Source organism: Bremerella volcania, from assembly GCF_007748115.1.
Classification (GTDB): domain Bacteria; phylum Planctomycetota; class Planctomycetia; order Pirellulales; family Pirellulaceae; genus Bremerella; species Bremerella volcania.
In genome coordinates this window covers 2,593,302-2,650,972 of record NZ_CP036289.1, presented here as the reverse complement: position 1 = coordinate 2,650,972, position 57,671 = coordinate 2,593,302, and the positions used below count along the sequence as shown (strand labels likewise).

Sequence of the window (57,671 nt, the reverse complement as noted above, 5' to 3'; positions counted from 1 at the left end):
TTAAACGCTACTTCGCTTTTCTGGATCTGACCGACGAGTATTTGTCATCGCAGGTCGTTCCTACTGAAATGTTGATTCACGATTTCGATCCCGATGTCGAAGTCAGTGCCGATCGATGGGCACGCGGAAAAATCAGCCAGCTTCATGATGCGATGACCGCGGAGGAGCAAGCTCAAGCGGACAAGGCCGTCCAAGAGCGACTCGACAGGATCGTGGCTGCTGAGAACGCCGACGGCAAGGAACTCGCACGATTCGTCAATCGCTTCCCCCGCTTTCCCGCGGCCAGACAGGCACGCGTTGAACTGGCGAATATCCTGCTGGACAAAGGGCTCATCCTGCAGGGGGAAAGCGTCCTCCGCGGCTTGATGAGCGAAGACGTCCCGCCAGAAGAGATGGGCCCCCTGGTATTCAAGCTGGCAACCGGGCTGAAGAAGTCAGGCCTCGAGAATGAGTCGGCCCAGTGGTTCCAAGAAATCTCTAGCAATTACAGCAACGTCGCCGTCGACGGCAAGCGAACCGGTCGCCAGGTAGCCGCTCTCGAGCAGTGGAATCCCGTCGCCGCGGCGATCGTCCGCGAGAAGAGCATCTGGCCCTATTCCGCGGCAACCGCGGAAGTCGAGCAGCATCCCAGCCAAGGCTTTAGTCGTGTCGACTATCCGATCCGCCTGAAAGAAGCCAACAAGATCGCACCGACCGACTATTCGCTTCTGCTCGATAGCGACGCCAACCTGGTGATCGTTCGCGACTCGTTCGGCAGCCCGATCGTGCGGATTCCATTTACGACGCAGAGCGGCCGCAAGCTGTATCAGCCTCAAATCGGTGCGCTGCACGCCCAGCAGTTCGGGCACCTTTTGATCATGTCGCTCGGTAGCGAACTTCAGGCATTCAACATGATGCCCAACCTTCCGAGCGAAGACTCGTCACGGCTGATCTGGAGTACTGACCTGCAAAACGGCGTGGCCGGATCGAACCGCCGCACCCGTGAGTTCGACGTCTACACCAAGAAGTCGAACCCGTTTGCCGAGATGCAGCGCACAGCCCGCGACGTCACGACGCACAAACCGATCGGCCAGTTTGCCGGCAACCACGAATTGATCTGCTACCAGATCGGCTCGCGCATCATCTGCCGCGATCCGATCTCCGGTGGCATCTACTGGGAACGGGACGGAGCCGATCTCGGGTGCGAACTGGTCGTCACGGAAAAGCATGTCATTGCCATCCCGGAAGACGAAGATCACGAGCGGGGCGAGCTTGGCGCGACCGTCAAAGCCCTGGTTCTGTCGGCCGACAATGGCGAACTGCTCAATACGGTTGAGCTTCCCAGCTCCGATCGAATCTGGACGGTTCGCGAGGGTGTGGTCGTCTCGTGGCATACCAAGGAGATGGATCAGTCGCCGAGCCTATCAGGCTACGACGCCGCCACCGGCAAGCTTCTGTGGACCAAAAGCTACGAAGCCACCAGCGTAACCAAGGGAGTTCTCTTGCGCCGAAAACCATGGCTGGCGACCCTCGATAAATTCGGCCAGTTGCAAATCGTCAACATCCCCGATGGCAAGATCGTTCACCAGAAGACTCTTCCACGCGATGGTGAAGCAATTCAGCTGAAGGTGGTCGAGTCGGATGATCAGTTCCTGTTGGCGGTCTACCGCGACATCAACCCGCGGCCGCATTTCCGCAGTATCCCTTACGACAACAGCGAAACGCTTTTGCGAGGAGAAATTTATGCCATCAACACCGACTCGGGCGAAATGGTTTGGGAAAGCCCGGCCCTGGTGCACGATAACTACCTGCTAGAGGACTTCCAATCGAGCGGCTTGCCGGTGATCGCGTTGGTGGCTCGGCTGCATCGCCCGGATGCCCGGACGCCCCAGATGAATTCGGCACTGGAAGTCTTGCTGCTGGATAAGCGGGACGGACGTCTCCTTTTCCGAAGGGAATTTAGCGAATTGAGCGTTACTTTTTCCTTGTCAGGCGATCCGAGCGACAAGAGCATCCAGCTTCAACTGGCGGCCCTGGAAGTAAAATTGAAATTTGACCCAGACCAACCTCCTGTTCCGGCCCCACCGGCAGCTACCGAAATCGACTTTTCCTACCCCCCATCGTCAGCAAAGGCATCGCCCTAGGGCTTGCCTCACGCCTTCGGGCTACCGCTATTTATGTTGTGAAATCGCGCATAACAAGTTACGATAAGCGAGGTAAGGTTTAACGAATTGGTGAACCATTTCGGCGATCGCAACCTTACTTGCTCCTCCCTGATTTTCTTTGAGAACAGAAAGATCCTGGATGTCTGAATCAGAGTTCGCCGCATCGGCGATCGAGAAAATATCTGTCGCGCGAGCGCGAATCCTTGATCAGCTTGGCCAAGTCATCGTCGGCCAGTCCGACGTTATCGAAGAGTTGCTCATCTGTTTGATGAGTCGAGGCCACTGCCTCCTGGAAGGGGCCCCGGGGCTGGCCAAGACCCTCATGATCAGCACGTTGTCGAAGGTGCTGGAGTTGAGCTTCAGCCGCATCCAGTTCACGCCCGACCTGATGCCGGCCGACATCACCGGCACGGAAATCATCGAAGAGAACAAATCGACCGGTTCTCGCGAGTTCCGCTTTTTGCAGGGTCCGCTCTTTTCGCACGTGATTCTGGCCGACGAAATCAACCGTACCCCGCCCAAGACTCAAGCCGCACTGCTGGAAGCGATGCAGGAACGCACCGTGACCGTGGGCCGCGTGCGTCACGAACTGGCCGATCCATTCTTCGTGCTGGCCACGCAAAACCCGATTGAACAGGAAGGGACCTACCCGCTACCCGAAGCGCAGCAGGACCGCTTCATGTTCAAGGTCTTTGTGAAGTACCCCAGCTTCGACGACGAATTTGAAATCGCTCGCCGCACCACCGCCAAGCAGACCGTTAAGCTCGAACCGGTTCTGACCGCGGAAGAACTGATCGAACTGCAAAGCCTGGTTCGCGACGTTCCTGCTTCCGATCACGTCATTCGCTACGCGATCACGCTGGTACGCCAGACACGCGTCGGCGAGCCTGGCATTCCTGACTTCGTGACCGAGATGCTCTCTTGGGGTGCCGGTCCGCGTAGTGTTCAGTTTCTTATTCTCGGTGGTAAAGCTCGGGCTCTGCTGCATGGCCGCACGCACGTCACGACCGAAGACATCCAGGCACTTGCCAAGCCTGTGTTGCGGCACCGCATTGTGCTGAACTACGGTGCGGAGAGTGAAGGAGTATCGGCCGACGACGTGATCGATCGGATTCTGCAGGAAACGCCCGCCAAAGAGGATCAGCTAACCAGCGATGCCCGATTCCAAAAAATATTTGCATCCTGAGACGCTCGGGCGGATTTCCAAACTGGAACTCAGAGCCCGGCACGTCGTGGAAGGATTTCTCTCCGGTACTCATCGCAGCCCCTACTTCGGGCAGTCGATCGAGTTTCTTCAGCATCGCGAGTATGCGACCGGGGACGATCTGCGCCATATCGACTGGAAAGTCCTCGGCAAGCACGACAAGTACTTCATCAAGCAGTACGAAGAGTACACCAACCTGCGCAGCATGCTGATGGTCGACGCCTCGGCCAGCATGAGCTACGGCGACGGCCCGCTGAACAAGTACGACTACGCGTGCACCATCGCGGCTTCGCTGGCGTACTTGATTCTGAAACAACAAGATGCAGTGGGCTGCGCCGTGTTTGACGATGCCATTCGGTATCGCGTGCCGGTGCTCAGCAAACGGACCCATCTGAACACGGTCGTCGAAGCGCTTGCCAACCAGTCGCCGCGCGACAAGACCGACATGCACACCATTTGCAAGCAGTTTGCCGAAGGGTATACCAGCCGCGGTTTGGTGATCGTCATTTCCGACTTTTTCGGGGACGTCGCCGCCACGGCCAAGGGACTTCGCATTTTACGTCAACGCGGACACGACGTGATGGTGTTCCACGTGATGGACGACGACGAGCTAGACTTTCCCTTCAGCGGCTCAACCCGATTCGAAGGACTGGAACTCCCCGAACATTTGACCTGTAACCCGCGCGCACTTCGCGAAGGGTACCTGGAAGCGGTCAACGAGTTTACCGCGTCCATTCGTAGAGAATGCACCAAAAACACGATCGACTATGCCCTGGTTCGTACGCGGGATTCCCTGGCGACCGTCCTGACCACGTACCTTTCCAATCGACTGGGAATGCACCATCGAAACTAGATGAGCGCAACTAAGTAAGTTTGAGGCGTAATGCTTTTCGTCTATCCAGCCCTGGCTTGGGCGTTTGCCCTTGTTTCGCTTCCCGTGTTGATCCACCTGATCAACATGATGCGGCACCGGCGCGTCAAGTGGGCGGCTATGGACTTCCTGCTCCAAAGCCACAAGCGGATGAAGCACTGGGTCATGCTCCGCCAGCTGTTGCTGCTGCTCACGCGAATGGCCGCCATTGCCTTGATCGTCGCGATGCTGGCCGGCTTGATTACCACGCAAAGCTGGTCGAACATGATCGGCGACCGGGTGACCCATCACTTGATCATGCTGGACGATACCTTCTCGATGCGAGAACGCCTGGGGGGGGACACGGCCTTCGAGTCGGCCGTGAAGACGACCAACCGCATTATCGAGAACCTGGCCAACCAGGACCGCCCGCAGCGGATTTCCGTCGTGCTCTACTCGGACATCCTGCGTGGCGATGCCGATGCGAAGGCACCTAACCTGGAGGCCCGAATGCGGGTCGACATGGATTCGACCAGCATCACCAAGCTGCAAGAACTGCTGGCCAATACCTCACCAACCGAGCAAACCATTCCGCTGGCCGAGGTGCTGCAGCGCGGCAGCGAAATCGTGACCGAGTTCGACCAATCGGAAGTCGCCCAGGTCTACATCGTTTCTGACTTCCGCGAGAAAGACTGGGGATCGGAAGCAACCCTGCGGGATCCGATTTCCCGGATCGAGCAGCGTTCGATCGAGCTTAACTGGATCAACTGCGCCCGGCTTCCTCAAGACAACCTGGCTATCACCGACGTTTCGATTGGCAGCGGCACCGTGGTCGCCGGCATTCCCACGATCGTGAAGGTCTCCGTCCGCAATTTCGGCCAGCAAACAGCCGTCGACGTACCGGTCAACATCGAACTGTTCGGCTCTAGCTCCGGCATGACCGACATTTCACAGGCCGGCAACGCCCTCGAGCGTCTGTACGATCAGTTGCCGATCACCTTCGACGAAATCCCGCCTGGCGATCAGGTCACGCGACAAACGCAAATCATCTTTCCTGCCGAAGGTTCCCACGTCCTCTCCTTCCGCCTGCCGGAAGACCCACTTCCGCTGGATAACCTTCGCTTTGCGACCACCAAAGTGGAGTCGACGATCCCCGTGCTGATCGTCGATGGCGATCCCAAGTTGACCAATGCGTTTTACCTGCAATCGGTCTTCAATCCCGGCCCGAACGTCTCGACCGGCATCAGCCCCACCACGACCAGCAGCAGCTTCCTGACCACGGCCGAACTCAAAGACCTGGCGAAGTTTGAAACGGTGTTCATCATCGACCCGCCGATGCTGGATGAACGAATCATGACGACGCTCGAGCAGTATGTCGAGTCTGGCGGAGGGATCGTCTGGTATTGCGGCCCTGGCGCCAACGAACTCGGTCTCGCCGAACTGGCCAAGGCCAATCTCTTGCCGACCAGCCTTCAGGCACCGGCTGAACTTTCGCAGAATACGCCGGATGGCCCACCTGATTTCGATCCGGGTGACAACCCCGTCTTCAAAGTCTTCGCAGGCGAAAAGAACCCGTTTTTGCGTCGACTGGTGGTCAGTAGCTATTTCCCAGTCGTCCCGGAATTTGAAGCCAACAAACCTGAGAACGTCCGCGTGCTGGGCAGCCTCCGCAACGGCGACCCGCTGGTGTTGGAACAAAGCCTCGGCCGAGGCAAGATCGTCACTTTCCTCACCTCACTTGGTCCGCAGTGGAACAGCTGGGCCACGAACCCGAGCTTCATCGTGGCGATCCTCGAGCTACGCAACTACGCCAGTAGCGCGAAGAGCAGCGAGTCGACGTTCCCCGTTGGCTCGCCGATCTCGGTGATTGCCCCCACATCCGACTATCGCACTGACGTACAATTCTACAGCCCTGGCGCGACGCGGCTTCCGACCGATCGCAGCGAACGTCTGCAGATGCAGCCCGTCGCCGGCACCTTGGATGGCAGCGCGGATCTCGCCGGGGTCGATCCGGTCACGGGCCGTTTCCTGACGGGCCAGTCCGGCGTGTACGAAGCCTGGCTGACCAAGATCGACGGCTCGAACGAAGTCCGACGCTACTCGTTGGCTCCCGAGATCACCGAGAGCGATCTGTTGAGCATGAACGAGACGAATCTTCGTCAGTTGTATCCCTCGGTGACATTCAACTACTTCGCCGCCGATGCCTGGCAATACGATAACGCCGCTCAACAAGGCACCAACTGGCAGACCATTTTGCTGGTGCTGGTGATCGGGGCATTGCTTTTGGAACAAATCCTGGCCTTTTACGCGAGCTACCACCCGGTAGCTCCAGGAGCATCCGCCGCGTGAACCAGGCCCCTACCAATACCGTCACCGCTTATCAGTTCAGTCGACTGTCGGAACTTCCGTACTGGTCGCAGTGGGCCACGCTGGTCGCCGTTGTCGCGGCGATTGTCTGCTTCGTCTGGTGGTGGTCTCGCCGCGATACGCATGCCCTGCCGTCGCTGAGCCGGCTCGTCTTATTCGGACTGCGCACGGCAGCACTGCTCGGCCTGCTGCTATTCTTCTTCAACCTCGAAAAAAAGACGCAGCGTGAAGTCCGCGAGAACTCGCGGGTCGCCGTCATGGTCGACACCAGCCAAAGCATGGGGCTGGCCGACGCCACGCCTGGTACCGGGACCGATACGACCTCTCGCGCCGATCAGGCCATCACCCTTTTGTCGCAAAGCGAACTGCTCAAACAGCTCCGCAATGCTCATGACGTGAACGTGATGACCTTCGACGATTCCTCACCCCCAAGAAACGTCGCATTCTTCCCACGCACCGGCCAGAACGAAGTCGAACTCGAGCAACAGCATTCCGCCACGTTCGACCAGCAGTGGTCGCAAATGACCTGGATCACCTGGACCGGCATCGGCCTGGTTGCCGTCGGGCTGATTACCCTGGTGAGCGGCGGTCTGCTGGCCGCCTCGAAAGCCGCGGCTCCCCTCAACTTCATCAGTGCGATCTGCCTGCTGGCTGCCGTGGTGTTGGTGGCGTTCGGCGATCTGAAGAACGACGAAGTACGCCCCTGGGACATCGTCCTGGGCGAACCTGAACCACAAGCCGAAAGCGTCGGCGAACCTGCACCAGCAGTTACTGGCGAAGAAGACACCACCGAGATTGCCGACGTCGACTGGGCCAAGTCGCTGCAACCGACCGGCCTGGAAACCCGCATCGGCGATGCCGTCATTCAGCTGGTCAACCAAGAACGCGGCGGCCCGTTCGCCGGCGTTTTGATGGTCACCGACGGGGCCAATAACGAAGGGACCCCACCGATCGAAGCCGCTCGCATGGCCAGGGAGATCGGGGCCCGCATCGTGACGGTCGGGCTCGGTTCCGATCAACAGCCGCAAAGCGTTCGCATCGTCGACCTGGAAGCTCCAGCCAAAGCTTATCCCGGCGATCAGTTCCAACTCCGCGGTTACATCCAAGGTTTCGGCATGCCCAATAAGTCGGTCACGCTGCAGGTTGCCTCCGGCGTGATGGACGAAAATGGCGAATTCAAAGAAGAAGCGATCGACATGGTCTCCGAGCCGATCCAACTGGGTAAGGATGGCGAAGTGATTCCGGTCGACTTCCAGATCACGCCGGAAAACATCGGCACCCGGGCCTATCAGTTGCGTATCGTCTCGGTCTCCGAAACCGATATCGACCGCTCCGACAACCAGAAGGTAGTCAAGGTGCAGATCGTCCAGCAGCGCAACCGCGTGCTGCTCTTGGCCGGTGGTCCGACGCGTGAATACCGTTTCCTCCGCAACCAGCTGTACCGCGATAAAGACGTCGAACTGCACGTCTTGCTACAAACAGGAGAGCAGGGAATCTCGCAGGAATCGGACCAGCTGTTGTTCGAGTTCCCCAGCGATCCAACCGAACTGTTCGAGAACTACGACTGCATCATTGCCTTCGACCCAGACTGGTCGAAATTGTCGCTCGATCAAATTCAACTGCTGGAACGCTGGGTCGGTGAAAAGGCAGGCGGGCTGATCGTTGTGGCCGGTCCGATTTACACGCCAGAGTGGGCGAGCCTTCGTCGTGGCAACGATGCCATCGACATCATCAAAGATTTGCACCCCGTCACGTTCTTCAGCCGCGGCACGTCGATCGGGCTGGGACGCTTCGGGTCAGAGACTGCCCGCAAGGTCATCCTGACGCCCGAAGGTCAAAAGGCGGAAGCCCTGCGGGTCGACAGTTCCGTCGACGTGAGCAGCCGCATCTGGCAGCAGTTCCCCGGCGTGTACGGCTACTTCACCGTCAGTGGCGTGAAACCAGGGGCTTCGGTCTGGGCGGAAGTCGATGCCCAAGGCGGACTGGGCGACAACAAATCGCCGGTCTACATGGCCTCGCACTTCTACGGTGCCGGCCGGGTGATTTTCCTGGGCAGTGGCGAAATGTGGCGTATCCGCTCGATGGACGTCGGCTACTTTGAAGCGTTCTATACCAAGCTGATCCGCTACGCCTCGCAAGGGCGGCTGGCTCGCGACTCGAGTCGCGGTCTGCTGCTGGTCAGTGCCGAAAGGGTTTCCCTGGGAGAAACGGTCGACGTGCGTGCGTTCCTGACCGACTCGCAGCACAATCCCCTTTCCGATCCGCAAATCGAGGCCAGCCTGGTCTTGCCTGACGGGACCGAACAGCCGCTGCTGCTCCGCCAACTGCCAGAGTTTGAACAAGGGCAATACGCCGGTCAGTTCACGCCGCTGCAAGATGGCGAATACCGTATCGAAGTCATGCTACCGGGCGGGGGGGACGACAGTTTACTCACGCGTGAAGTCAGGGCGCGTATTCCCGATCGCGAAATTGCCAATCCTCGCCGCGACGACGCCATCCTGACGGCGCTTACCAGCGAAACAGGCGGCAAGTCGATTGTTGGGATTAATGACCTGATGAAAAGTGACAATCTGCCCTCGTACATCGGACCGGAAGTTCTTCCGCCGCGCGACATGTACACGGCACTTCCCGATTTGACCGACCGCAGTTTCCAGGAAAGCCTGCGAGGCTGGCTGCTGGCCTTCATTGTTCTGGCGTTGAGTGTGGAATGGATTCAACGGAGGTTTGCAAAACTGGCATGAGCACTCCGCGCGAGCCACTTCCCGATTCGATCGTTCAGCTGCTCTCCACATTGCGCAGCCGCATCCGTCGGTACGTCATCATTGAAGGCATCGCCGCCATCGTGGTTTGGCTGGGCATTGTCTTCTGGGTCGGCCTGGGTATCGATTACCTGCCAGTCACGTTCGGTGCCAGTGAAATGCCGATAGAGGCCCGTAGCGTCCTGTTAGCGATCGGCGGCATCGGCACTCTTTGGATTGCGTTTCAGTTCATCTTCCGCCGACTCGCCGTCAGCATGCCCAACCGCAGTTTGGCCCTGCTGATCGAACGGCGTTTCCCGCAGTTCGGCGAAAGCCTCCTGACGACGGTCGAAGCCGCCGAATCGGGGGCCGTCGTCGATGCCTACGAGCAAGAGATGCTCGCCCAAACGCGCCACGATGCCCTGGCCGCATTGCCCGAGGCGAAGCTTACCGAGCTATTCGATCCCACGCCCCTGTGGCGGAAGGGAACGGCGGCCGTCGCGGCGCTGTTGAGCATTGGGTTATTTGCCGTCATCGCGTTTCCCGCGTTTCAGACTTGGATGAGTCGGCTGGCCCTGAGTGACGAGACCTGGCCGCGTCTGGCTCACATCGAGGTCGTCGGCCTGGAGATTCTGCAGCGCAACGATGCTGGTGGACAAGAAGGTTCGACCACCGTCGTGATTCCGTTCACCGACAAGACGGTGAAGATCGCCCGCGGAAGTTCGGTCCGTCTGTTGGTCGCGGCTGATACCCATGCTTCGTACACGCCGCGCTACTGCACGCTCGTTTATCGTACCGGTGATGGTATCTCCGATTCGGTTCGAATGCAGCGAGTGGGCTCGGCCAGCGAGGAAGGCAAGCTGCCGTTCGTCTTCGATCGCAAACCGCTCACTGGCATGACGACGTCGCTCGAGTTCGACGTGATTGGTTACGACCACAAGCTGGCCGACTACCGCATCGAGGTGGTCGATCGCCCATTCATCACCAGCAGCGAAGTCGACGCCGTCCTGCCGGAGTACACCGGCCTCTTGCCGCGCAAGGAAGTCGTCTCGGGCGCCACCCAACTGCCCGTCGGCTCGCAGGTCACCTTGAGCATGACCACCAGCAAGCCGGTCGTATCGGCAACGCTGTTTGACCTTTCCACGCAAGAGTCGCAGGAACTGAAGTTCGATCCGCCAGTGACGACCATCACCCAAGAGTACGCGAGCATTTCACGCGATTTGCCACTGGAAGTTTCGCTGCACGACGTCGACGGGGTCACCAACGAGATTCCTTATCGCCTGAAGATCGCCGCCGTGCCAGACTCTCCGCCGGCAGTCGAAATGCGGCCCGTGGGCATTGGTTCGGCCATCACGCAGAACGCCCAGATCCGGCTGGAAGGCCGCATCCAGGATGACTTTGGCGTGGCTCGCTCGTGGGTCGAAATCCAAGTCATCGGGGGAGCCAAAATGGAGCTTCCGATCACCACCGACGCCGATGGAGCGTTCACCACGGTGATCGACCTCAAGAATCAGCAAACGCCTGACGGCATCCTGCGTGTCATTCCAGACGACAAACTAACCATTGCGATCTTCGCCCAGGACAAGTGCGATCTGGACGGCCAAGGGAATATCGGCACGGCCGACCGGCTGCAGTTGGACGTGGTGACGGCCGACAAGCTCCTTTCCTTGCTGGAAGGACGCGAACTCGATCTGCGTCGCCGCTTTGAGCAGATCCGCGACGAGACGATGCGGCTGCGTGAGGAATATGCCCGCATCCAGATCGACGCCAAACGGTTCGCCTTAGGTGCTGATCAGTTTGCGGCCTCGGAAACCACCCTCCAGGAGGGCGGGGAACCGCAAGATCCACAAGAAATGTTCCGTAAGGCACTCGATCTGCAGAGATTGCGTATCCAGCGGGCCATGCAGGCCAGTAAGAAGGCTGACGGCGAACTCGTCGGAATTCGGGTTGGTTTCGAAGAAATCCGGGTAGAACTCACGTCTAACCGGATGGATACGACCGCCCGGAAGGAACGCCTTGAGAAGATGATCATCGAGCCGATTGCCAAATTATCGGACCCGATGCATGCTCAATTACAGAGCACAACGCAACAATTGGAGGCACTCTACGATCAGCCCGAGCCATTTATGCCGGTCGTAGAGGTTGCCCTGGAGCAAACGGACGCAATCATTCTCGAAATGGAACGTATCCTAGAGAAGATGTTTGATTTGGAGAACTTCAACGAACTTATGGAAAAGATGCGTCAACTGATCGACGCTCAGACTGATCTTCGCGAAGAAACGGAAGATTTGCGGAAGAAGCAGATCCTGGATCTGTTAAAGTAAATGTCCTCAGGTGGTTACAATATGACCACCCCCCTTTTCTCATCCTAGGGAGAACACGATGCCTAAAAGTCCTTCGATTCGAAGTGCGCTGTTTGGACTGCGAGGGCTGATTCTCCTTACTTGCATCGTCTTCCTTGCCGGCCTCGCTCGCGCCCAGGCTCCTGAGGTTGCCAGCAAAGAAACTCTAGCCGAGCGTCAACAGCAACTCAGCGCCAACTTTGACGTGCTCGAAAAGCTGATGCTCAAAATGGCCGATATCGATGAGGCCAACAATCCCCAGCGTGCCAACCTGCTGCGCGAAGCGGTTCGTAACAGCCGCAACTTGCGCGTGTTGTCGCGAATGGAAGAGACGACCGGTTCGCTCACCGAGGGACAACTCAAGCGTGCCTCCGACCAGCAAACCCTGATTGAGAACGACCTCCGCTCCCTCCTGAAGTTGCTGCAAAGCGAAAATCGCGACGAGCAGATCAAAGACGAAGAAGCTCGTATCAAGTCGTACATCAAGTCCGCTCAGAAGCTCTTGAACCGTCAGCGTAGCATCCAGGGCCGGACCGAAGGGGGCGCTCAAACCAAACCTCTTTCCGACGAACAAGCCCGCCTGGCCGACGACGCGAAATCTCTTTCCGATGAAATCGCCGAGCAGGAAGAAGGGGGCCGCCCCGAAGATGCTTCCCAGCAAGGGGATGCCGATTCAAAAGAAGGCAAGTCCGGCGACTCGGATGACAAAGAGGACAAGTCCAATCAATCGGAAGAAGGTGACAACCAAAACGGTGAGTCCGGCGATAACAAGCCTGGCGACATGAACCAATCAGGCGACTCCCAAGATGGCCAAAGCAAAGAAGGTCAATCGAAGGAAGGGGAGTCGAAAGAGGGCCAGTCCCGACAAGGGCAACCATCCGATTCGCCAGGGGAACCCAAGGAAGGGGAATCGTCCGACCAGGAAATGAAAGAAGGCGATTCCGAGAAGGGAGACTCCGAGAAGAGCGACTCGGAAAAGAAGGAAGGGGATTCCCAGAAGAAAGAGGGCGAGATGGGCCAGTCTCCCATGGATGGCCAGCCTCAGGAAAAGCAAGAGGGACAAGAAGGGGAGCCAAGCCCAAACAACCAACAGGGCCAGCAAAACCAGCAGCAAGGACAACAGGGTCAACAAGGCCAGCAGGGAGAACAAGGCGAGCAGAACCAGCAGCAACAGCAGCAGCAAGAGTTCTCGCCTCGCAAGCGAATTGAAGAAGCCCAGCGGCGGATGCAAGAGGCCCAGAAGAAGCTGGACGAAGCCGACAAAGAAGGGGCCGTCCAAGAGCAACAAGCGGCCCGCGATGAGTTAGCCCAGGCGATCGCCGAATTGGAAGAGATCCTGCGTCAGCTTCGCGAAGAGGAAATCGAACGCGTCCTGGCTCGCCTGGAAGCTCGCTTCACGAAGATGCTGGAAATGCAACTACGCGTGAACGACGACACCGAACGCCTCTCGCAGATCCCGCTCGACCAGCGAGGCTCTGCCGAAGACGCGGAAGCCGGTAAACTGAGCTTCGCGGAAAAGCAAATCGTTGTCGAAGCCGACAAGTGCCTGGAACTACTTAAAGAGGAAGGCTCTTCCATCGCATTTCCCGAATCGATGATGATGGTTCGCGAAGACATGCAGGAAGTTGCCAATCGCCTGGGACAAGCCAAGCTTGACAGTTTGACCATCACCATTGAAGAAGACATCGTCACCGGGCTCGAGGAACTGCTCGAAGCCCTCAAGCAAGCTCAGAAGGATCAGGAAGAACGCAAACAACAACAGCAGCAACAGCAACAACAGCAGCAGCAACAGGGTGAAGAGCCGCTTGTCGATAAGATTGCCGAACTCCGGTTGATCAAGTCGATGCAAGTTCGCGTCAATCAACGAACCAATCGATACGCTCAAATGCTGGACGATGCCGACGACGAGGTCGGTCAGGCGACCAGCGATGATTTGAAGAATCTGTTGCGGGACTTGGCCGAGCGTCAAAGCCGCATTTACGACATCACTCGGGACAATGTTCAGGGGAAGAACCAATGAGTTTTCGCCGAATTGCCTGCTGCGTATGCAGTATCGTCGCTCTCGGGGGACTACACGTTTCCGCAAGCTTTGCCCAAGCGGAAGCGGGTCTCGCCGTCGCCGACCATTGGGCCCCTCCCACACGGGAACAATTGGCGGAAGAACTCACGGCCTGGAGCCAGATCACTAACGCCCCCTCTGATACCAAGCAGAAACTGCTGACGCTCTGGTTGGAAGACGGCGATACGTCGCTTAACCTTCGTCAATTGTTGGATCAGTCGCTGGAGATCAGCGCCGACGACATCTGGCAACAGCTTCAGGCCTTCCAAAACACAGGCATCTACCAAGGCCCAATCGAACTCGATCCGAGCAACCCCGATGCCTGGCCACCAGGCTTCCTCGTCCATCACGCGAAGTTCGTTTACGGCAAGTGGCTCGCCGAGAAAGGTTTCTATGACGAAGCTCTCAAAGAATTGAGCGAACCGACGCCTGATCAGGTAGTCGACCCGGCCGCTCTTTTGTTCTTTGAAGCCGCTTGTCAGCATTACCTGCTGCAGAAGGACGAGTGCGTCGCCACGCTAAAACAGCTTCTGGCCCGATCGGAAGGCCTGCCGGCTCGCTACCTGGCATTGTCGCAGATGATGCTCAAGGATATCGAGCCGCTCGAGACTGACTCGTTGGATGAAGTTGCCCGCCTGATGCGGGACATCGAACGTCGTCTCGATCTGGGCCGCGCCGGCAAGAAGGTCCGCAAGACCGAAGAAGACGTCGTTGCCAAGCTCGATAAAATGATCGAAGACCTGGAAAAGCAGCGTCAACAGCAACAGCAGCAACAACAGCAGTCCCAACAAGGCAACGGGCAAGGCTCGCAGCCCCAACAAGACAGCCAACCTGGCACCGAGAGTGGTCCTGGCAATGTCGATCCCAAAGAAATGAAGAACAAAGGGGAGTGGGGCAACCTGCCTCCTAAGGAACGTCAGGAAGCGCTTCAGCAAATCTCCAACGAGTACCCTTCGCACTATCGCCGAGCGATCGAAGAGTACTTCCGCAAGATTGCCCGCGACCCCTCCTCGGCCAACAACTAACCACCAGACTACTGTCGCTCTGAGACATGACGCCTCATGAAGACGTTTTCCCTCATCATGCTTTCGCTCCTCGCCGCTGGACCAGCGGTCGAGGTTCAGCAATTGGACGGATCCAAAACCAGCGGCGACCTTGTCGAGCTATCGGCCGACTCGCTGAAAATTCAGCTGTCCGATGGTAAGTCGTCGGTCTTTCCCGCTAAAGAGATCATCAGCGTCCGTCCGCTTCAGCAGGCCGATTCCGCCAAGACGCAAGCGGTCAGCAAAGAGCTGTTTTTCGCGGATGGTTCGCGTTTACTCGTGTCCGACATGCTGGTTTCTTCCCGCAATGCCGAACTTATGCTCGGTACCGGGGCGCGCGTCGAAATTGGTCGCAGTGCCCTCAAAGGGGTACGGCTGCTTCCGGCCGATCCACAGTCCTCCGAAGCGAAACTCCCGGACGACGATCCGCTTCGCGAAAAATGGCATGAGCTTGCCAAAGAGCATACCGGCGGCGACGCGATCGTTCTCAACCGCGAAGGGATGCTGACTGTTCAAGAGGTGGTCATCCATGCCGTCACCGCCGAAGGGGTCAAGATCCAACTCGACGAGATCACGACCACCGTCAATCCGGCCAAGCTATACGGACTGCTCTTCTACCAACGTGCCGCAAGAGAGTTCCCTGCGCCGCTGTGTGTGGTCCACTTAAATGATGACTCGGCGCTCGTCGCCAAGTCGATCAAGATGAACAACGGTCAGACGCGCGTCACCATCCTGACCGGGACCGAGATTCCGATCCTTTTCGACCGGATCGCCAAGTTCGACTTCGCGGCCGGAAACATCCAGTTCCTTGACGAACTGAAGCCCACCCGAATTACCTGGACGCCGGTTCTTAAGTCGGCCATCGCCGTGGATGACCTGTCCCTGGTTTATGCCCCGCGGATAAACCATTCGTTCCAGGGGGATCCCATTCAACTGGAAGAGGATCAGCAACCCCAGATTTACGCGCGCGGCATCGCCGTCCATGCGACCTCGGAACTGCTTTACCAACTGCCGTCCGGCTTCCGCCAACTGCAAATGCGTGTCGGCATTGCCCCAGAAAGTTTAGGTACCTGCACGGCCAAACTGCAGATCATCGGCGATCAAAAGATTTTGTTTGAAAAAGACTTTAGCAATCACACCCCGCCAGAAGACATCGCCTTGAACATCTCAGGCGTCAGTCGACTCAAGATCGTAGTCGACGCAAATGACGGCGAAGATTTTGGCGACGTGCTCCATCTCGTTCAAGCACGCCTGCTCAAATAATTCGAGAAGAAACCCGCATGCTTCGCACTGTCCACATTGCCCCACTGGTCGCTCTGTCTCTCCTGTTTGCCTACCACGCAAATGCGGCGGAGATCGATCTGGTTCTCAAAGCAGAACAGGCCCGGATTGCCGCCGTCGCCAAGGCCTCGGCATCGACCATCTCCGTCTTCGCCGGAGCAGCCGGGGGTGGCAGCGGCGTGATCATCAGCGCCGACGGCTACGCGGTCACCAACTTCCACGTGGCCGACCCCGCCGGCAATTTCATGAAGTGCAGCATGCCGGAAGACGGAGGCAAGGTCTACGATGCCGTCATCGTCGGCGTCGACCCGGTCGGGGACGTGGCGGTCATCAAGATGCTCGGTCGTGACGATTTCCCGGCGGCCGAAATCGTCGATAGCAACTCAGTCCAGGCAGGCGACTGGTGTTTCGCCGTTGGCAACCCATTCCTGCTGGCAACCGATCTTCAACCGACCGTTACCTGGGGCATCGTCTCTGGCGTGCATCGCTATCAGTACCCGGCGGGGACGCTTCTGGAATACACCGACTGTCTGCAAACCAATGCGGCCATCAATCCTGGCAACTCAGGCGGCCCCTTGTTCAACGACAAAGGTCAACTGATCGGCATCAACGGACGTGGTTCGTTCGAGAAACGTGGCCGTGTGAACGTGGGCGTAGGTTACGCGATTTCGATCAATCAGGTGATGAACTTCCTCGGCTATCTGAAAAGTGGCCGGATCATCGACCATGCCACCCTCGGCGCGACGGTAACGACCGACACCGAAGGACGCGTCGTGGTGACCAACATCTTGAGTTCCTCTGACGCGTACCGACGCGGGCTGCGCTACGGCGACGAGATCGTCAGTTTCGGCAATCGCGAGATCACCACGGTCAACGGCTTCAAGAATATCCTCGGCATATATCCACGCGGCTGGAGCATCCCCCTCTCGTATCGACGCGAAGGGAAACGGTACGACACCGTCGTTCGCCTGGCCGGCGTTCATTCGCGGCGAGAACTACTCGAAAAGACCGGCAATGCCCCAATTCCACCAAGCCCCGAAGAAGCACCCCAGCCAGAAGATGGCAAGGAGGCTCCGAAAGAGGGTGAAGAGAAGCCGAAGAGACCGATCCCTGTCCCAGGGCACCCACAAACCGAAGAAGCCAAGCCGCCGGAAGAGTGGAAGCACCTGTACCAGGATAAGACCGGCTACGCCAATTACCACTTCAACCAAGAGCATCAGAAGCGACTCCGCAAGGCGCTCGATGCAATGGGGGACTGGTCGCAGACGTCGGACAACTGGGAGCTGCAGTACTCGCTGGTCGACAATGACAACGGCGTGATCCACATCGGCCCGATGACCGTCGAAGGCAAGATGGCCGGCGTCAATCACAATGTCGAAATCGCTGGCGACCTGACCGAAAAGCTCGAGCCCGCCGGCAGCGGAGGTCTGTTCCTGGCCCTTTACACGTGGAAGCGTCTGCTTCGCGAGAAGTTCGACACCTTCGGTGAAGTCTACTACCTGGGCACTGCACCGCGGCGTGACTTCGACGTGCAGTACGACGTGTTGGTTGGCCTGTACGATGCCCTGGAAATTCGAGCTTACTTCGACCAGAAGACCGGGCAGTTGATGGTCCTGGAGATGTTCCCCGAGACCGATTCCGATCCGTGCGAAATTGAATTCAGCGAATACCGCGAGACTGACGGCTATACGCTTCCGCATCGCATGGTCGTTCGCTACGGCGACGATCCGTTCGACATCATCACCGTGAAAAAGTGGTCGGTGAAACCTGCCGGCGAAGGAGCGTAACATGAGTCGTAAGCACCTCACTCAGACGCTGCTGGCAAGTGCCGTCGCCCTTAGCCTGCTGATTCCCATGCAGTCGGCAAATGCCGAAGCTACCCTGCGCGAAGTGACCCGAGACGTCCAGCGGAAGGTCGTGAAGATCTACGGGGCAGGGGGGCTGCGTGGTCTTGAATCGTACCAGTCTGGCAGCCTCATTTCCGACAAGGGCCATATCCTGACGGCCTGGAGCTACGTACTCGACTCGAGCGTGATTACCGTCGTGCTCGATGATGGCCGTCACTTCGTGGCTGAACTCGCCGCCGCAGACCCTCGCTTTGGGATCGCGCTGCTTAAGATCGACGCCGACAACCTCCCGCACTTCAGCTTGGACAAGGGGGTCTCTCCGAAAGTGGGTGATCGCATCTTGTCGTTCAGCAACTTGTTCGGCATCGCGGCGGGGGACGAACCGGCCAGCGTGCTCAGCGGGTACGTTTCCGCGATTACTCCGCTGGAAGCGCGACGCAGCACGTTCCCCTCGGCCTATCAGGGACCGGTCCTGATTGTCGATGCCATCGTGAACAACCCAGGTGCCGCCGGCGGCGTGCTGACCGATCAGGATGGCAATTTCGCCGGCCTGTTGGGGAAAGAACTGCGAAGCTCGCGAAACGATATCTGGCTGAACTACGCGATTCCGATTGCTCAACTTCGCGAGTCGATCGAAGACCTTCTCGCCGGACGTTCGCGACCTGCGATCGATCCTGAGAAAGAGAAACCACTCACGCCACTCACGCTGACTCACTTGGGCCTGGTGCTGGTGCCAAACGTCTTGGATAAAACGCCCCCCTACGTGGAACGCGTCGAAAGCGATTCGCTGGCGGAATCCGCCAAGCTGCAACCAGACGATTTGATTTTGTATGCGGATGGAACGCTGATCTCCTCGCAAAAGGCACTGATCGAAGCGTTTAGCTACAAGGATCGAGACGACACCGTCTCGCTAACGGTGCTGCGCGACGGACAACTGGTCGAACTCACTCTGAACGAACTGAAATAAATGTCGAAACCGTTTTCCATCCTGTCATGCCTGCTGGTGCTGGGCATATTGCTGACTGCTTCGCCAGGGCAAGCCCAGCAACTGAATATCGCCGAACAAGAAGCGATTCAAGCAGCCGTCGATCGTGTCGCCGCCAGCGTCGTGCAAATTGAAACGGTAGGCGGACTGATCGAAGGGGGCGGGCCCATCGAAGGAGCCAGCCGCACGACCGGCACCATCGTGTCGCCGGACGGCTTCATCCTTTCCAGTCTGTACGGTTTCATCCAGGAACCCTCCGGCATCCTGGTCACCATGCCTGGCGGCAAACGCGTCGCCGGCAAGATCATCGCGAAGGATACCCAGCGGAATCTTATCCTGCTGAAGGTGGAAACCGATGCCGAACTGGCCGTACCTGAGGCCGTTGCCCGCGCAGAGCTTCAACCAGGCCAGTGGGCGATTGCCCTTGGCAAAACGTTCGCCAAAGACCTGCCGTCGGTATCGGTGGGCATCGTCAGCGCTACCCATCGCGTTTGGGGCAAAGCGGTGCAAACCGATGCGAAGATCTCCCCGAATAACTATGGCGGACCGCTGATCGACATTCAGGGACGCGTGATCGGCATCCTCACGCCCCTCTCACCGCAAGACCCCGGCGCAACCGGCGGATTTGAATGGTACGACTCCGGCATCGGATTCGCCGTTCCCTTGACCGATATCCAGCAGCGGCTCGACACGCTGAAAGAAGGGGAAGACCTCAAGCCAGGGCTGCTAGGCATCAATCTCAAGGGGAACGACATCGTCGCCGACCCAGCCGAAATCGCCGCCGTGCGGTACAACAGCCCCGCTCAGGTTGCCGGCATCCAAGAGAAGGACGTCCTGATTGGGGCCAACGGACGCCCGATCGTGCGCCAGGCGCAGCTCAAGCATATCCTGGGAGAAGCCTACGCAGGGGACACGCTCGAGTTCAAAGTAAAGCGTGGCGAAGAAGAGCTGACTTTCAGCATTACCCTGGCCGACGAACTCATCCCGTACGAGCGCCCCTTTCTGGGGATTCTGCTTGACCGAAACATTCTCGACGCCGCTGTTGTTAACCACGTGTTTGATGACACGGCGGCCAAGACCTCCGGCGTTCAAGCCGGTGACAAGATCGTCAAATACGATGACACCGAAGTTGATTCGCCTCAAACCCTGCGCGAAGCGGTCGCCACGGCCGAGCCCGACGTGCCTCATAAGCTGGTCGTCCTGCGTGGTGAAGACAAAACGACGCTGGAAGTCACCCCGACAAGCATGCCCAACGAGTTTCTCGCCGCGGTGGCCGCGCCAACCGCCCCTGAAGGAGTTGAGGCCCGCGAAGGGGTCGTCACGGGTGAAAGTGATTTCCAACTGGCCGAAGAAAAGAACAGTGCCAAGCTGTTTGTGCCGGAAGCCGCCAAAAAACTGCCTTCGCTCGGTCTGGTCGTATTACTCGGCGACGCCGAATTCAAGATCGAGCCGCAGTGGGACGCTTGGAAAAAGCAAGCCGAAACATTTGGCTACGCCCTGTTAGAGATTCAACCGGCCAGCGAGTCGCGTTGGACTCGGCCTGAGATCTCGGTCGTGCGAAAGATGATCGACCGCGTTCGCGACAATTACAACATCGACGTCACGCGTACGGTCACCGTCGGTGGCAAGTCAGGCGGGGCCATGGCCCTGCTGCATGGCTTTGAAAACCGTGACGTGCAGACAGGTGCCGTGGCGATTGAAGCCGGCATTCCTCGCGGCACGAATATTCCCGACAACGAGCCGCTCGAGCGCCTGGAAATCGTCTTCCTGATTCCGAAAGACTCGGAAACGACGGTCACGCTTAAACCGCAGATCGAGACACTCGAGAAGATGAAGTTCACCGTCATCCGCTCTGAAGCGACGGGAAGCAAGTTGTCGGAAACTGACATCGAAGCCGTTTCCAACTGGCTCAATACGCTCGATCGCATTTGATCGCCTCGCCCCGACGCCGCCAGCCTCATTTGCCCCTGCGAGGACGATGCTCTCGAAACGCTCGCAAATTGGATTGATCTCACTAACGACATTGGTCGCCGCAGGAGCCATCTGGCTGTTTGCCGAAGACCAGTGGTATTACGGCCCCATACAGTCGGTTCTGCTGCGAATTGGCCTGGTTCTGGGTGCCATTTGGATTGGGTACCCGCAGATATCGCAGCTGCCCATCTGGCTGGCCACCATCGGCATCATTTCCGTCCTGACGGTTCTGCTATTTAAAAAAGCGGCGATCATCGTGATCCCGCTTTTGATTTTGATCTGGTTGTTACGGCCAAGGCCGTCGAAGAAGCGAAACTCGACTAACCGAGAATCTTCGTCTTCAAACCGTTAAGCAGCGTCACCGCGTGCCCCACTTCTGCCTTTTGGCGTTCTGGTTCCTGGGGGATTTCGCGTTCGATGGTCAGCGGCCCTTCATAGCCCACTTCCTTTAGAGCACGCAGGTAGGCTTCGATGTTGACGTCCCCTTCGCCCAGAGGCACTTCCTGGCCCCATTCCTGGCCGGGGTTGGCCGCCCACTTGGCGTCCTTACAGTGAACGCTTCCCAGGTACTTGCCCACTTTCTTGACCGCCTCAATCGGCTCGCCGGTTCCATACAGGATCATGTTCGCTGGATCGAAGTTGACCTTCAAGTTGTCGCGGGCGACGTCCCCGATGAACTGAAGCAGTCCGTCCGCCGTCTCTTGTCCCGTTTCCAGGTGCACGCTCTGCCCCATCGCCGCGCAGTGATCGCAGAGTTCCTGGGCGACGGCGACAACCTGCGAGTACTGTGGATCGCTCGTATCGTGAGGGATAAAGCCGATGTGCAGGCCAATGCACTTGCAGCCGAGCAAGTTTGCGAAGTCGGCAATCTCTTTCATTTCAGCCGTACGAGCGGCACGTGTTTCTGGCGGAACCAGCCCCACGGTCTTCTGCGTGGTGGGGATGTCGGCGTAGCTTTCGTCTTCGAAGCCGCCAAACACGCAGGTCACTTCGATGCCGTACTCTTTCAGTTTCGCCAAAATCTTATCGGCGCCCTCTTGGTTACGGGAGGACTGATGGGGAGAGTGAATCTGGATCGTCTTGATGCCCAACTCCTGGGCCACATCCAAGTCCACGCCGAGTCCGGCATCAATGCTGGTGAAGACACCAATCGCCCACTTTTCCACAGTCATCTCCTTCTAGGCAGGTTTTTACTTCGAAGCGTTTTAGCGGAATGTAAAGCACCTACTCCAGGATCGCAACCATGCGTTTTGGTATACGTACAAAAAAAGACCCAGTAATTGAATCACTGGGTCTTTTCTGAATTTTTGCGATTGAGCGAGGTGCGAACCTACGCCAGGTCGTTTTCTGGAGTAGCGTCGCTGTGGACGTCGAACCATTCTTCTTTGAATGGAATGTAACCACCTTTGCCCTGGTTCGAGCGTTGGATCGCCAGGCGAGCCGTCAGCGCGATCACCGCATCCCCCATGGCGACTTCCGGGTGACACTTCGGCTTGTTTTCCGGGGCTGGATTGCGGATGCAGTAAGCCCAGTGCTCGATCTCTTCCGTGTAACCACGGCTAACCGGACCTTGGCTGGCTGCGTTGGCAAGTGAAGCGGCTTTCGTCTGGCCGCCACTGGCCTGGGTATCCATCGTTGGGCCGTCGGAATCCTTCTTGACGCTCAACTTGGTATCGGCCGAGACACCGTTCTTGTACAAGGCGACGTCCTTCTCGTTGTGCAACACGAGCGAACCCTTAGTACCCATCACGACTTCCCCATAGCCACCAAAGCCGTTGCCGTTGATGGAGGAGTAGGTCACGACGACCTTCTTGTGAGGATCTTCCTGGTACGAAGGCACACCCTTCTTCTCGGGAGGCCAGTTGGTGACCTTGTCGTAGTAGCCGACGTCGAACGACGGATCGTAGCCGCTACCCGGGAATTCGAACATGCAGTAAACGTGATCGTCGGCGTCTCGGTCGTAACCGAAGATGTGGCGTCCGCCGGTAGCATGCACGGCCAGCGGATGCGCCTTCTTGCCATCCTTACGCAGGGCACTGATGAAGATCGATGCCGCGTCCAATTGGTGACTACCCAGTTCAGCCATCAGACCACCACCGGTGCGGTCCCACAGACGCCAACGACAAAGTTCTTCCAGAGCGGAAATCTGACGCTCGCCACCCTGGCGATTGCGGATGGTGAAGTCTTCGTAGCCATACTTGGTTGGATCGATCTTCTGATCTTCGTTCCAGGCAGCGTACTGAGCGTACATGGCCTTGTAGTGAGCCCGACGCGTTGGATCGGTTTCGGTGTCGACGCGTTTCTTAAACGCGTTCATGCCGCTCTTGATCTGGTCGACGATCTTGCCGTCGGCCAGCTTTTCACCACCGGGGATCGGTTGCTGCCAGCTGTCGCCGCCCGGCAGATTACCGCGGTGCCACTGAGCGCGGATGTGGTGAATTTCACCCAAGACGCCCCACTGGATCAGGTTCACGGCGTTGTCGTACAGCACGCTGTAGTGCCGTTGGTGACCGGTGGCGAGGTAGAGATCCTGCTCCTCGGCCATACGGGCCATTTCCTTACACTGCTTGACCGTGTGGGCCATCAGCTTTTCGGTCAGCACGTGCTTGCCGGCAGCCATGGCATCCATGGCGACCTGCTTGTGAATGAACAGCGGCAAAGCACAAATCACGGCTTCGACGTTGGGGTCGGCCAGCAGTTCTTTGTAGTCGGTGTAAACCTTGACGTGCTTCTTGGCTTCGTCTTCGGTCTTCCAATCGTAAACCGACATCAGACCCTGACGGGCTTCCAAGGCGGCCGGGCTGGAATGGTCGCCGTGGAACGCGCGATGAATGTTGTAAGGGCGAATGTCAGAGATGGCGACCACGTCGACGTATTCGGGATTGAGGGCACCAATCAGCACGCTCCCTTCGTCACCGGTACCGATGACGCCGATGCGGACCGGGTCCTTCACCTTCGAGTAGCCAAAGTACATGGCACCCAGGCCGGCACCCGAGACGGCACCTGCAGCAACAACGCCCTTCAAGAAGTCACGACGATTCACACCGAGTGCTTCGTTGAAGTTTTCCTTGCCGACGGCGAGTTCTTCTGGTTTCAAATTCATGATTTACTCCCCTTTATTGGATGCACCGCGGCTGCAGCACTTGCTAAATGAGTTCCAAAGAATGTAATCCAGCCCGGCAAATCTGCCTGCACCGATCGCGGCGATCAACAGCAGCGAGACAAACTCAACCGACTGATAGTAGACGTAGGTAAGGTCCGCTCCGTGGGCAAACGGCCACTGAGCCAGCATCACTTGGAGCAAAAATCCGGCAACGCCCAAAGCCGCTAACCGCGTAAAGAGCCCCAGGATCAACAAAATACCGCAGACGAAAAGGACCCAGGTCACGATCAAATCGACAGACCCCTGGTTGGGATTCACCTGGTTCACCCGAGCATCGGTCTGCGTTACCGACTGTCCAATTGTATTGAGGTCGTCAATATAGTCAGCCTCAAACTTGGCGATGTCGTTGGTCCACTTACTCAGTTTCCCAAACAGCTCTTTATCTTTGTCGGCCAGGCGATCTTCGTAGTGGGCTACGCCGCGGTAGCGCTCGTCCTGGCGTTTTTCTTCGTAAACCTGAAGCTCGTTGAAGTACTTCTCGATCTCCTCGGCGTTCTCTTCGAAGTAGTAGTCAATACGCGAACCGTAACGGTCTAACGCTTTCTGGAATTGATTGATAGATTCGTCGCCGAACTTATCCTTCGCCCAATCACGGTAACCAGCGGCGCGATCCATGATCTCTTTTTTACTAAGCCGATGCGTTCCATACAGGTCGAAGACCATGCCGCGGAAGTTATCGGCCAAAGGTCCTTTGGCGTTCCGCAGGAAGCCCGCGGACGAAAAATCTCCCGTTTGAACCTTCTTGGAACCTTCCATAAAGAAATGCCAGCCGGTGACGCACCGGAGGACAACTAAAATCACAATGGCAATCCAGCCAAGTTGGTATTTCGAGGTAGACAGGGAACTAGCTCCTCAAAAGATGTGTTTCGGGGTGTGCGGATGTTGGAGGGGTGGCACTTTAGATTAGCTACGTGCCGGGGGTATACGGATATGCATCCAGTATTAATTATTGCCAGAAACGGGCATTTCGCCAAGAAGAGGCGTCGTAATTCCCCGAAACTACGCCCCAATACGCCAATTTAGGCGGGGTCAATCACCTTCTTATTGCGCCACTGGCCGGTGAAAAAGCGAGCCCAATGCGTGAGTGCGAGCAAGATCACCCAACTGGTCATCGCCACCCACAGTCCCTCGACATGAATTCGGTCCAACCACAAACAGGTTCCCGCCAGAAGCGATAGTACCAGCGAGAAGATCAAGCCAACGGTCAAAATGAACCGCACATCGCCGGCCCCTTTGAGCGCACTCACAAACACCAGGTTTACCGCATCAAACACGCAGAAGAATGCGACAAACCGCAAGAGGACAATCGTGAGCACGCGAATCTCTTCGAATTCCGAGGGTTCCATCCCCATCGCATGGGCCGACAGAAAGAAGTCAGGCAGAAGGAAGTACGTCAGTCCCATCCCGCCGGCGTACGTCAGGGCAATGCACAGCCCCGACCAGGTCGCCACAGCGGCTCTGGCCGGATCAGCATGACCAATTTCGCGACCAACGAGCGTGCTGATGGCGATCCCCAAGCCGATCAGCGGAACGAATGTCAATGCGTTGATGTCAACGGCCAGCGTCGAGGCGGTCATCGCAGTGATTCCCATGCGCCCCATCAAAAAAGTAAAGCCGGTGAATGTCCCGACTTCCAGCAGCACCTGAAACCCACTCGCCGAGCCGTATTGGAAGATCCGACGCAATAGCCCTGGCTCGTCGTGCGACCAGTCGAGAAATCCAAACTGGCCGCTTATCGCCGGCCGGTATAGCAAAATCAGGTAGGCAACCACCTTAAACCACTGGCTCAACGAGGTAGCCAGCGCAGCCCCGGGAATGCCTTCGAGCCACTCGCCACAGAAGCCAAAGATGAACAAGCCGTCGAGCACCACGTTCAACATGCACGACCCGATTTCGACGAACATCACGGTCGTCGTCTTGCCGCGCCCGGTGAAAAAGGTCGACATGGCCGCCGATACGACGGAGGCACCTGCACCGAATGTCAGAATCTGAAAGTACCGTACTTCCAACTGTTGCACTTCCGCCGAGTGCCCCACCAGCGAGAACGCCCAAGCCGCGAAGGGAATCGTCAGAAAGTACGCCGGAATCATCAGCGAGCCGAACTTCACCCCTTTGCGGATGACGGCGCCGATTTGCTCAGGACGTCCCGCTCCGTCGTACTGGGCGACGAACGTGTTCAAGTACGACGCCAGGCCGATGGGAAAGCAGAGCAGCGTGAAATGGAGCATGCCAGCGGGCAGGGCGGCCGCCATCGCTTCGGGCGAATACCAGAACAGAAACATTCGGTCGACGAAATTGGTCATCGACCACGAGGCCGTCGAGGCGATCAGCGGCAGCGCAATCAGCAATAGCTCGCGGATACCGCACGGGCGGCTCCACCAGTTTTCATCTTGGCTGATCGTCGCCATCGACTCAGCGTGCTGGGATGGTTCCGCCATGGGGCCCTAGGGAGAGGTGCATGGAAACGAAGCGAATCTCCATTATTCGCGAAGGTAACTTCCGGACAATCGCCAAGCGGTAAGGTTCGGAGATTCGACGTGTGAATTTAACCCGATAGTCTGCCTGGGTGAGTTGAATTACGATAGCTCAACGCTTTCATTTCGCATCCCCTACCGTGGAGCTACCGAGCTCATGAAAATCGCGCTTTGCTACCAGACGCAACCTGAGTTTGTCGAGGCCATTCAACAAGTTGCCCCCGATGCCGAAGTGATCGACGCAGGACAAGAGGGAATCGCTGAAGCCATTTTGGATGCCGATATCTTCTGCGGGCACGCCAAAGTCCCCATGCCGTGGGCCGAAGTCGTTCAGAAAGGGAAACTGAAGTGGATCCAGTCCTCGGCCGCCGGCATGGACCACTGCCTGGTGCCGGAGGTGATTGCCTCGGATATCATCGTTTCGAGTGCCTCGGGACTGTTTGCCAACCAAGTCGCAGAGCAAACTTTTTCCCTCTTACTGGGCCTGATTCGCAGTTTACCGGTTTTCTTTCGCGCACAAGCAGTAAAAGATTATACGAGAAGACCTACCCACGACCTGCACGGCAAAACGGTCGGCATCGTGGGCTTGGGAGGAAATGGACGCCGGATCGCGGAAATCCTCTCGGCATTCCGAACCCGGATCCTGGCAACCGACCTCTTTCCCTATGATTGCCCCGATCATGTCGAGGCGTTATGGCCTGCTGATCGGCTGGACGATTTATTAGCCGAATCGGACGTCGTGATCCTCACCCTGCCACTGAATGCGAGCACCTATCACATCATCGACGAGAGTCGCTTCGCCGCGATGAAGCAGGATGCCTGGTTCATCAACGTAGCCCGGGGACAGGTCGTTAAAGAAGCGGCTTTGATTGAGGCTCTGCAAAGTAAGAAGCTACTGGGAGCCGGGGTCGACGTCGCCGAGATTGAACCGCTTCCCGCAGATAGTCCTCTATGGACAATGGAGAATGTCATCATTTCCCCACATGTTGGGGCCCAGGGAGCCACACGCAACGCAGATGCCACAGAGTTGTTCTGCACGAATCTGCGTCGGTATTTAAAGGGTGAGCCTCCCATCAATTTGGTCGATAAACAGCTCGGTTTCCCGGTACGAAAGCCCACTTCGTAGCGGCGCAGCCCAGTTCAATCAGCCTTTACAAACCAATAAGCTGGAAGATATTACCATTCACTAGAAATTCACGATTTTGCGGGAAAGAATCTTTACCCAAAGATTCGCTCCCTCCTATCATGCACAAGGACATTCTGCGTTTTGAACCCCGATGACGCCGACAGGAAGTCGCTACTCATGCTAACCACGACGCAACAGAATCTTCAGCCGACTCTTTCTTTGGATGGCGCAGCCACCGAGCGGAAGTGCCCAGTCGAGTTGATGCAGCGTTACGAATCGCTCATTTCGGCCAAACGATCGAGTTGGACCGAGCATTACGCGCTGCGTCGCCTGCTCGGTTCTGGTGGACAAGGCCTGGTGTTTCTGACCGAGCGACGTGGTGCCAACGGTTTTACCCTTCCCTTGGCCATCAAGATCTTCTCGCCCGAGCGTTTCGAGAGTGCCACGCACTACGACGAAGCAATGGCCAGAAGTGCGCGAGTGGCTTCCCGTGTTGCACAGATTCAGCAGCACAACCTGTTGGAGATCCACAACTTCCTCGAGTCCAGCACGATCCGCGTGATGGTGATGGAATGGGTGGATGGCTACGACCTGCAGAAGCTGTCGACGCCAGGTATGGTCGAACGCATTCGCCCGCAGGTATCCGACCAGCGATGGGACTACATCAACCAGGTCGTCGTGACCAAAGGACCGCAACAGCCGCGTTTCAAGCCGGGTGTCGCCGTGGCGATCGCACGGGACTGCCTGGCCGCGCTTGCGGCGCTCCACCGAGACGGCGTGGTCCATGCCGATGTGAAGCCATCGAACATCATGCTCAAGCGTACCGGTACGGCCAAGCTGATTGATATCGGCTCGGCCTTTGAAATCGACAACGCTCCTGACTCGCGGACATGTACGCCGGCCTATGCGGCTCCGGAAGTCCTGGAAGGAGCCGAAGCGACGCCACGTAGCGACTTGGCCAGCTTGGGCTACGTGTTGATCGAGATGCTCTCGGGAAGATCCCTCTTTGGCCACATCAGGAACTTCCGGGAACTGCTCGAGACGAAGCGTTTCCTGGCGCAGCGTCTGTTGGAGATCCTTCCCGAGGAAGTGACCTGCAACGAACTGCTGATGAACTTCTGCCGACGGTTGATCGCTCCAGATCCGTCGCGACGCTTCCCTTCAGCGGAAGATGCCGACCTGCGATCTGGCGGGGCCGCTTCGTTTCATCGCCAACTGGTCAAAGGAGACCTGGCGGTCGAATACGACAACGAGATCCGCCTGTGGATCGAAGAGCTTCAACAAACCGAAGAAGATCCTATCTAACCGAAGCTTCCTCAGTTGGCCAAGCTAAAAGTTAACGCGGCGGTTCTCGGCAATGCTTTGCCGGGCCGCCTGAATCACGCGGGTCGATTCGCGGAATTCGGTCAAGCAGTCGAAGTGATTGTTGCCGTTTTCCAGCAAGCGGTGGAACGCCGAGAAAAGCCGTTCGCCGACCGGGCGTTCCCCTTCCAGCGATTCCATGTGCCGGCCAGCTCCGTTGAACCAGATCAACGTGTTGGGCAGATCGATAAACGCGATCCCATTCTCGCAACAAACCTGCATCGCGGCTGGCGGGCGGAATGAGACGGCCTCAGGCCAATCGTTACGCAAGTAGGTCCCCGCACTGATTTGGGCGACGACGCGTTGGCTGGGATCTTCCTTCGACTGGAAGTCGACGCTCAGCATTTGATATTCCATGTCGCTGGGGTCTTCAGCTCGAGGGTAGCTGACGCTCATCAGCGACTCCGGCTTTCCGTCGACAATGTAGCGGCACCAGTCGAAGATCTCGGCCAGGTAACGCTGAATAATGAGCCAGCGAGGGCTGTTGGCTCCTTGGGCCGGTGTGATTCGATGGTGGCAAAAGATCAGCTTCGGCCGCCCCAACTGCGTGGCGATAAGTTCTTTCAGCCGAATCGTAGCCGGGGCAAAACGCCGCGGAAATTCGACCATGAAAGGGACCTTGGTCGACTCCACAAGCCGGACGACTTCGCTCTGGGCCTGGGAATCGAGTTCCAGGGCCGTATTCAGATAAACGGCTTTCCCCGCGGAACAAGCCGATTGCAGCGGCAACAGGCCCGACCACTGCTGATCGAGCAAAAAAACCGCGTCGATGTGGTCCGCCGAAATGGCGCGGCGAAAGCCATGCGGGGATAGCGCATTGAACTGCGACGCGGCACTCTTCGCCCGTAAGGCTACTTCATCGCAGATGAATTCGACCTTAAAGCGATCTTGCAGAGAGTGAAGAGCAGGGCGGTGACGCGACTCCCAGTCGCACCCCAATCCAACCACGCCAATATGTAACACCATACAGGGATACGTCCTTGAATTCTTCCAGGCAATTGCCCCGGCACGTTCGCCGTAACTATTTACTATTGAAGCATTTCTGCTAGCACAACTCTAGTCGGAAATGCAATTTCTTTTTCGCCTTTCCAACCTGCGGTCAGCAAGCAACTTCATGCGACAACCCGAAAAGTCTTTGGGAAGTTCTCATCTTGGACACTTGTCACCGGTTTCTGAATCGTTAAACTTGGCCCAGACCTCAGGACCGGTCACCGCACAAACCCATTGTGCTGCGTTGGGTGGTCAAGACAGCGAGTTGAACTCGTTCACCCGGAGTCGCAGAAGCTTGCGACTTTCCCGCAAAACAAACGTGACTGGAATCCAACAACGACAACCACATCCCACCCAAGTTTTCTGGACTACGTGGTCTGTTTGTTCACCTGTGACCCAAGGTGCAGGCCCAATTCAAGCTAACGGGCAGAATTAAAGTAAGGAACGATTTTTATGCTCGGTATTACCATGGCCATTCTGTTGCAAGTTTCCGCCGTTGGCGATTCGACGGCCGATTACAACACGGCGTTCAAAGACGCCTCGGAAACTGGCAAGCCGATGCTCGTCCTCGTCGGCACAGATTGGTGCCCGGCATGCGTGACGATGAAGCAATCGATCATCCCACGCCTGCAACGTGCCGGCCGTTTGAGTGGCGTTGTCTACACGGAAGTCGATGCGGACGCCCAGCCACGCATCGCTCATCGCATCATGTCAGGTGGAGGCTATCCGCAACTGGCCCTGTACCGCAAGACGAAAGATGGCTGGCGCCGTCAGATTCTGGTTGGCGTCCAATCGGAATCGACCATCCAGACGCTTGTCGACCGCGCGGTTGCCGCTCAAGAGTCGGAAGCCAACAAGCTGGAAGTCCTGCCGATTTCGCAGTAGTTTTTACTGCGACAACGCGATGCCCGCGGTATCGCGGCACTACCAAAAGAAATAGGGCGGTTCATCTCGACCGCCCTGATCACGCCCGAAGCATCCCTGGGGATGCTTCTCTATTCGCCGCGGCGCGGCTTATTCTTACAGCTTCAAGAAGCACATGTTGACCGAAAGCAGTCGGTCGTCCAGCATGATCGCTTCCGAATTATCGTGCTCGAAGGTCGCGCTGACGAACTCGAGTCCTCGCGCGAATGCCATTTTGTAGCCTTCGCCCACGATCACCGATGGAACGGTGATTCCCTGGAACGAAAAACCTGTCTTCGCCAGGTTCGATTTGATACCACCGCAGATCATGTTGGTAACTTCACCCGCACCGTCGACAACCTGGCTGGTAAGTTTGCCGAACTCTTCTTGCAGCAGCCCTTCCACCACGTTGATCGCCACCATTTCCGACATGTTCACCGTGATGAATCCGGAAACGCGTCCATGAACGCCAATGATGCCGGTCACCAGACCATTCTCATGTAGCGGCACCCGGGCCACGCCCACGCAGCGTGCGGTTGTACCGCACATGGTCAGGGCATTCTCAACGGAAGTCACCACCGCTTCGGCGAGAACGTTGTTGGTTCCTGCCAGACCAGACGTGTTATCAATAACGGTTGCCATATTCGCACTCACCTATGGGAATACAGTGAACGATTGTTCGGCGTTCGATTGCCACGCAAGTATGGGATAACTTTGCCGGAGAAATCTGGCAGGGAGAAAGTTGGCGGACCTTGGCAAGGACCATCAACAGTCCCAACCGGAATAACCGTTACAACGAGACCGAAAGCCCCACCCGTTTGGCCAGCAAATTACGCTTCGGCAGGGGGCTGAATGTGATATCGGCGAATCTTTCGATCGAGCGTCGATCGTTCGATTCCCAGAATGCCCGCGGTCCGGCTCTTGTTCCAGCCGGTTGCCCGCAACGTCGCGCCGATATGACGCTTTTCCAGATCGGCGAGTGAAAGTGGTTCGTAGCCACTCTTGGTCGCATTCAACTCGGCCGTATCCCCGCTGGCAGTCAGGTTCGACAAGGCCAGGTCCTCGGAACTGATCCGCTCCGATTGGGCCAGCACGACGGCTCGTTCGATCACGTTCTTCAGTTCACGAACGTTCCCCGGCCAGCGATACTTCTGCAAGTCGTCGATCGCTGATTGGGTGAAGCCCAGGATCTTCCGCCCCGTCTCGGCGTTGTATTTCTGGACGAAGTACGAAGCCAGTTCGAGGATGTCTTCAGGGCGCTTTCGCAGCGGAGGAACGTTCACTTCCACCACGCGCAGTCGGAAGAACAGGTCGCGTCGGAAACGCCCCCGTTCGACTTCTTTCTCCAGATCTCGGTTGGTCGCCGCGATCACGCGCACATCGACCTGCACCGCGTCGTTCCCACCAACCCGCTCGAACGGATGCCCTTCGAGCACGCGGAGGAACTTGGCCTGAATCGCCTCGCTCATCTCGCCAATTTCATCGAGCATCAGCGTACCGCGATGGGCCGCTTCAAACTTACCAACCTTGCGATCCGTTGCCCCGGTGAATGCCCCTTTCTCGTGACCGAACAGTTCGCTTTCCAGCAGCGATTCACTAAGCGCGGCGCAGTTCAAACAAACGAATGGACCTTTCTTACGCGTACTCGCAAAGTGAACCGCCCGGGCAACCAGCTCTTTGCCGACACCACTTTCGCCGGTAATCAGAATGGTCGCTCGACTCGGAGCGACTCGGGCAACCTGCTTCTGCACGTCAAGAATCAGCGGACTGCTGCCAACGATATTGCTTTCCGCACCCAAGCGTTGACGCAGCTCGTCGATTTCAACCATCGACTGCGAGATGGTCTCGGTCAGTTCCTGCTGACGCTCGAGATTCTTGAGGGCCAACGCGACGTTTTCAGCCACGGCCAGCGTAAACTCGAGATCTTCCGGATCGGGAATCCGCCCGGTATCGGTCGAGTAAAGATGAATCAGGCCGATCACCTTGCCGTTCTGTCGGATCGGAGCGGCAAGCACGCTGGTCGCGTGAATATCCCCTTTGCTGTCGCGGCTGCCGAAGCGGCTGTCGTCAGTCACATTGCGGGCCAAGACCGCTTCCCCCTCGCGCAGCACCGTATTGGCCAGAAACCTCGAGATCCGGTGATAGACCGGCAACTTGTCGGTTCGGGAACTGATCAGTTCCAGGTCCTTCTCAGTCGCTGGTCCTTTGAACGTACGAGGAATCAACAGCACGGCACCCGAATCGACCTGGGTGCTTTCAAACAAACCCTCCAGGGCCAGGTTGGCCACGGCGATCACGTCGGCCTGTTGGGCAAGCTCGAACGCCAACTGACACAAACGAGCCGCTGCCCGGCCGACACGCGGCACGACCGAGCTTTCTTTCGCGTCTTGGATTTCCGGCTTAAGAAAACGCGTTTGCTGCCGACGGTGCGTGATGTTGGTTGGCTCGGCGATGTCGAGCACGTGTTCGCTGTCGTAGCCGGCAATCGTTTGATCGACGTCAGCGTTGGAGTCGAACAGATGATTGCTGCTGGAAGAACCAGCGGGAAACGCGGTAGACAGATCGTTGACGAACGCCAATTGCGTATTGGCCACGCGGATAATATTGCCAGGCGTCAGCGCCTGGTCGCCGCGAATCGGGGAATCTTCGACGGTCGTTCCATTTCGCGAGTCGAGGTCGCGAATGGTCCAGACGCCCTGCGAGAGGAAGATTTCGGCGTGGTAGCGGCTACAGCGATCGTCCTTGATGACAATCTGATTGGTGGGCGCGCGGCCGATCGTGACATTCTGCCCTTCGACGAGTCGAAAAACGTCCGTCCATTTGGATCCTTCACGAATAATCAAATACGCGATCATTCTGTTTTTTTGCTGACCTTGCTATCCAGAACTCGCCACCCCGACGAACCACCTATCGCCGATAATTGTATCGTAATAATACACTTATACGCACGAGTTTGTTCGCAGCAAAATCATTGGTGGTCAATTTTGCGCCGGTTATCGGGAAATGCCCCCATCGGTTGGTGTTCCCTTCCTATGGGACAGCTGGGTAGAATAGGCAGATACAAGGTGGGCTACCAATCCCCAAAAAACGCACAGCCCGACTATGAAGATTCGGAAAATGGGATTTAGACCGAATCCTTGCAACGGATTTCGGGCCGAACTATTGTAGATTGAATGGAAATCCCAACTTGCGCGGATTTTCTTACCTTGTCGGACTAGCCGGTGTGGGCAAATTTGGCCTGCACGGGATCATCATCCTTTCACTGACTGAGCTTTAAAACGGCTCTTTTTAGGCCAAGCGACGTTTCACCAGCAAGGTGACGTCCGTGCTGGTCTATCGCGATAAAACCGGAGATCTTTCGAATGAAAGCCTTTGTGCTCCCGCGCGTTCGCTTTGCTCTACTTATGGTATTTGGCATGAGTCTCGCCGCAGCTTCTGCTCAAGCAGGACAGGTCGGCTTCCGACAAAATGCCGTCGGTGGTGTTTCCATCGATGCCCAAGGGCAGCTGACTTCCGCTCGTCCGGAAGTGAAGCGTCAGCTTCGCCAGGAAATGATGAACGCCTTGGAAAAGGTGCCCGGCGATTTGGCGACCCCGGTCAAGATGCGAAAGGTCTCGCTTCGCGGCTTGAACGCAGCGATCAAAGCTTCGCAGGAAAACAACGGCGGTAAGCTGCCCGATGCCGTGAAGTACATGGCCGGTCTGCAGCGTATCGAATATGTCTTCGTCGACGAGGCAAACAACGACGTCATCCTTGCTGGTCCAGCCGAAGGTTGGACCGTTGATGAGTCGGGCAACGTGGTCGGTGTCACCACCGGTCGTCCGGTTCTGCTGTTGGAAGACTTCATCGTCGCTATGCGTTCGACCGAAGAAGCTCGCCGCGGCGGCATCACCTGCTCGATCGATCCAACGGCTGAAGGTCGTCAGAATCTGGACAACTACCTGGCCAGCCTGACTCGCATGGACGCCAGCGTGAAAGACGGCGTTGAACGAGCCATGGGTGCCCAGGTCATCACCATCACCGGCGTGCCCAAAGATAGCCACTTTGCCCGCGTGCTGGTTGCCGCTGACTTCCGCATGAAACGAATCGCCATGCACCTGGATCCGAGCCCCGTTCGCGGTCTGCCGAGCTATCTCGACATGCTTCCTTCGGCTCGCTCGGTGCAGAACGCCATGCCACGTTGGTGGTTGGCTTGCAACTACCAGCCACTGGCCCAAAGCGAAGACGGCCTGGCCTGGCAACTGCGTGGTCCTGGCGTGAAGGCCATGACCGAAGACGAAATCATCGCCGAAGATGGCTCGGTGGCTCAAACCGGCAAGGTCAGCGCCATCCCGCAGAAGTGGGCCGATGCGATGACCAAGAACTACGAAGAGCTTTCGGCGGAAGACAAGATCTTCGGCGAACTGCGAAACGTGATGGACATGTGCGTGATCGCCGCTCTGCTGGAAAAGGAACAGCTGCTAACCAAAGCCGACCTCGACCTGGACATGATCAAGAGCCAGACGAGTCCCGTCAAGTTGGAAAAGTTCGCCACGCCTGATACCGTGCCAACCTTCTTCAGCGCCATGAAGAAGGGTCGCCAATGGGTAATCACCGCTTCGGGCGGCGTCGACATCAACTCGTGGGAAGTCGCCAGCCACACCGAAAACGTCGCCGGCATGGACAAGCTGCGAACCGAGCAGCTGGCCTCCAACACCAACAACATCTGGTGGTGGAACTAGTCTCGCGACTTTCGCAGAAACGATCAACAAACGGCCTTCCAAGTGAAGGCCGTTTTTATTGCGCTCGCAGGTTTGCCCACACGATGCGTTTCACGTACGGGGCGATCTGAGGAAACAGCTCGTCCACCGCTCCATCCTTCGCCAGTGCGTCCCACGAGGCGTCTGCGGGGCGATCGATCGATTTCACCAGCACCAGTTTCTGGGCCCCCCAATTAGCTGCCAGCGCCGCGGCGATCGAATCGCTGGTGAGTCGCCAGTCGGTGGGAATCTCGCCACACGTCTCTTCGATGCTCGGCAGCTGCGTGTTCCAGCTGTCGATCACATCCCACACTTGGATTGCTGGTTCGTGGTGGCCCTGTTTCCAAGATTGGATCGCGAACTGCTGTGCTTCCAGGTCGCTCACCACAGACTGCTGCAACAAAGCAGCCACCAGCGAAGCCGAGAGGCGCATCGCATGGAGTGCCAGCTGATGGCTGACGAGCGCGTCGAGCCGATGTACCTGGTCCATCTTTCGCACGCTATCGGCGAACATGCCGCCACCGGGAATGATCACCACCGGCAAAGCAGGGGACTGCTGGGCGTACAACTGGCGCATTCGCTCGGCCAGCTCAGGCAGGTCCAACAGACTTCCACCCAACTTCCAAACGGCAAAGCCCATCCGCTTAGTCCCAGGCCTCTTCGGCCAGAATCGCAAGCGCGTAGGCCGGGGCACATCGTGCGGCGTTGGCACCGATCAGGTCGGTCAGATACTCGCGGTGCGTTACTACGCCGGCCGAATCGAGTGCGGCCTCGGCCAGAAAGTCACCATGACCACTGATGACGGTCAGCTCGACATTCATCTTCAACTCTTCCACCACCTGACGAATGCCGGTGGCAATCTTTTTGACCATGATCGAGTTCAGCTCGCGCGCCATCTCGTTGATCTCGGTCCAGGTCACCTCATCGCCGTCGGCACAAATCATGCGAGCCAGACGCGTCTTGGCGAACTCACGCGTGGCAGGACGTCCGTCGGCGGTGCCGTGATTCTCGGGCTCTTCGTCGAACAGCCCCAGGGCGAGCAAGACGTCAATCGAGGTCGCAAACCATTCGTTCGCCACCGGAACGCGCTTGCCGCGGAAGTTAACGTAATCGGTGATGCCGCAGATCGGCGTCCGTTCGACGCCCAGATAAACGAGTTCACCCGCCAGAAGTCGGCATAAGTCCGATTTCGACTTGCTGGCAACCTGGCCGTCGATCAGGGGAATGATATCGGTCGTGGTGGAACCGACGTCGACCACCAGCCCGCTCTTTCCCTGAAACCACTGACCACCAAAGCGGCCCAGGGCATGCCAGTTGGCGGCCGCGACCGAAAGGGGATCCAAGATGCCGTCTTCCAGCGAAACCATCTTGCCGGTGACGGTATAGACCTTCACGGGGTAGTCGGTAAAGACCTCGCGAATCGCGGCCAGGACAAAGCGAACTCCTTCCGCTTTCGAGCCAAAGCAGTCGGCAAGCTCGGCGGTCATCGTCACGGCCACACGATCAAAGACCGGAGTCATCCCCAGCACATGCTTCAGATTGACGACTAGTTCGTGTTTCTTCTTCCAGATCGCGAAAGGAAAAGAGTGAGCGAAACCATCGCCCGTCGCAATTTTGATGTTGGCTCCTCCAACGTCAACGCCCAGGACCGTCATACGCTCTTTATTTCCTTAGTTAAAGGATCTCAAAATCGACCTCGCCGCAGCCTACCCTCGGCTCGAAGTCCCGGCCGGCGACCACGTCCAACATGGCTTGGGCCAGGTTGTTCTTCAACAATAGCCGTAAGCCCACGTACGAACTCGTCAGCCGCGGGTTCAGATCGACCGCGACATCCTCCTTTCCCTCGGGACTAGGCCCCAAGATCATATCAAGCCCGACGTAGCCCCGGAAAGGGGGCATCGCCCTAATTGCTTGCGCCGCAAGGCGATGCGCTCGCACATTCAAGTCCAACGGAATAGGCAAGCTTCCTCCATGGTATTTCAAATCTTTATCAAGTGTTTGAAATGCGGCCGGCAGAAGAAAGAAATCCGCACCATTGCCCAGTGCTGCGCAACTTACCGCATCGCCATATACCTTGGGCTGTATGAGATATTTTTCACTATCGACGAATTGACCGTTGACCTCGAATCCGGCATTCCAAGAAAGTACTCCCTCCGAGCCTGCTCCGTCGGAGGGCTTTGTGACCACCGGAAGATCTAACAAGTGCTCCCACGTTGACCGCTGGTGGACCTGAAACGTGTCGATCGTGCGAACCGACGCGTCGCGCCACCGTTGGAAGCACTTCCATTTGCACGAGGCCTGCTCGACGAACGTCGAATCGGGACTGAGCAGAAACGCGCCGTCCTCTTCGGCCCATTTCGTTCGTTCGTAATGTAACCCATCGAACTCGGGAGCAATCACCAGCGTGGCCTCGGTCGACTTAACCGCATCGTGAAACGCCGTTCGTTCTCCCTCAGGCCCTTCGACCGTGATTTGCTGAGACGCGGCTACCGAAAGCGTCGGCAAGCGAGAATCACGCAGCACGGTCACCTTCAGACCGTCGATCGCCGCGAAGTCGTCGACAACCGCGGCCAGCATGGCCGTGCCTTCTTTCAGTAGAGACCCGCTCGGGGCAGGCGAACCGGGGACGCAGTAGAGACCACCCCCAGTAATCAATTCATACACAAAAACGCTGCGAGGATTAGAAGGTCGCGACGTCATCACTAACGCTTCTTGCCCCCATCTAAGTTGTGTGTCGACTTACAATCTTGTGCCACTGCCCCCCTCGGCAGTGCGACTTAGGCACAAGCTTGCGAGACGATTTCAACTTCCAAGAGCACTGGTCAGAGGCCAGTGGCAAACGGAAGCTTTCCACTGCTGAATTATCTAGAAGATCCCCAACTGATCGCGGGCATCTTCGGTCATGCGATCTGGCGACCAGGGTGGATCCATGACGATCTTCACGTCGACGTCCCCAACCCCTTCCATCTGCGAAACGAACTGCTTCGCACCACCGATCAGTTGCGGACCAGCCGGACAGGCAGGACTGGTCATGGTCATGTTGATCAAGACCTTCTTGTCTTCCGAGTCTTCGATATCCTCGAAGTTCACCTCGTACACCAGGCCCAGATCGACGATGTTCACGAAGAGTTCCGGGTCGATCACGTTCTTAAGTTGTTCGCGGACGGTGTCTTCCGATAGTGCCATCGGTGGGCTCCTTCTTAGTCAACAAGGCGAACGTAGACGTCGCCCCCTTCAATCTTCGCTTCGTGGACCTGGGTCGGCTGCGTGGCTGGCATCAGCGTCGGCTTGCCGGTCCGAATGTCGAACTTGGCTCCGTGACGGGGGCACTCGATCTCGTAACCATCCAAGTCCCCTTCGCCCAGCGGTCCATCGTCGTGGGTGCAGACGTCATCCAAACAGTATACCTGACCTCCGGCATGAATCACGATCACAAAACGATCGTCGACTTCAAACACTTCTTTTCCAGGGTCAGGAATCTCGCTGAGAGCCGCGACACGCACAAAGTCGGACATTCGGTTTACTTACTTACAGAGCAGGATGTGGGTTAAGGAGTTGAGCTACGAAAAATGCAGGGCCAGCGTGTCGCGGGTCACTAAGCAGGTACTCAGTTTCCGACCCGCGACACGCGGGCCCTACTTCCTTACATGTTAATCGTATTCGCGAACACGACGGGCAATCGCGTGCCCCAGGGCTTCGCGAACCGATTCGAGCGTAATGCGGTCGAAGACCTGCTGGAAGAAGCCGGTCACAATCATTCGCATTGCTTCCTTACGGGTATAACCGCGAGTCATCGCGTAGAAGATCTGCTCTTCGTCGACCTTGCCGGTCGTTGCCCCGTGGGTACAGCGAACGTCGTCCGCTTCGATTTCCAAGCCAGGAATTGAGTCAGCCCGGCTGTGTTCGGTCAGCAGCAGGTTGTCGATACGCTGGTAGCCGTCGGTCTTCTGGGCACCTGGGGCGACCTTGATCATGCCTCGCCATACGGTGCGCGAGTGATCCTGCAGGGCGGCCTTGTACAGGAAGTTGCTCGTACAGCTTGGAGCCCGGTGGTACTGCTGCGTGTGGTAGGAAAGATGCTGCTTTCCTTCGGTGAAGAGCACCCCGTTCACTTCGCAGTGGGCACCTGGCTTGTCGAGCGCGACGTGCTGATTCACTTTCGACAGGCGGCTACCGAGTGCTCCAAGCGTCCAGAACAGGTTGCCGTCTTGTCCGACGCAACCTTTCTGCTGTGCGAAGTGCCAGACCTTCTCGCCCCAGTTCTGCAGGTTCACGAAGCGGAGGTTGGCTCGGTCGCCGACGATCACTTCGATCGCGCCGCAGTGGAAGCCAGGCTGATCGTTATCCAGGCTGGCCGATTCGGTCAGCACGGTTGCCTGGGCACCCTCTTCCAGCACGATCAGCGTGTGGGCCAGGTCGACTCCGTTGTCGCCGATCAGGTTCAACACGTGCAGCGGCTGCTCGACCTGAACGTTACGAGGAACGTACAGAAACGCACCGCCGCTGAAGTAAGCGCCGTGCAGGGCGCTGAACTTGTCGAAGTTCGGGTCGAATTCGCCTTGGAAGAGATACTTCTTCACCAAGTCGCCATGCTCGGCCAGCACCGTGCGGAAGTCGCCGAAAATGACGCCTTTGGCCTTAAGCTCTTCGCTGATGTTGCTCACGGCGGTCTTGCCGTTGAGCGAAATAACCTGGCCGCCGATGTCGACCCCTTCGGCGAGAAGCCCGCTGGGCAAGGTCGCCGGATCGACTTCGGTCGTAAAGCTGGGCGGATCGAACTTCTTCAGGCTAAAGCCGCGGATGTCGGTTCGCATCCACTCTTCTTCCTTGCGGGTCGGCCAGTCCTTCTGCTCGAAGCTCTCGAAAGCCTCCTGGCGAAGATCGACCAGCCACTGCGGCTCGTTCAGCTGATTGACGTACTGATTGAATGCTTCGGCATTCCAGTTTTCGACGGTGGTTGCGGCTGCCACGCTCATGATATCGCTAATGTTCGGGTCTTAACGGTCAAAGAAAAATGGCCAAGCACGCCAGCTCGATCGACGCTGCTTGGCCCAAATTGGGAGACGAAAAGTTCAGTCGACTAACCGACCGAACCTTCCATTTGCAGCTCGATCAAGCGGTTCAGTTCGACCGCGTATTCCATCGGCAGTTCCTTCACCAGCGGCTCGATGAAACCGTTGACGATCATCGTGCTCGCTTCCGCTTCGGTCAGGCCGCGGCTCATCAGGTAGAAGAGTTGCTCTTCACCAATCCGCGAGACGCTCGCTTCGTGACCGATCGCCACATCGGGTTCCATGATTTCGATGTAGGGGTAGGTATCGGTCTGGCTTTCGGGATCGAGGATCAACGCATCGCACACGACGCTGCACTTGGTGTTATGGGCACCTTCCTCGACGCGAACCAGCCCGCGATAGCTACCGCGACCGCCATCCTTCGAGATACTCTTGGAAATGATCTGTCCGGAAGTGTTCGGGGCACAGTGAACCAGCTTGGCGCCGGTATCCTGGTGTTGATGCTTGCCGGCGAACGCGATCGAAAGGATCTCGCCGCGGGCACCTGGTTCCATCAGGTAAACGGCCGGATACTTCATCGTCAGATGGCTACCCAGGTTCCCGTCGACCCATTCCATGGTGGCGTCGGCGTAAGCCAGGGCTCGCTTGGTCACCAGGTTGTAGATGTTGTTCGCCCAGTTCTGGATCGTGCTGTAACGGCAACGCGAACCCTTCTTGGCGATCACTTCCACCACGGCCGAGTGCAGGCTCTCCGACGAGTACATCGGCGCGGTGCAACCTTCGACGTAGTGAATTTTCGCCCCTTCGTCGACGATGATCAGCGTACGCTCGAACTGCCCCATGCTCTCTTCGTTGATACGGAAGTAGGTTTGCAGAGGGAATTCGATTTCCACGCCAGGAGGAACGTAGATGAACGAACCGCCTGACCAGACCGCCGAGTTGAGCGCGGCGAACTTGTTGTCGTGCGGTGGAATCACCGTGCCGAAGTATTCCTTCAGCAGTTGGGGGTGTTCACGCAAGGCGGTGTCGGTATCGGTGAAGATCACACCCTTCTGGGCGAGGTCTTCCTGCAGCGAGCCGTACACCACTTCGCTCTCGAACTGAGCTTTCACGCCGGCCAGGTATTGGCGTTCGGCTTCGGGAATGCCCAGCTTCTCGAACGTTTCCTTGATCTCGATCGGCACATCATCCCACGTCTTGCCTTGCTTTTCGGTCGGCTTCAGATAGTAGTAGATGTCCTGGAAGTCGAGATTGATCTCGCCGCCCCACTTGGGCATCGGCTTGGAGTTGAAGATCTCCAGCGAGTCCAAACGGAACTTCCGCATCCAATCGGGTTCTTCCTTGATGTCCGAGATCTGATTGACGACCTCGGCGTTCAATCCCTTCTTGGCCTTGAAGACACCCTTGCTGGTCGTGCGGAAATCGTACTTGTTGATTTCACCGATCGGGCTTTGTACGCCAGTGTCCGTAATATCAGTGGCCATTGTCTCTCCAAACTATTTGAATATCGTCGGTGGCGATGGATTGGGCTGCTTCACGCTTGGTGCCTGGTCGCAGTTCAGGCCGCGAAGCGAATCGCACGGTGACTAATACGCGCTTGTAATTAAACCGTTTGCTCTTCGTCTTGCATCGCACGTTCCATGGCAGCCGCATCGGGATAGGCCTTGCGAATGCGCTCGTAACCGTTGGAATGCAGTTCGTGAGCCAGTTCGACGCCGCCGCTTTCGACGATGCGTCCACCCAGCATCACGTGAGCATGCGAGGGTGGGTTGTGCTCGAGCAGCTTGTCGTGATGGGTGATGATGAGCAGCCCCATCTCTTCGCCACCGATCTGGGCGATACTCTGGCTGGCCAGACGCACGGCGTCGGCGTCCAGACCGCTGTCGGTCTCGTCCAGGATGGCGAACTTCGGCTGCAGCATGGCCAACTGAAGGATCTCGGCCCGCTTCATTTCACCACCAGAGAAACCGTCGTTGACGTAACGACGAGCGAACTCGGTGTCCATCTGAAGCTGGCTCATCTTCTCTTTGATTTCCTTGCGGAATTCCCGCATGGGGATCAGGTCTTCCCCTTCCTTGCGTTCTGGGTTGCGAACGTTGGTCGTCGCGTGACGCAGGAAGTCGGCCAGGCGAACGCCGGGGATGGCGATCGGGCGTTGGAAGGCCATGAACAAACCGAGTCGGGCTCGTTCGTCCGCTTCCATCTCAGTGACGTCGACATCGTTCAGCAAGATGCGACCCTCGGTCACTTCGTACTTGGGATGCCCCATGATGGCGAAACCGAGCGTGCTCTTACCGGAACCGTTCGGGCCCATCAGAGCGTGCGTTTCACCACGCTTCAGTTGGAGGTTCACGCCATTGAGGATCGGCTTCTCATCTACCGAAACATGCAAATTCTCAATCTTCAATACGTCGGTCATTCGTGACTATTCGCTCTTTTCGAGTCTCAACGGGAGGCGACGCCGCAAGGCGTCATGAAAGTTACTTACCAGTATGTTTTTGATGTTGGGTCAACGGGTTTTCCGATCCGGTCGCTTCGACGTAACCGGAATGATGCGGCACGGGCAACTCGTCTTGGACGCGTGCGCCATTCTTCTTGTTGATGCGATGTCCACGGATCTTATCCTGGATTCGCATCAACCCTTCCAACAGTGCCTCCGGCCGTGGAGGACATCCAGGGACGTAAACGTCCACCGGCACAACCAGGTCAACTCCTTTGACCACGTGATACCCATACTTGAAGTAAGGACCGCCGCCCACGGTACAAGCGCCCATGGCGATGACGTACTTCGGATCAGGCATCATGTTGTAGAGCCGCCGAACTCGGCTGGCCATTTTGTAGGTGACCGTGCCTGCCACGATCATCAAGTCTGCCTGGCGGGGGGAAGCCCGAAACGCTCCGGCACCGAAGCGGTCGATGTCAAAGCGACTCGCCCCGACGGCCATCATTTCGATCGCGCAACAGGCCAGCCCAAACGTCATGGGCCAAATGCTTGCCTGCTGTCCCCAGTTGATGGCCTGTTCGATGGTCGTCGTGATGACGTTCTCTTCGAAGCGGCCTTCAATCCATGGCTTGGTCATGCTACACGCTTTCCGATTCCGAGTTGATTTGCGTCAACTCGTAGGTGCAACAACTCTCGCCATCGAGTCGACAATGGCTCAACTCCATGTTCTGACCCACCAACTCGGCGAACATTGCTCTTTCGAGGGCACACACCGCTCGATCCTGCTCGGCCAAATCGGGATAAGGACAAGCCAGCACGTTAAGGACCGGCTTTCCTTCGGTGTCTTCTTCATATTCCAGCGGAATCTGGCGACCGATGAACAAGGCCATCAGATCGTGAATCCGCTCGTGGGCGTCTTCGCCGTGAATCTGGCTGGCATACATCTCGACCAATCGCTTGGCGATCCGCGAAATGAGTCCTTGCTTGACGTCGGGGTCTTCAATGGAACGAATCTCATCCCACAAAGCCAAAGCCAAGTCAGCGTAGTTGGCCCCAGTCTTGCGTTCCCCTTTGGTGGTCAAGCGATACTTGTGAGTCGGTCGGCCGCGGCCGGCCTTGGAGGTGATCCGCTCGACGTAGCCTTGCCCCATCAAGCGATTTAAGCGTTGACGCACGGCCGTCGCCGTTACTTCCATCGCCACGGCCATTTCAGCCGTGGTCAAGGAAGGAGTCCTCCGCAACAAGTCGAGCACGACCAAGTCAGTCGGGAAGACCTCGTTGGCCCAGCGTGTGTCATTTTGCGCGGAATTGGAGTTCATTCGCCTAAAATCACGGTTGGACGACTGGCAATCTGCTAGCCGTATCGCTAAGTTGTGTCAGTACCCTAATGTTAGGGATTATCGCATTTTTGACAAGTATATATTTGTTAAATCGCGAGCCCCTGACAAACGTTGCCGTAACCTCTTTCCATGAAAAAGGTTAAGAACTGAGGCAACTACTGCTCCCTAATCGCCCCAGCTCATCCAATTCGGAACGACTACTAGAACAACCTTCCATCCCCGGCGAGCCCCACAGCCGAATCAGGAAGGTTGGCAGTTTGGGAATATTGCATGATCGCAAGTCGACACTCCACGCCTTGGCATCTGGCGTTGCTATCGCTCGTCGCTCTATCTCTTTTACCGCTGGCAACTTACGGCCAGGACAGTCCGCCGGAAGAGCCTGCTGCGGAAGCTCCGGCCCCACCCGATCAAGACCAGCCGGCCGAAGAGTCCCAAGCTTCCTCGGATGACGCCTACCCGGCCCCGGTAAGCCTGACCGATAGCGAACCTTGGACGGCGTTCCAGTACTTCGATAAGCCGTTCGAGTGGATGGTCGGCAAGATGGCTCAAACGCTGTTCTACCGCGTCTTCTCGACCGAGCGGCAGTATGCTCAGATGGACGACGTCGTCTATTACGTGCGCGACCGCGGAACCGACGGTCCTTTCGTGATCGCTGAGAACAGCAAGGTCCGCAAGCCGGCCAATCTGCCAGACCAGATCGACGAGGAAAAGGTTCACCAATGGGCCGAGCTAGGCAAGATCTCGACTTCCCCCAACCCCGACCGAGATTATCGTCTTGGCGTTCTGCATCGCACCGACGCGGCCGGCAAAGAGAAAGAGCAGCCGGTTGATTACGTTCTGTACGTCATCAACAACTCAACTAAATACGTGCGGATCAAGGAAGGGGACAAGATCACCTTCCAGCCGGTCACCAAACTGCGTAACTCGCTCAACGAAGACGAATCGACCTGGCTCACGCCAGAGGAAATCCAAAAGCGGGCCCACGAAGGTAAACTAGCCCTAAGTGGAAACAATCCCCCGGATACCCCGTACCTCTTCACCGAATATGTCGGCGGGGCTCCGATCGTGGTGCTATGGCTCTCGGGCGGTGCCGTCTTCTTCACTATCTTCTTCGCGTTCGTCAACTTCTGGGGATTCGGCCACGCCGTCAGCATCGTCCGCGGAACGTACGACAACCCCGACGAGCCCGGCGAAGTGACTCACTTCCAGGCCCTCGCCTCGGCTCTTTCCGCGACGGTGGGTCTGGGCAACATCGCTGGCGTGACCATTGCCATGTCGGCCGGCGGACCAGGGGCGTTCTTCTGGATGCTGCTGTGCGGCTTCTTTGGGATGACCAGTAAATTCGTCGAGTGCACTCTCGGTCAGATGTACCGCGAAGTCAAGCCAGACGGCACGATCCTCGGCGGCCCCATGCAGTACCTGACCCATGCGTTCGCCCAGTTTGGTCTGAAGCCAATCGGCCAGGTCATGGCGATCATCTTTGCCATCATGTGCATCATGGCCAGCTTCGGCGGCGGGAACATGTTCCAAGCCAATCAGGCCGCATCAATGGTGCTGACCGTGGTTCAAGACAAAGAATTGGGAGAACTGAGCAAAGTCAAAAGCGAACTGAGCGCCGCGGCTAGCCAAGGAGAACTGGAAAAGGTTCGCGAACTCGAAAAACGTAAGACGGAACTACAAGCCAAAGTCGACGCCTTCGAAAGCACCTTCAATCCCATCTTTGGGATCGCGATGGCGTTTTTCGTCGGGCTGGTCATCATCGGCGGGATCAAACGCATCGGTGCCACGGCCAGTAAAGTCGTGCCGGCGATGTGCCTGATATACATCCTGGCGTGCCTGTGGATCATTGGGGCTCACATTACGCAGCTTCCGGAACTGATCGCCCAGATCTTCACCGAGGCATTCAACCCTGAGGCCGTACGCGGCGGTATCCTCGGCGTGATCGTCATCGGCGTTCAACGCGCGGCGTTCAGCAACGAGGCCGGCGTCGGTAGTGCGGCAATCGCCCATAGTGCCGCCAAGACGGACGAGCCTGTTCGCGAAGGCTTCGTCGCCCTGTTGGGTCCGTTCATCGATACGATTGTCGTCTGCTCGATGACGGCACTGGTCATTCTGATTACCGGTGCCTGGGACAATCGCGGCTGGATCTTGGATCAGGGTCTGGAAGGGGTTCAGCTGACGGCGGAAGCCTTCGAGGCTGAACTCTGGTGGTTCCCCTACATCCTGATGGTCGCCGTGGTTCTGTTTGCCTTCTCGACGATCGTTTCGTGGAGCTACTACGGCGAACGCTGCTGGGAACGCCTGTTCGGGGCTCGCAGCATTTACGTCTACAAGGTGATCTTCGTGTTCGCCGTGTTCATCGGAACGATCTTCGAACTGGGCAGCGTCCTCGATTTTTCCGACTTCATGATCCTCTCGATGGCCTTCCCTAACATCTTGGGTGCGTTGCTGTTAGCGCCTAAGGTACGCACGGCCTTGGGTGAGTACTGGAAAAAATATAAGGCCGGCGAGTTCAAGAAATTCAAGTAAGCCGCGAATGACTTCCTGAGTGGGAGATCCGATTTCATCTCCCACGTTTCCCCCCGGAAAAAGGAAGTTGTCCGATGTGTTCGCGCCCGTGCCACGAATCGAATCAGTGTCACCATAAGAAGTCCTCCACGAATGTCCTGGGCGCCTGGGGCTTCGGGATTTCGTTGTTTGGTCTATTGATGACCTTCGGTCTGTTGTGCCCGCTGGGCCTGCTGCTGAGCTTCTTCGGCCTGTTTGCCAAGAAGCGGGGCATCGCCATCGCCGGCACGATCATTGGCGGGATCGGCACGACCATCGTTGCCATCGGCGTCGGCTCGATCGCCATGGCCGCCTCGGCGGTGCACCACTACCAGGTCGAAGTCCCCAAGATCGAAGAGACCCGCCACGTGCTCGACACGGCCTGCGTCGAAATCGAGTCGTACCGCCAAGAGAACAACAAGCTGCCCGAGGGAATCGAAGGGAACAAGCTGGTCCTCAAGTTTGAAGACGCCTACGGCAATGCCGTTCGCTACGAACCGGAAGACGACGGACGGTTCGCCATTCGCAGTGCCGGCATCGACGGCAAGTTCGATACCAGCGACGACCTGCGAATGCTCAACACCGAGCGGGCCCTGAACGAACCCATCGCCTCGCACGCAACGAACTTCCACGGCCACAAATGGCACGTCCAGAAGCACCGCCACTGCGGCTGGTAAATGAAGTTGGCATAGAGATGTCAGGCACCGCGACACGACCTCCAAGGCCTTGGCCCTATCCCCGCGAGGGCGATGGGACAAAATCTGGCGCACTCTAAGCTGGTGCCGGAGTCTCAATCGGGAAGTGCTTCTCGACCACTTCGTAGAACTCCTGCGGCGTGGCGACGTTGGCCACGTGCTTGCGGAAGTGACGTGCTCCGGATTTGCCCTGGGCGTAACAGCAAGCGAACTTCCGCATCAGCAGCGTCCCTTTACTCTCGCCGAATCGCTGCACCACCAGGTCGTAATGCTTGAGCATGCAGTCGCGCTGCTCGACCAGGGTCGGCTCCGGCGGGATCGGCTTACCGGCGATTGCCGCGGCCGCTTGGGCAAACAGCCAAGGTCGCCCCAGGCACGCGCGAGCAATCATCACGCCGTCGACGTCGAAGTTGCGAAACGCTCGGTAAACCTTCTCGGCCGAATCGAGGTCGCCATTACCGATCAGCGGGATCTTCTTCAGGTGCGATTTGATCTCGGAGATCCGTTCCCAGTCCGCTTCCCCTTTGAAGAACTGCGCCGCAACCCGGCCGTGCACCGTCAGCGCCGCGGCACCACTCTGCTCGACGACCTGGGCGATGTCGTTCGCGTTAATCGAATCCATCGAGCAGCCCAGGCGAATCTTCGCCGTCACCGGCGTCGGAGCACATGCCTCGACCAGCTTCGAGATAATCTGCCCCATCCGCTCTGGGACCCGCAAGAGGTACGATCCGCTGTGGGCCTTCTCGGTGACCTGCTTCACCGGGCAGCCGAAGTTGATGTCGACGACGCTCACCTTGAACTCTTCGACCAGGCGGCGTCCCACCTTGGCCATCACTTCCGGCTGGTTGTCCCAAATCTGAACGGCCAGCGGACGGGCCTCGTCTTCGACGCCCCACAGCCGGTCAGGGAACTCGGCTTCATGTTCATCGAGCCAATGAAACCCGCGGGCATTGACCATTTCGGTCGCCAGTAAGCCCGCACCGCCGTAACCGCGCACGATCTGCCGGAAGGCATAGTTGGTGAAGCCCGCCATGGGGGCCTGCAGGATCGGCGGATCGATGACCATATCGCCGATTTTGAGCGGCGGCAGCTTGAGGTCTTCAGTGGTCGGCTCGATGCCGGTCAGGTCGAATTGATGCGGAGTATCCATGGGCTTTATCGTTTCCCACTCGGCTAAAATCGTCAAGTGGCAAACTGGAAAGCCGCAATGACTTACAGCATGGCTCTAAGGAATGCGGCTCGGGCTGATCGAGCCGCTCGTGGTGCTGCTGGAGGCCTGGGGCGTTGCCGACCAGTTGGCACCGGGCATGGTAGACGTCGCCGGAGGAGCGAGCGCCGTCGACGGGGCCGACTGAACCGGGACCACCTCGGTCACCTCGTTCACGTGCATCCCCCGCATGTAAGGATTTGTGTTGCTGGACGAGGGACTGCCAGACGAAATGGTCGTCGAACCGGACGTCGCAGGCGTGCCGGTCGAGGTCGACATGTTCACTTCTTCGGTATAGCTGGCTGGCACGACACTGCCGTTACTACTTCCACTGGGCGAAGACTCACTCACGCTACGCCACTGCTGTTGACCATAGCTCGACGGTGGCGAGGTCGTGGGGGCCGTATTGGGTGGCGGCGTGAACTGGGCAGGCGGATTGGTCTGGTAGCCACCCTGAATGGTCGGAACCTGGCTAGAAGGTGGTGCCTGATAATACGGAGCCGTCTGGGCAGGCTGCCCATAGGTTTGCGTGCCCGGTGGCGGAAGACGCGTCGGTCCGTAGACGGCAAAAGGATTCATCTGCGACTGCTGGTTCTGGCAGCCGGCCATCAAAAGCAAAAGAAAGCTTGCAGAAACGAGGCTTCTCATAGGAAATCCTTTTCCGGATACGGCATCCCTTTTCCAGCATCCTGCCAGGGAAATTGCCATCCTCCCGAAATCAAACCATAGCGTCAGCCCACGACAAACTGGCTGACGGCGGGGGGAGGTTACCAAAGACTGCTAGCCAACAGCAAGACGAATTGCGGAAACCTGAGAGAATTCCCTCAAGTTTCCGCGAGGCTAGTCCGAGCGATTAAAACTCGTTTGTAACGACCTTCGGCGATTGCGCTGAAACGGCTTTCCCATCGGCGTCGACGATCTTCATCGCTGGCTCGGCGGGAACTTCGCCGCTAGCAACATCCTGATCGACGTAAGGGTTCACGACCACTTGCGGCTCGGGAATCGGGCGCTCGGCCACGTACGAGACGCTCGGCGAGTAGGACGAGATCGGGTACGGGCTCATGCCGTAAGGGACGGCCACGTTGTGCGAGTAGTACACCGGTGGGTGCATCGCGTAGTAAGGGGGCATCGGCAGGTAGCCGAGCGAACGATTCAGCGAGTAGGGGCCCCACGACCAATTGTTGCCGTAACCCAGGCCACAGTTGCTACCGAAGCCGACCGATGAGGTACGATGGACGATGATGTTACCATCGGCCAGGGCTTCGTTTGTGGAAATCAACCCTGCGGTCATGGCCGCAGCCAGCAGCACCAGCAGTACCTTGCGCATCTCAGAGCACCTTGCGTGATCAACCCGATGAACCCCTCCCTGGTAATTCAATCCTCATAATTCCACCCTAATTACGCCCCCAGGCGAACGCAAATTCATTTGCCGGTTTTGAACACGTGCCCCATTCCACCAAAGATCTGACTTCTTTGATCCGTCACGAGGCCCAGCAGCTGGGCTTTTCGGCGGTGGGCATCTGTCCGGCCGTTACCCCCACTGGATTGCATCGCTTTCACGACTGGCTCGACGCCGGCTACGCGGGGCAGATGCAGTACCTGGAAGACCGCCGCGACGCCTACGCCCATCCCAATCACGTTTTGGATGGCGTGCAGAGCATCGTCATGCTGGCCCTCAATTACAAAAGCCAGCCGATCCCGCCGCTGGCCCCAGGCCAGGGGAGGGTATCGCGGTATGCGTTTGGCGAACTGGACTACCACGACTGGATCCATGCCCGGCTCAAGCAGTTCAAGAAGGCAATCGCCCAGTGGGAGCCGGAAGCCAGCGTTCGCGGCGTGGTCGACACGGCGCCGCTGTTGGAACGAGAGTTCGCTCAACTGGCCGGCCTCGGCTGGATCGGCAAGAACACGATGCTGCTCAATAAACAGCTGGGCAGCCTGTTCTTCCTCGCCGCGATCCTGATTGACCGAGAGTTGGTTTATGATGACCCCCACAACGCCAGCCACTGCGGGACATGCACCGCATGTCTGACCGCTTGTCCGACCAGCGCGTTTCCCAGCCCCGGCGTGCTGGACGCGACCCGGTGCATCTCGTACCTGACGATCGAGCTGCGCGACGAGATCCCCGTCGAGCTGCGCTCTGACATGCACGACTGGGTGTTTGGCTGCGACGTCTGCCAGGACGTTTGTCCGTGGAACAACAAGTCGCCGATCTCGCCGCACGAGGCGTTCTTTCCGGCCAGCGATCGGGCACCGCTCGAACTACGTTCGCTCTTCACGATGACCGACGATGCCTTTCGCGACCGCTTTCGCAAGACGCCCTTGTGGCGAACCAAACGGCGGGGCATCCTACGCAACGCGGCGATCGTCCTGGGGAATCAGCCGCACGAGGACAATGTCGCTGCGTTGTCACGCGGGCTCGTCGACGAAGAATGGCTCGTCCGCGGCGCGTCGGCTTGGGCTTTGGGACAACATCTGCCGGAGGCCGCACCGTTGCTGGCCGCTCGACAAAAGATCGAAGAGAACGAGCACGTCCGCCGAGAGATTGACCAGGCCCTTGCTCGAAGGAAATAAGAGAGAACACGGGTGACCCAGAGAGATTTCTCTCTGGGTCGGCATCGCCGACAAGAGGCTAATGCATGGACGCAACGAAGATGGAATCGTTCTATTTTGTTCGGACTGGATGCATGAGCCGCTTGTGGCCTGCGGCCACCCAGAGAGAAATATCTCTGGATAGGGATGAAGACCCGTTGCTCCTAGGGTTTACTACGAGTGTGTTAGTAACCCATAAACCCAAAAGGAGCAACGAGCGATGTCTAGTTTACCAACTTTCGTCGGGCTTGATTACCATCAGGATTTGGTTCAGGTGTGTGTTTTGGATTCGGAAGGGCGGACGCTGGCGAATCGGTCGGTGCGGAATGAGGCTGATTTGATTGCCCGCTTTGCGTTGCAGCATGGCACGCCGCAACGCGTGGCGATCGAGGCCTGTTGCGGGGCGGCCGATCTGGCCGAGGAACTGGTCACCCATCGCAATTTGCCGGTGCAGCTGGCTCATCCAGGCTACGTCGCACGGATGAAGCGTTCGCCTGACAAAACCGACCTGGCCGATGCCCAACTGCTGGCCGATCTGGCTCGCGTCAATTACCTGCCGAGCGTGTGGCTGGCCCCCGAAGCAACGCGGCAACTGCGACGCCTGGTCCGCCATCGGGCTCAATTGGTGCGGCGGCGGCGGGACGTTAAACTGCGGATTCGTGGGCTTTTACGAGAAAACCGGGTGCCTTCACCGGGCGGCACGCCTTGGACGAAGAAGTGGCTCACATGGCTGCAGGAAACAGACGACTTGGCACCAAGCGACCGGTGGCTTGTGGAAGACCACCTCGAGGAATTGACTTCCCTGGGGCGTCGCATCCGTGCTGTGGAAGCCAAGATCAGGCACACGGTCGAAGACGATCCGGTCGTTGCGAAGCTTCTGACAATGCCCGGCGTGGGGCTGGTGACGGCGGTTACGCTTCGCGCCGAGATCGGTCGCTTCGATCGCTTCACGCGTGGCAAGCAACTGGCTCGGTTCTGCGGAGTGACGCCTCGCAATGCCAGCAGTGGACAACGTCAGGCAGATGCAGGACTGATCAAGGCCGGCAACCCCGACCTGCGGACTGTGTTGATCGAATTGGGGCATCGACTGATTCGACAAACAAGTGGCCCATGGACCAAGCTAGCGACCGGCATGCTGAGTCGAGGCAAACCGAAGAACGTGGTGGTCGCGGCGGTCGCCAATCGTTGGGTTCGCTGGCTGCACCACGAACTACGCCGCGAAACGCCCCAAGCGGATCGCGTTTTAGAGCAAGCCGTTTAAATTAAGGAATCCCCACAACTCGATAGAACTCTGGGAGATCCTTCGAAAGAAGCGACTGGTCAAGCATTCACCTGTTCCGGCGGGAAGGTACGCTCGAGGTGGCCCTGGGCTCAAGCTCGTCTCTGGTTAGGGCAGCCTTCCCCTTTACTTCGAAAACACCCACAGGGGCTATCCCACCACGGGAAACGCTCGGATAGAGGAAGGGAACCACCGGTGAAAACACTTGACAACGAGTCTGTCTTCATAGAGGGCCACCCGGTTTGTTACCGAACAGTCGTGGCCATCGCTAACCGGCCGAGCAGTTGACCTGCTTGTTGTGGATTTCGCCTGAGAGATACTGCCCCGGCTGATCGACCGTGTAGAACTCGTCACGAATCGCTTCCCAGTCGGACATCTCGCGGATGCGCACGAACTTGGCTCGTACGTCTTCCACTTGTGGATGCAGGAACGAGTACTTCACGCCGAACTTGCGGAAGTTCGTCATCGCCTTCTTCTCGCCGTATAACTCGACCACCAGACGCAGATGCTCTTGGATGATCTCCAACTGTTCGAACGTGGTTGGCGGTGGTGGCAGGGGCTCGCCGGCAGCCAGTGCGCGCGCTTGTTGGAAGATCCATGGATTACCGATCGCACCCCGGGCGACCGTCACGCCGTTGACGCCGGTCTCGTTCATCATGTCGAAGCAGTCTTGTGCGGAGAACAAGTCGCCGCTTCCCAGGATCGTGCGATCCCCCACGTGCCGCTTCACTTCGGCCAGGAACTCCCAGCGGCTCGGTCCGATGTAACGCTGCTCGACCGTGCGACCATGTACCGTGATCGCATCGACACCGATCTCGAACGCACCGTCCAGGATCTCGAAGAACTTATCGCGGCTTTCCTGGGTGTCGTCGATCCCGCGACGCATCTTCACCGTCAGGGGCATTTCGCTGGGGACGACGTCGCGCGTGCGACGAACGATGTCGAGGGCTACCTCCGGTTGGCTGAGATGGAATCCGCCTCGGCAGAGTCCCAGGACCTTCTTCACCGGGCAGCCGAAATTGATGTCGATCACGTCGAAACCAGCTTCGACCAGCTTGGCCGCCCCGGCGGCGAACTGCGCAGGCTCGGCACCCATCAGCTGCCCCCCGACTGGGTGTTCTTCGTCGGCAATGGCCAGGAAGTGGCGATTTTTTTTCCTATCGTTCAGCTCGACCAGGAACTTATCGAGCATCACTTCGCAGATGGTGTAAGGGGCACCCAGGCGACGCGCGATGACGCGCATCGACATATCGCTATAGCCTGACAAAGCTGCTTGGACGAGCGGGAAATCAAGTTCTAAGTTGCCAAGTCGCAGGGCCATGGGGCCGTCATTTCCTCGAAAATCGATCCAACCGGTATTGTTTGCCTCAAGAATAGCAACTGATCCCTACGCGAATAGTGCGACTTTCCGCCAAGCGTCCGTTTTGTATCAAGAGAGTCTCTTCGTCCACCGAGGAATTTTTTTAACTTCGGTAAAGCCTATACCTTAGGTGGCCGATAAATGCTCACATGAAATTGTTTCTCAAGTTGACTTACCCCAGCCGGAAACATTTGTGAGCATATGTCGCTGGTTTCTGAGATCACCAGCGATGTTTAAGGGCCGAATGGTTACCTGCCCCAACCGTTCGGCCCTATTTTATTTCTTGACCGATCTTAGTGCAGAATCGGGCAGACGTCGAACCACTGCCGGCCGTGCTCTTCCATCCAGTCGTTCGATTCATTCGGTCCCCAGTAGCCGGTCTCATACGTGTGCAGCGTGGGGGCCGCGTCGGAACGCCAGGTCTTGATGATCGGGTCGATGATGCCCCAGGCCAGCTCCACTTCGTCGCTACGGGCAAACAGGCTGGCATCGCCTTGAATCGCATCCAGCAGCAAACGCTGGTACGCGTCGGGCATTTCTCCCTGGAACTCCTTGCAGAAGCGGAAGTCCAGGGCGCTGGTCCGAGTCATTATGCCGGAGTCAGGCACCTTGGTCTGGATCTGCAACTGAATCCCTTCAGCAGGCTGAATCTGCATCACCAGGCGACACGCGTCGATAAACGACTTCTTCTGATCGAAGAGCGTATGCGGAGGCTGATTGTATTGAATGACGATCTGCGTCGTGCGGCACGACATCCCTTTGCCGCTGCGCAGATAGAACGGCACGCCGTTCCAGCGCCAGTTATCGACCCACAGCCGCAGCGCCGCGAACGTTTCGGTCTGGCTGTCCTTGGGTACACCCTCTTCCTTGCGGTAGCCGGCATACTGGCCGCGGAGCGTCTCATTGGCGATCTCGTCGGCCGACATCGGGCGAACGGCCTGGAGCACTTTGACCTTTTCGTCTCGCACCATATCGGCATCGAATCGCACCGGGGCTTCCATGGCCGTGACCATCAACAGCTGCAGCAGATGGTTCTGGAACATGTCCCGCAGCACGCCGGCCTGATCGTAGTAACCACCACGGCGTCCCACGACCACTTCTTCGGCCACGGTGATCTGCACATGGTCGATGTAGTTGCGATTCCAAAGGGGCTCGAAGATCGAGTTGGCAAACCGCATGACCAACAAGTTCTGTACCGTTTCTTTCCCCAGGTAATGGTCGATACGATAGACCTGCTTTTCGGGAAAGACGCGGTTGACGTCTTTATTCAGCTTCTCGGCCGTGCCCAGGTCGTAGCCGAAAGGCTTTTCCAGTACGATCCGCCGGGCACCTTCTTCTTGATTGGCCAAGCCTGACTCACCCAGCTGATCGATCGCGGCGGTATACAGGCGAGGGGCCGTCGAAAGATAATAAACCCGTTCGGCCGGTCCCCCTTCGACTTCTTCCAGCAGCTTCTTCAGCTTCTTCAGGTCTTCCAGTTCGGTGAGATCGCCTGGGTGGTAGTAGACGTTGGGAGCAAAGTCGTTCCACGCGTCGGCGTCGAACTTCTTTTCGGTGAACTTCTCGGTCGACTTCTTCAGTTCGTCGCGCCAGGCATCGTGCGAAAACTCGGTTCGCGACATGCCCACAATCCGCGTCCCTTCCGGCAAACGCTTCTTCTTGAACAGCAAGTATAAGGCAGGGATCAGCTTGCGGCTGGTTAGATCACCCGAAGCACCAAAGATGACAATTGTGTGAGACATGGCTATTCCTGTTCCATGCGCCGCGACGAATCGGGTTACGTCCCAAGGATCGCCAACAGCACGAATACGCGACCGTCTACTTCTCACGAGCCCAACGCGCGGCTGACGCCACGCTGGCCAATTATGCCCGGTGCAATCCCAGGCAATAACCCCGAATTCAGGGGCTTAAAATCGCATCGCCGTAAAACCGCCGTCTACGTAAACCGTGGCACCGGTCACAAAACTGCCGGCCGCTTGCGACAACAGCAGAATCGAGGCACCGACCAGTTCTTCCGGCTCACCGAAGCGGGCCATCGGCGTTTGACCGATGATGTTATCGACCCGTTCCTTATCGAGGATCTTGCGGTTCTGCTCGGCGGGGAAAAACCCGGGGCAAAGCGTGTTGAATCGCACGTTTTGGGTGGCATACTCGCGGGCCAGGTTCTTGGTCAGGTTCTCGACGGCCGCCTTCGAGGCCGAGTAGGCGAATACCCGTGAAAGGGGCAAGTGGGCCGTCACGCTACCGATGTTCAGCACCGCGCCCCCTTGCTTTTGCTTGGCCATCGTCGGGGCGAAAACCTGGCAGGCCAGGTGCGTCCCGGTGAGGTTAGTATCGAGCACGCGCTGCCAGTCTTCGTCGGTGATCTCTTCGTAGGGGACCGAAGAGTTTACCCCGGCACAGTTGACCAGCATGTCGACCCGGCCGAATTTTTCCAGGCACTTGTCACGCAGCTGGGCCAGCGAATCACGCGAAAGGGTATCGGCCGCGATGAACTCGGCTTTGCCGCCGGCAGCGGTGATCCGCTCGACGCGGCTTTCGCCTCGCTGCGGGTTCAGGCCACTCACGACGACCGTGGCACCGGCCAAGGCCAGGCCCTCCGCGATCGCTCCACCCAGGACTCCGGACGCCCCGATAACGACGGCAACTTGCCCGTCGAGCCCGAACATTTTGGTTAGGAAATCAGTTGCCATGCTCGCTATCGATCTCTTTTCTAGAACCCCCAGGCACCAGGTTTGGCCTGGGAGTTTGTGGCAGGAGAGTTAGAAACTCGATTCGGTTAGCGGAGCGATTAGGACTTCGGCTCGCGACGACGCTGCAGCCATTCGGCGTGGAAGGTGCCTTCCTTGTCGATCCTCTGGAACGTGTGAGCACCGAAGTAGTCACGCTGGGCCTGCAGCAGGTTGGCCGGCAGGCGAGCGTTGCGATAGCCGTCGTAGTAGGCCAGCGCACCGGCGAACGCTGGGGTCGGAACGCCCAGGTCGATGGCCGTCTTGACCACGGCTCGCCAGCCATCTTGCCCCTTGGTAACCGCCTCGGTGAAGTACGGATCCAACAACAGGTTTTCGAGGTTCGCGTCTTTGTCGAATGCTTCCTTGATGCGATCGAGGAACTGGGCACGAATGATACAGCCACCACGCCACAAGAGGGCACAGTCGCCGTAGTTCAGGTCCCAATCGTGCTCGGCCGATGCGGCTTGCAACTGCACGAAGCCTTGAGCGTAGCTGCACAGCTTCGAAGCGTAGAGCGCCTCGCGAACTTGTTCGATGAACTTGGCACGATCTTCCGAAGTCTTGCCGCTCGGGCCGGTCAGCACCTTGCTGGCACGCACGCGGGCTTCCTTGGCGGCCGATAAACCGCGAGCGTACACGGCGGTGGTGACCAGGGTGCTGGGCACGCCCAGGTCCAAGGCCAGCTGGCTCATCCACTTACCGGTCCCCTTGGCACCGGCCACGTCCAGGATCTTATCGACCAGGTAGCCGTCGCCGTCGTCATCCTTCACGCTGAAGATGTCGCGAGTGATTTCGATCAGGTAGCTTTGCAGGTCGCCGCTGTTCCATTGATCGAAGACGTCGTACAGTTCGTCGTTGGTCAGACCCAAGCCGTGC

45 protein-coding genes (2 of these 45 cut by a window edge) are annotated in these 57,671 nt (G+C 57.8%); 21 read left to right on the top strand and 24 right to left on the bottom strand.

Annotated features, from left to right (window positions below; all coding sequences use genetic code 11):
• The 13 genes from Pan97_RS10865 to Pan97_RS10805 form a co-directional block, all read left to right on the top strand.
• A protein-coding gene (locus tag Pan97_RS10865) for an outer membrane protein assembly factor BamB family protein (RefSeq protein ID WP_165698697.1) crosses the window boundary here: on the top strand, nt 1-2,123 show its final stretch. The gene continues 2,566 nt to the left of window position 1, outside the view; the window shows 2,123 of its 4,689 coding nt (coding positions 2,567-4,689); the start codon falls outside the window, past its left edge; the stop codon is at nt 2,121-2,123.
• A 160-nt stretch (nt 2,124-2,283) separates the two neighbouring features.
• A complete protein-coding gene (locus tag Pan97_RS10860; RefSeq protein WP_144972421.1) occupies nt 2,284-3,330 on the top strand; it encodes an AAA family ATPase in 1,047 nt (348 codons plus the stop codon).
• A complete protein-coding gene (locus Pan97_RS10855; protein ID WP_144972418.1) occupies nt 3,299-4,201 on the top strand; it encodes a DUF58 domain-containing protein in 903 nt (300 codons plus the stop codon). Before Pan97_RS10860 ends, Pan97_RS10855 begins: the two co-directional genes overlap by 32 nt.
• Before the next feature lie 30 nt (nt 4,202-4,231).
• Entirely contained in the window at nt 4,232-6,547 is a 2,316-nt protein-coding gene (locus tag Pan97_RS10850) for a vWA domain-containing protein (RefSeq protein ID WP_144972416.1), read from the top strand.
• Complete coding sequence (locus Pan97_RS10845; RefSeq protein ID WP_144972414.1) at nt 6,544-9,306, top strand: hypothetical protein; 2,763 nt, start codon at nt 6,544-6,546, stop codon at nt 9,304-9,306. Before Pan97_RS10850 ends, Pan97_RS10845 begins: the two co-directional genes overlap by 4 nt.
• Nucleotides 9,303-11,627, top strand: coding sequence for a hypothetical protein (locus tag Pan97_RS10840; RefSeq protein ID WP_144972412.1), 2,325 nt, complete (start codon nt 9,303-9,305; stop codon nt 11,625-11,627). The genes Pan97_RS10845 and Pan97_RS10840 overlap by 4 nt, the downstream gene beginning before the upstream one ends.
• A gap of 58 nt (nt 11,628-11,685) precedes the next feature.
• Nucleotides 11,686-13,665, top strand: coding sequence for a midas domain-containing protein (locus Pan97_RS10835; protein ID WP_196782347.1), 1,980 nt, complete (start codon nt 11,686-11,688; stop codon nt 13,663-13,665).
• A complete protein-coding gene (locus tag Pan97_RS10830) occupies nt 13,662-14,729 on the top strand; it encodes a hypothetical protein (protein WP_144972410.1) in 1,068 nt (355 codons plus the stop codon). Before Pan97_RS10835 ends, Pan97_RS10830 begins: the two co-directional genes overlap by 4 nt.
• 36 nt (nt 14,730-14,765) lie before the next feature.
• Nucleotides 14,766-16,010: an NPCBM/NEW2 domain-containing protein gene (locus Pan97_RS10825; RefSeq protein ID WP_144972408.1), complete on the top strand. Its 1,245-nt coding sequence runs from the start codon at nt 14,766-14,768 to the stop codon at nt 16,008-16,010.
• 17 nt (nt 16,011-16,027) lie between these two features.
• A complete protein-coding gene (locus tag Pan97_RS10820; protein WP_144972406.1) occupies nt 16,028-17,815 on the top strand; it encodes a S1C family serine protease in 1,788 nt (595 codons plus the stop codon).
• 1 nt (nt 17,816) lies between these two features.
• On the top strand, nt 17,817-18,842 hold the full coding sequence (locus Pan97_RS10815) for a S1C family serine protease (protein ID WP_144972404.1): 1,026 nt from the start codon (nt 17,817-17,819) through the stop codon (nt 18,840-18,842).
• A complete protein-coding gene (locus Pan97_RS10810; protein WP_144972402.1) occupies nt 18,843-20,792 on the top strand; it encodes a PDZ domain-containing protein in 1,950 nt (649 codons plus the stop codon). It abuts the gene before it with no gap.
• A 46-nt stretch (nt 20,793-20,838) separates the two neighbouring features.
• Nucleotides 20,839-21,183, top strand: coding sequence for a hypothetical protein (locus Pan97_RS10805; protein ID WP_144972400.1), 345 nt, complete (start codon nt 20,839-20,841; stop codon nt 21,181-21,183).
• Here the strand turns inward: Pan97_RS10805 and Pan97_RS10800 are convergent.
• From Pan97_RS10800 to Pan97_RS10785, 4 genes are all read right to left on the bottom strand, one after another.
• Complete coding sequence (locus tag Pan97_RS10800; protein ID WP_391529984.1) at nt 21,152-22,003, bottom strand: sugar phosphate isomerase/epimerase family protein; 852 nt, start codon at nt 22,001-22,003, stop codon at nt 21,152-21,154. The genes Pan97_RS10805 and Pan97_RS10800 overlap by 32 nt on opposite strands.
• A 158-nt stretch (nt 22,004-22,161) precedes the next feature.
• The gene (locus Pan97_RS10795) at nt 22,162-23,934 is read right to left on the bottom strand and encodes a Gfo/Idh/MocA family oxidoreductase (protein WP_144972398.1); all 1,773 of its coding nucleotides are present in this window, start codon (nt 23,932-23,934) and stop codon (nt 22,162-22,164) included.
• A gap of 3 nt (nt 23,935-23,937) precedes the next feature.
• On the bottom strand, nt 23,938-24,750 hold the full coding sequence (locus tag Pan97_RS10790; protein WP_144972396.1) for a DoxX family protein: 813 nt from the start codon (nt 24,748-24,750) through the stop codon (nt 23,938-23,940).
• A gap of 263 nt (nt 24,751-25,013) precedes the next feature.
• Nucleotides 25,014-26,432: an MATE family efflux transporter gene (locus tag Pan97_RS10785; protein ID WP_144972394.1), complete on the bottom strand. Its 1,419-nt coding sequence runs from the start codon at nt 26,430-26,432 to the stop codon at nt 25,014-25,016.
• Nucleotides 26,433-26,625: 193 nt separating this feature from the next.
• Here Pan97_RS10785 and Pan97_RS10780 point away from each other — a divergent pair, with 193 nt between their 5' ends.
• Together Pan97_RS10780 and Pan97_RS10775 are read left to right on the top strand one after the other, a co-directional pair.
• Entirely contained in the window at nt 26,626-27,594 is a 969-nt protein-coding gene (locus Pan97_RS10780) for a D-2-hydroxyacid dehydrogenase (RefSeq protein ID WP_144972392.1), read from the top strand.
• Nucleotides 27,595-27,771: 177 nt separating this feature from the next.
• The gene (locus Pan97_RS10775) at nt 27,772-28,899 is read left to right on the top strand and encodes a serine/threonine-protein kinase (protein ID WP_144972390.1); all 1,128 of its coding nucleotides are present in this window, start codon (nt 27,772-27,774) and stop codon (nt 28,897-28,899) included.
• A gap of 24 nt (nt 28,900-28,923) precedes the next feature.
• Here the strand turns inward: Pan97_RS10775 and Pan97_RS10770 are convergent, their stop codons facing one another.
• Nucleotides 28,924-29,922 (bottom strand): Gfo/Idh/MocA family protein, encoded by a 999-nt coding sequence (locus Pan97_RS10770; RefSeq protein WP_144972388.1) that lies wholly within the window; start codon nt 29,920-29,922, stop codon nt 28,924-28,926.
• A gap of 477 nt (nt 29,923-30,399) precedes the next feature.
• Here Pan97_RS10770 and Pan97_RS10765 point away from each other — a divergent pair, with 477 nt between their 5' ends.
• On the top strand, nt 30,400-30,831 hold the full coding sequence (locus Pan97_RS10765; RefSeq protein ID WP_144972386.1) for a thioredoxin family protein: 432 nt from the start codon (nt 30,400-30,402) through the stop codon (nt 30,829-30,831).
• A gap of 135 nt (nt 30,832-30,966) precedes the next feature.
• On the opposite strand, the gene Pan97_RS10760 is transcribed toward Pan97_RS10765, so the two are convergent.
• Both Pan97_RS10760 and Pan97_RS10755 read right to left on the bottom strand, forming a co-directional pair.
• Nucleotides 30,967-31,491 (bottom strand): chemotaxis protein CheX, encoded by a 525-nt coding sequence (locus Pan97_RS10760; protein WP_144972384.1) that lies wholly within the window; start codon nt 31,489-31,491, stop codon nt 30,967-30,969.
• 188 nt (nt 31,492-31,679) lie between these two features.
• Complete coding sequence (locus tag Pan97_RS10755) at nt 31,680-33,704, bottom strand: sigma 54-interacting transcriptional regulator (RefSeq protein WP_144972383.1); 2,025 nt, start codon at nt 33,702-33,704, stop codon at nt 31,680-31,682.
• A gap of 561 nt (nt 33,705-34,265) precedes the next feature.
• On the opposite strand from Pan97_RS10755, the gene Pan97_RS10750 reads away from it, so the two are divergent.
• Entirely contained in the window at nt 34,266-35,570 is a 1,305-nt protein-coding gene (locus tag Pan97_RS10750; RefSeq protein ID WP_165698696.1) for a DUF1598 domain-containing protein, read from the top strand.
• Between the two features lie 55 nt (nt 35,571-35,625).
• Here the strand turns inward: Pan97_RS10750 and Pan97_RS10745 are convergent, their stop codons facing one another.
• From Pan97_RS10745 to Pan97_RS10700, 10 genes are all read right to left on the bottom strand, one after another.
• On the bottom strand, nt 35,626-36,228 hold the full coding sequence (locus Pan97_RS10745) for an amino acid kinase family protein (protein WP_144972379.1): 603 nt from the start codon (nt 36,226-36,228) through the stop codon (nt 35,626-35,628).
• Nucleotides 36,229-36,232: 4 nt separating this feature from the next.
• Nucleotides 36,233-37,243, bottom strand: coding sequence for a hydantoinase/oxoprolinase family protein (locus Pan97_RS10740; protein WP_144972377.1), 1,011 nt, complete (start codon nt 37,241-37,243; stop codon nt 36,233-36,235).
• A 19-nt stretch (nt 37,244-37,262) separates the two neighbouring features.
• Nucleotides 37,263-38,288 (bottom strand): ATP-grasp domain-containing protein, encoded by a 1,026-nt coding sequence (locus tag Pan97_RS10735; protein ID WP_144972375.1) that lies wholly within the window; start codon nt 38,286-38,288, stop codon nt 37,263-37,265.
• Nucleotides 38,289-38,453: 165 nt separating this feature from the next.
• Complete coding sequence (locus tag Pan97_RS10730; RefSeq protein ID WP_144972373.1) at nt 38,454-38,774, bottom strand: metal-sulfur cluster assembly factor; 321 nt, start codon at nt 38,772-38,774, stop codon at nt 38,454-38,456.
• Between the two features lie 14 nt (nt 38,775-38,788).
• Nucleotides 38,789-39,103, bottom strand: coding sequence for a non-heme iron oxygenase ferredoxin subunit (locus tag Pan97_RS10725; RefSeq protein WP_144972371.1), 315 nt, complete (start codon nt 39,101-39,103; stop codon nt 38,789-38,791).
• A 135-nt stretch (nt 39,104-39,238) separates the two neighbouring features.
• Nucleotides 39,239-40,564, bottom strand: coding sequence for a Fe-S cluster assembly protein SufD (sufD, locus tag Pan97_RS10720; protein ID WP_144972369.1), 1,326 nt, complete (start codon nt 40,562-40,564; stop codon nt 39,239-39,241).
• 104 nt (nt 40,565-40,668) lie between these two features.
• Nucleotides 40,669-42,084 carry a Fe-S cluster assembly protein SufB gene (gene sufB, locus Pan97_RS10715; RefSeq protein ID WP_144972367.1) on the bottom strand — a complete coding sequence of 472 codons (1,416 nt, stop codon included), beginning with the start codon at nt 42,082-42,084 and terminating at the stop codon, nt 40,669-40,671.
• Nucleotides 42,085-42,203: 119 nt separating this feature from the next.
• Complete coding sequence (gene sufC, locus Pan97_RS10710) at nt 42,204-43,019, bottom strand: Fe-S cluster assembly ATPase SufC (protein ID WP_144972365.1); 816 nt, start codon at nt 43,017-43,019, stop codon at nt 42,204-42,206.
• A gap of 61 nt (nt 43,020-43,080) precedes the next feature.
• Entirely contained in the window at nt 43,081-43,680 is a 600-nt protein-coding gene (locus tag Pan97_RS10705; RefSeq protein WP_144972363.1) for an NADH-quinone oxidoreductase subunit B, read from the bottom strand.
• A 1-nt stretch (nt 43,681) separates the two neighbouring features.
• Complete coding sequence (locus Pan97_RS10700; RefSeq protein ID WP_144972361.1) at nt 43,682-44,362, bottom strand: helix-turn-helix transcriptional regulator; 681 nt, start codon at nt 44,360-44,362, stop codon at nt 43,682-43,684.
• A 291-nt stretch (nt 44,363-44,653) separates the two neighbouring features.
• Between Pan97_RS10700 and Pan97_RS10695 the strand changes: the two genes are divergently transcribed.
• Together Pan97_RS10695 and Pan97_RS10690 are read left to right on the top strand one after the other, a co-directional pair.
• A complete protein-coding gene (locus Pan97_RS10695; protein ID WP_144972359.1) occupies nt 44,654-46,912 on the top strand; it encodes an alanine/glycine:cation symporter family protein in 2,259 nt (752 codons plus the stop codon).
• A 74-nt stretch (nt 46,913-46,986) separates the two neighbouring features.
• Complete coding sequence (locus Pan97_RS10690; RefSeq protein ID WP_144972357.1) at nt 46,987-47,607, top strand: hypothetical protein; 621 nt, start codon at nt 46,987-46,989, stop codon at nt 47,605-47,607.
• Between the two features lie 94 nt (nt 47,608-47,701).
• On the opposite strand, the gene dusB is transcribed toward Pan97_RS10690, so the two are convergent.
• The 3 genes from dusB to Pan97_RS10675 all read right to left on the bottom strand — a co-directional run bounded on the left by dusB (nt 47,702) and on the right by Pan97_RS10675 (nt 50,159).
• Nucleotides 47,702-48,775 carry a tRNA dihydrouridine synthase DusB gene (gene dusB / locus Pan97_RS10685; RefSeq protein WP_144972355.1) on the bottom strand — a complete coding sequence of 358 codons (1,074 nt, stop codon included), beginning with the start codon at nt 48,773-48,775 and terminating at the stop codon, nt 47,702-47,704.
• Nucleotides 48,776-48,850: 75 nt separating this feature from the next.
• A complete protein-coding gene (locus Pan97_RS10680; protein WP_144972353.1) occupies nt 48,851-49,480 on the bottom strand; it encodes a hypothetical protein in 630 nt (209 codons plus the stop codon).
• 205 nt (nt 49,481-49,685) lie between these two features.
• Nucleotides 49,686-50,159: a hypothetical protein gene (locus tag Pan97_RS10675; protein ID WP_144972351.1), complete on the bottom strand. Its 474-nt coding sequence runs from the start codon at nt 50,157-50,159 to the stop codon at nt 49,686-49,688.
• Between the two features lie 116 nt (nt 50,160-50,275).
• Between Pan97_RS10675 and queG the strand changes: the two genes are divergently transcribed.
• Nucleotides 50,276-51,406, top strand: a complete 1,131-nt coding sequence (gene queG, locus Pan97_RS10670) for a tRNA epoxyqueuosine(34) reductase QueG (RefSeq protein WP_144972349.1) — start codon at nt 50,276-50,278, stop codon at nt 51,404-51,406.
• 238 nt (nt 51,407-51,644) lie between these two features.
• On the top strand, nt 51,645-52,685 hold the full coding sequence (locus Pan97_RS10665; RefSeq protein ID WP_144972314.1) for an IS110 family RNA-guided transposase: 1,041 nt from the start codon (nt 51,645-51,647) through the stop codon (nt 52,683-52,685).
• A gap of 286 nt (nt 52,686-52,971) precedes the next feature.
• On the opposite strand, the gene Pan97_RS10660 is transcribed toward Pan97_RS10665, so the two are convergent.
• The 4 genes from Pan97_RS10660 to gnd all read right to left on the bottom strand — a co-directional run.
• Nucleotides 52,972-54,024, bottom strand: coding sequence for a tRNA dihydrouridine synthase (locus Pan97_RS10660; protein ID WP_144972347.1), 1,053 nt, complete (start codon nt 54,022-54,024; stop codon nt 52,972-52,974).
• Between the two features lie 332 nt (nt 54,025-54,356).
• Nucleotides 54,357-55,805, bottom strand: a complete 1,449-nt coding sequence (gene zwf / locus Pan97_RS10655) for a glucose-6-phosphate dehydrogenase (RefSeq protein ID WP_144972345.1) — start codon at nt 55,803-55,805, stop codon at nt 54,357-54,359.
• Nucleotides 55,806-55,970: 165 nt separating this feature from the next.
• Nucleotides 55,971-56,756, bottom strand: a complete 786-nt coding sequence (locus tag Pan97_RS10650) for an SDR family oxidoreductase (protein ID WP_144972343.1) — start codon at nt 56,754-56,756, stop codon at nt 55,971-55,973.
• Nucleotides 56,757-56,854: 98 nt separating this feature from the next.
• Nucleotides 56,855-57,671: the 3' portion of a decarboxylating NADP(+)-dependent phosphogluconate dehydrogenase gene (gnd, locus tag Pan97_RS10645; RefSeq protein WP_144972341.1), read on the bottom strand. 629 nt of this gene lie beyond the right edge of the window; only the last 817 of its 1,446 coding nucleotides appear in the window; the start codon falls outside the window, past its right edge — the gene reads right to left on this strand; the stop codon is at nt 56,855-56,857.

Bases quoted from the DNA above. Each gene is read 5' to 3' on its own strand.
- Pan97_RS10650 (WP_144972343.1), bottom strand. From the start codon at position 56,756: ATGGCAACTGATTTCCTAACCAAAATGTTCGGGCTCGACGGGCAAGTT.
- sufC (WP_144972365.1), bottom strand. From the start codon at position 43,019: ATGACCGACGTATTGAAGATTGAGAATTTGCATGTTTCGGTAGATGAG.
- Pan97_RS10805 (WP_144972400.1), top strand. From the start codon at position 20,839: ATGCTCTCGAAACGCTCGCAAATTGGATTGATCTCACTAACGACATTG.
- Pan97_RS10665 (WP_144972314.1), top strand. From the start codon at position 51,645: ATGTCTAGTTTACCAACTTTCGTCGGGCTTGATTACCATCAGGATTTG.
- Pan97_RS10810 (WP_144972402.1), top strand. From the start codon at position 18,843: ATGTCGAAACCGTTTTCCATCCTGTCATGCCTGCTGGTGCTGGGCATA.
- Pan97_RS10850 (WP_144972416.1), top strand. From the start codon at position 4,232: ATGCTTTTCGTCTATCCAGCCCTGGCTTGGGCGTTTGCCCTTGTTTCG.
- Pan97_RS10820 (WP_144972406.1), top strand. From the start codon at position 16,028: ATGCTTCGCACTGTCCACATTGCCCCACTGGTCGCTCTGTCTCTCCTG.
- sufB (WP_144972367.1), bottom strand. From the start codon at position 42,084: ATGGCCACTGATATTACGGACACTGGCGTACAAAGCCCGATCGGTGAA.
- Pan97_RS10840 (WP_144972412.1), top strand. From the start codon at position 9,303: ATGAGCACTCCGCGCGAGCCACTTCCCGATTCGATCGTTCAGCTGCTC.
- Pan97_RS10760 (WP_144972384.1), bottom strand. From the start codon at position 31,491: ATGGCAACCGTTATTGATAACACGTCTGGTCTGGCAGGAACCAACAAC.
- Pan97_RS10705 (WP_144972363.1), bottom strand. From the start codon at position 43,680: ATGACCAAGCCATGGATTGAAGGCCGCTTCGAAGAGAACGTCATCACG.
- Pan97_RS10785 (WP_144972394.1), bottom strand. From the start codon at position 26,432: ATGGCGGAACCATCCCAGCACGCTGAGTCGATGGCGACGATCAGCCAA.
- Pan97_RS10735 (WP_144972375.1), bottom strand. From the start codon at position 38,288: ATGACGTCGCGACCTTCTAATCCTCGCAGCGTTTTTGTGTATGAATTG.
- Pan97_RS10680 (WP_144972353.1), bottom strand. From the start codon at position 49,480: ATGAGAAGCCTCGTTTCTGCAAGCTTTCTTTTGCTTTTGATGGCCGGC.
- Pan97_RS10830 (WP_144972410.1), top strand. From the start codon at position 13,662: ATGAGTTTTCGCCGAATTGCCTGCTGCGTATGCAGTATCGTCGCTCTC.
- Pan97_RS10690 (WP_144972357.1), top strand. From the start codon at position 46,987: ATGTGTTCGCGCCCGTGCCACGAATCGAATCAGTGTCACCATAAGAAG.
- Pan97_RS10730 (WP_144972373.1), bottom strand. From the start codon at position 38,774: ATGGCACTATCGGAAGACACCGTCCGCGAACAACTTAAGAACGTGATC.
- Pan97_RS10765 (WP_144972386.1), top strand. From the start codon at position 30,400: ATGCTCGGTATTACCATGGCCATTCTGTTGCAAGTTTCCGCCGTTGGC.
- Pan97_RS10660 (WP_144972347.1), bottom strand. From the start codon at position 54,024: ATGGCCCTGCGACTTGGCAACTTAGAACTTGATTTCCCGCTCGTCCAA.
- Pan97_RS10755 (WP_144972383.1), bottom strand. From the start codon at position 33,704: ATGATCGCGTATTTGATTATTCGTGAAGGATCCAAATGGACGGACGTT.
- Pan97_RS10825 (WP_144972408.1), top strand. From the start codon at position 14,766: ATGAAGACGTTTTCCCTCATCATGCTTTCGCTCCTCGCCGCTGGACCA.
- zwf (WP_144972345.1), bottom strand. From the start codon at position 55,805: ATGTCTCACACAATTGTCATCTTTGGTGCTTCGGGTGATCTAACCAGC.
- Pan97_RS10855 (WP_144972418.1), top strand. From the start codon at position 3,299: ATGCCCGATTCCAAAAAATATTTGCATCCTGAGACGCTCGGGCGGATT.
- Pan97_RS10700 (WP_144972361.1), bottom strand. From the start codon at position 44,362: ATGAACTCCAATTCCGCGCAAAATGACACACGCTGGGCCAACGAGGTC.
- Pan97_RS10740 (WP_144972377.1), bottom strand. From the start codon at position 37,243: ATGACGGTCCTGGGCGTTGACGTTGGAGGAGCCAACATCAAAATTGCG.
- Pan97_RS10795 (WP_144972398.1), bottom strand. From the start codon at position 23,934: ATGAATTTGAAACCAGAAGAACTCGCCGTCGGCAAGGAAAACTTCAAC.
- Pan97_RS10835 (WP_196782347.1), top strand. From the start codon at position 11,686: ATGCCTAAAAGTCCTTCGATTCGAAGTGCGCTGTTTGGACTGCGAGGG.
- Pan97_RS10675 (WP_144972351.1), bottom strand. From the start codon at position 50,159: ATGCGCAAGGTACTGCTGGTGCTGCTGGCTGCGGCCATGACCGCAGGG.
- sufD (WP_144972369.1), bottom strand. From the start codon at position 40,564: ATGAGCGTGGCAGCCGCAACCACCGTCGAAAACTGGAATGCCGAAGCA.
- Pan97_RS10775 (WP_144972390.1), top strand. From the start codon at position 27,772: ATGCTAACCACGACGCAACAGAATCTTCAGCCGACTCTTTCTTTGGAT.
- Pan97_RS10790 (WP_144972396.1), bottom strand. From the start codon at position 24,750: ATGGAAGGTTCCAAGAAGGTTCAAACGGGAGATTTTTCGTCCGCGGGC.
- Pan97_RS10780 (WP_144972392.1), top strand. From the start codon at position 26,626: ATGAAAATCGCGCTTTGCTACCAGACGCAACCTGAGTTTGTCGAGGCC.
- Pan97_RS10860 (WP_144972421.1), top strand. From the start codon at position 2,284: ATGTCTGAATCAGAGTTCGCCGCATCGGCGATCGAGAAAATATCTGTC.
- Pan97_RS10770 (WP_144972388.1), bottom strand. From the start codon at position 29,922: ATGGTGTTACATATTGGCGTGGTTGGATTGGGGTGCGACTGGGAGTCG.
- Pan97_RS10800 (WP_391529984.1), bottom strand. From the start codon at position 22,003: ATGACTGTGGAAAAGTGGGCGATTGGTGTCTTCACCAGCATTGATGCC.
- Pan97_RS10695 (WP_144972359.1), top strand. From the start codon at position 44,654: ATGATCGCAAGTCGACACTCCACGCCTTGGCATCTGGCGTTGCTATCG.
- Pan97_RS10815 (WP_144972404.1), top strand. From the start codon at position 17,817: ATGAGTCGTAAGCACCTCACTCAGACGCTGCTGGCAAGTGCCGTCGCC.
- Pan97_RS10745 (WP_144972379.1), bottom strand. From the start codon at position 36,228: ATGGGCTTTGCCGTTTGGAAGTTGGGTGGAAGTCTGTTGGACCTGCCT.
- Pan97_RS10725 (WP_144972371.1), bottom strand. From the start codon at position 39,103: ATGTCCGACTTTGTGCGTGTCGCGGCTCTCAGCGAGATTCCTGACCCT.
- dusB (WP_144972355.1), bottom strand. From the start codon at position 48,775: ATGGATACTCCGCATCAATTCGACCTGACCGGCATCGAGCCGACCACT.
- Pan97_RS10750 (WP_165698696.1), top strand. From the start codon at position 34,266: ATGAGTCTCGCCGCAGCTTCTGCTCAAGCAGGACAGGTCGGCTTCCGA.